Raw genomic sequence first — 56,292 nt, 5'->3', positions numbered from 1 at the left:
TGCTTCTGCTTTACCCAGCAAGTGCTGCAGCCCGGTCAGCGGATCGAGATGCCGGTGCGTTTTATCGTTGACCGTGACATGCCCAGGGATGTGAAGCACCTGACGCTGGCTTACACGCTGTTTGATATCACGGCTCGTCATCCGCCGGTGGCTACCAATACCGGCGGATAAGAATCAGGGCGTGTTGACGCTCACTAACGAACGCGCCCGATAAGGAGAACAATAAATGGCAAATCATGAGCATTATTACGTTCCCGCCCAGAGCAAATGGCCGATCATTGCCACGTTTGGCATGTTGATCACCATGTTCGGTCTGGGCACCTGGTTCAACGACCTCAAGGCCGCCCGCCCGGAATCCCACGGCCCGCTGATCTTCTTCGTCGGCGGTTTGCTGCTGGCCTACATGCTATTTGGCTGGTTCGGCACGGTGATCAAGGAAAGTCGCGCGGGGTTGTACAGCCCGCAGATGGATCGCACGTTTCGCTGGGGCATGAGCTGGTTCATCTTTTCTGAAGTGATGTTCTTCATTGCCTTCTTCGGCGCTCTTTTTTACGTGCGTAACCTGTCCGGCCCATGGCTGGGTGGTGAAGGCAGCAAAGGCGTGGCACACATGCTTTGGCCGAGCTTCCAGTTCAGCTGGCCATTACTGCATACCCCCGATCCGAAACTTTTCCCGCCACCCAAAGAGACTATCAGCCCTTGGGGCTTGCCGTTGCTCAACACCGTCTTGCTGGTCAGTTCCAGCGTCACCGTGACCATCGCCCACCATGCCTTGAGGAAAGGACATCGCGGCGCGTTGAAAATCTGGCTGGCGCTGACTTTGCTGCTGGGTTGGGCCTTCCTCAGTTTTCAAGCCAAGGAGTACATCCACGCCTACCACGAGCTGGGGCTGACGCTGGGATCGGGTGTCTACGGCGCGACCTTCTTCATGCTCACCGGTTTCCACGGCGCTCACGTGACCATCGGCACGATCATCCTGTTTGTGATGCTGATGCGGGTGATGCGCGGGCATTTCAATGCTGAACATCAATTCGGCTTTGAAGCCGCCTGCTGGTACTGGCACTTCGTCGATGTGGTGTGGATTGGTTTGTTTATCTTCGTGTACGTGCTCTGAGGGCCGTTAGGCAATAGCTACCAGGGAACCCTGGAGTCCAATTGGCCGCTGAAGAAACCCCAGGCAATCAAGCCGACGGTGATGGCGGCCAGGCTGACCCGAACAGTCAGGGCAATGACCAGCCGGTTCGAGCTGCTTTCGTCCTTGACCAGAAAGAACAGACCGCTGAACAGGCTGATTATTGTGGCTATCAGCATCAGGACGATTGCCGCTTTAAGCATGGTGGGACTCCGGGGGGAACGCGATGCGAATCAGTATAGCCAGTCGATCTCTTAACTTTGCGGCGATGCCATGAAGCGTTTTCACCCCGGCATTGCACCGACGTTGGTGGTGCTTGTGTTGCTGCCTGTGCTGGTCGCTCTCGGCTTCTGGCAACTGGGCCGCGGCGAGCAAAAGCGCGTATTGCTTGCCAACTACGCCGAGCGCCGGTTGGCGGAGCCAATGCTCTTCGATCAATTGCAACGCTACGAGGATCCGGCGTTCCGTCGGGTCCGTCTGCGCGGGCAGTTCGATGCCGGGCACAGCGTTTTGCTGGATAACCGCATGCGCAATGGCAAGGTCGGGGTCGAGTTGCTGCAGCCGTTTCTCGATCAGGCCAGCGGCCTCTGGGTGTTGCTCAATCGCGGCTGGCTGCCGTGGCCGGATCGGCGTACGCCGCCGGTGTTTACTACGCCTGCGCAACCGCTGAGCCTGGAAGCCTGGGTCTACGTGGCGCCCGGCGCGACCTTTCAGCTGCATGCCGACCCTGCGGGGGCGAACTGGCCACGGCTGGTCACCGCTGTCGACCCATCGAAGCTTTGGTCGGAGTTGGGGCGTAGTGGTTTTGCCGATGAGTTACGCGAAGAAGCGGGCCCGGCGTCCTACCAGACCGATTGGCCCGTAGTGGCCATGGGGCCGGAAAAACACCTTGGATATGCCGTGCAGTGGTTCGCCATGGCGGTGGCATTGTTCGGTCTTTATCTCTATCTCGGATGGCACAACGCAAGGGAGACGCACCATGGGAGCGGCCATGAATCCACCCAACATTTCTGAGAAGTCGACGTCACACAGTCGCCGACGCGGACGTTGGCAGCTGATCCTTATCCTTCTCGGGGTGATCGGTCCGATGATCCTCGCCACAGGGATGTACAAATTGCAGTTCTGGGTTCCGGAGAGTCGCAGTTATCACGGCGAATTAATCGGCAACGGGCAGAGCCGTGCCGACCTCGGCGTCGTCGCGGATGAATCCCGTTGGCAGATGTTGGTCACCGCACCGAAGGACTGTTCCGTGGACTGCCAGCAGCTTGTGTATCTGGCCCGGCAGATTCAGGTCGGCTTGGGTCGTGATGCCTCTCGCGCCAGTCATGCGCTGGCCACTGCCCAACCGCTGGACGCCGACTATGACGCCAGGCTGCAACGTGAATACCCGCAGTTGCAGCGCTACCTGCTGGACCTGTCTACATTTACTCGAGGGCCTGGGGAAAAAGCCGCACAAAGCATTGGCGCGGCGCAACTGTGGATCATTGATCCCCACGGCAACCTGGTGCTGCGTTACGACGCTCGGATAAAGGGTAAGGACCTGCTCAACGACCTGCGCCAACTGCTGAAACTGTCGAATATCGGATGAGGGCATCGTCATGGCCAAACCTGGATTTCGCCTCGCGCTGTTTGCCACCTTGCTGGCACTGATTGTGGTGTTGCTCGGCGCTTATACCCGGCTGACTCACGCAGGGCTTGGCTGCCCGGACTGGCCCGGCTGCTACGGCTTTATCAGCGTGCCGCAAAGCGAAGCCCAACTGGCCCATGCCGAACTGCATTTTCCCGAGGCGCCGGTTGTGGCCCATAAGGGCTGGAACGAGATGGTCCATCGGTACTTCGCCGGGACGCTGGGCTTGCTGATTGTATTGCTGGCCGCCCGTGCCTGGACCCATCGCCATCATCCCGGGCATCCGTTGAAGCTGCCGCTGTTCTTGCTGGCCGTGGTGTTTGCCCAAGCGGCGTTCGGCATGTGGACGGTCACCCTCAAGCTCTGGCCGCAAGTGGTCACGGTGCATTTGCTCGGCGGCCTCGCGACCTTGAGCCTGTTGTTTCTGCTGACGCTGCGCTTGTCTGGCGTGTTGCCAGCGCTGACGGTGCCGCGACGTTTGCAGTACTGGGCGACTGCCGGGTTATTACTGGTGATCGGGCAAATTGCCCTCGGTGGCTGGGTTAGTTCTAACTATGCAGCCGTGGCCTGTATCGACTTTCCCACCTGTCATGGGCAGTGGCTACCGGCCGCCGACTTCGCCAATGGTTTTCACCTGACGCAACACATAGGTCCGAATTATCTCGGTGGCCAGTTGGACAGTGATGCCCGCACCGCGATTCATCTCACACACCGCATCGGTGCGCTGCTGGTCACATTGGTGCTGCTGGGGCTTGCCTGGCAGCTGAGGTTGGTCGGCATGACCCGAATTGCCGGGCTGGTGCTGGTGGTGTTGGCCGCACAGATCACTCTGGGTGTAAGCAATGTGCTGTTTCATCTGCCGCTGCCGGTTGCCGTCGCCCATAACGCTGGCGCAGCGGTGCTGTTACTGACAATGGTACTGGTCAATTATCACGCGCGAACCAGCCTGGTTCGGGTCAAGCAGCATGTCCCTGTGCGTTGGCGGTTCAGCCCGCGTAAACACGCAGCCGGCCCCATAACAATAAAAGGAGAGCAGCCATGGCGATTTTGATTGGCGAGCGTCACAGTCAGGCGATCTGGCGTGACTATCTGGAGCTGACCAAACCCAAGGTGGTGGTGCTGATGCTCATCACCTCACTGGTCGGGATGTTCCTCGCCACGCGCGCCGGGGTGCCGTGGACGGTGTTGGTATTCGGCAACCTGGGGATCGCGATGTGCGCGGGGGGCGCGGCGGCGGTCAATCATGTGGTGGACCGGCGGATCGATGCGGTCATGGCCCGGACCCATAAAAGGCCCTTGGCCGAAGGACGGGTTTCACCGACCGCGGCGCTGACCTTCGCTTTTGCGTTGGCGCTGGCCGGCCAGGCGTTGCTGCTGACCTTCACCAACCCGTTGACCGCCTGGCTGACGCTGGCCTCGCTGCTGGGTTATGCGGTGATCTACACCGGTTTTCTCAAACGCGCGACACCGCAGAATATTGTCATCGGTGGGTTGGCTGGCGCGGCACCACCGTTGCTCGGCTGGGTCGCCACCACCGGGCATGTGAGCGCCGAACCGCTGTTGCTGGTGCTGATCATCTTCGCCTGGACGCCGCCACACTTCTGGGCACTGGCGATTCACCGCAAAGAGGAATACGCCAAGGCTGATATCCCGATGCTGCCGGTGACCCATGGCGAGCACTACACCAAAGTCCACATCGTGCTCTACACCTTCGTCCTGCTCGCGGTCAGCCTGCTGCCGTTTGTGATCCACATGAGCGGCATGCTCTACCTGATTTGTGCCCTGGGCCTCGGCGCGAGGTTTCTGCAATGGGCCTTCGTGCTGTACCGTGGCACTCGGCCGCACGCCGCGATCAACACCTTCAAGTACTCTATTTATTACTTGTTCCTGCTGTTTATCGCGCTGCTCGTAGACCACTACTTATTGTTGATCCTATGACTCGAACTCAGAAAACTGTCTTTATTCTCGTCGCCCTGGTGGCTTTGGTCCTTGGACTTACCATCAACAAAGTACTGACCGGCAAGGGCCAGGGTGACCCGACTGCACTGATCGATGCCGGGATCATTCTGCTGCCGCAAAGCCGTAATCTTCCAGAGGTGAAGATGATCGACCAGGACGGTCAGCCAGTGACGGTCAACGAGCTGAAAGACAAATGGAGCCTGCTGTTCTTCGGCTACACCTTCTGCCCGGACATCTGCCCGACCACCCTCGCCCAGTTGCGGCAGATCAAGAGTGAGTTGCCCAAGGAGGTGGTCGGCAAGCTGCAGATCATTCTGGTCAGCGTCGACCCGGCCCGTGACAACCCCAAGCAGCTCAAACAGTATCTGGGCTACTTCGACCCGGACTTCAAAGGCCTGACCGGCGCTTCGGTGGAAGACGTGCAGAAGCTCGCCAATGCGGTCAGCATCCCATTCATCCCGGCCGATATCAGCAAACCCAACTACACCGTCGACCACAGCGGCAACCTGGCCGTGATCGGGCCGGACGGTACGCAGCGTGGCTTCATTCGTGCACCGCTGAACAACACGAAACTGGTGGCTCAGTTACCGGTGATGCTCAAGCGTCAGTAATGACAGAAACCTGTAGGAGCACGGCTTGCCGGCGATGGCAATCTTGCGGACGCCATCGCCAGCAAGCTGTGCTCCTACAGTGGAAGGGATCATAGGGGCCCGACGGGCAGGCAAAAAAACGGGGGCGCAATCAATGCGCCCCCGTTTTTTTGATCGTTCCCACGCTCTGCGTGGGAATTCCTCATTGGACGCGCTGCGTCCGCTTTGTGACGCGCAGCGTCACGGGCTGCATTCCCAAGCGGGAGCGTGGGAACGATCTGCAGCCAATCAGAACGCTGGCAGTACGGCGCCTTTGTATTTTTCCAGAATGAATTGCTTCACTTCCGGGCTGTGCAGGGCAGCAACCAGTTTCTTCATCGCATCGCTGTCCTTGTCGTCCGGACGAGCAACCAGGATGTTCACGTAAGGCGAGTCTTTGCCTTCGATGATCAGCGCATCTTTGGACGGATCGAGCTTGGCTTCCAGAGCGTAGTTGGTGTTGATCAGGGCCAGGTCGACCTGGGTCAGCACGCGCGGGATGGTGGCGGCTTCCAGTTCACGGAACTTCAGGTCTTTGGTGTTCTCGGTGATGTCTTTGATCGTCGAAAGAATGTTGTTCGAATCTTTCAGCTTGATCAGCCCGGCCTTGTTCAGCAGCAGCAAGGCGCGACCGCCGTTGGTGGCGTCGTTAGGAATTACCACGTTGGCGCCGCCTGGCAGATCCGCCAGCGCTTTGTATTTGCTGGAGTAAGCACCCAGTGGCTCCAGGTGTACGCCGGCAACGCTCACCAAGTGAGTGCCCTTGGTCTTGTTGAACTCATCCAGGTACGGCTGGTGCTGGAAGAAGTTGGCGTCCAGACGCTTCTCTGCGACTTGTACGTTCGGCTGGATGTAGTCGGTGAAGACTTTGACCTTGAGGTCGACGCCTTCTTTGGCCAGTGCCGGCTTAACGAATTCGAGAATTTCCGCGTGGGGAACCGGGGTCGCGGCCACGGTCAGGGTTTGTGCGGCCTGAGCGGAAAACGCGGCAACGGCAGCGAAAGCGACGAGTAGTTTTTTCATCCAGCAAACTCCTTGTTAGGCGCCTGTTTCAGGCGCCTGCCAGCCGTGGCCGGCAGTTGCATTTATTTTCGGGAAAAGTGCACCACCAGCTTGTCGCCGACGGTTTGCAGAACTTGTACCAGCACCAGCAGCAAAATCACCGTGACCACCATGACGTCGGTCTGGAAACGCTGATAGCCGAAACGGATCGCCAAATCACCAAGACCGCCTGCGCCGACCACACCGGCCATTGCGGTGTAGGACACCAGCGTGATCGCCGTCACGGTGATTGCAGCGTAAATACCCGGCCGCGCTTCCGGCAGTAAGGCATTGGTGATGATCTGCCGCGTGGTGGCGCCCATGGCTTGGGTCGCCTCGATGATCCCGCGATCCACTTCACGCAGTGCAGTTTCCACCAATCGTGCAAAAAATGGCGTCGCACCTACTACCAGCGGCGGAATAGCACCGGCCACACCCAGCGAGGTGCCGGTGATCAGTACAGTGAACGGGATCATCACGATCAACAGGATGATGAACGGCAACGACCGCAGGATGTTCACCACCAGCGACAGCAGCGCGTAGATGCTCTTTTGCTCAAGCAATTGGCGCGGGCTGCAGAGAAACAGCAGCACACCCAGCGGCAGGCCGAGCAACACGGTGAACAGGAGCGAACCGCCGAGCATCATCAGGGTATCGCCGGTGGCCAGCCAGATCTCGAACCAGTCGATGTTGGCGAAGAAACTCATCAGGGCTTCCATTAGCGCAGCACCTCCATATGGACGTCTGCCGCGGTGAAGTGGGCAAAGGCCGCTTCCATGTCACCGCCAGTGACGGCCAGGGTCAGTTGCCCGTAAGGGACGTCTTTGATGCGGTCGATACGCCCGGCCAGAATGCTGTAGTCCACACCGGTCTCGCGGGCGACGGTGCCCAGCAGCGGCGCGTAGGTCGCTTCACCCTGAAAGGTCAGACGCACGATACGGCCCGGGACATGGGCGAAGTCGTCGCGCTGTTCGTTTTCGTCGATCTGCTCGTCTTCCTGCACAAAGCGCTTGGTGGTCGGGTGCTTGGGATGCAGGAACACCTCGGCCACCGGACCCTGCTCGACGATCACGCCGGCATCCATCACGGCCACCCGGTCGCAGACGCGACGAATCACGTCCATTTCATGGGTGATCAGCACGATGGTCAGGTTCAGCTCGCGGTTGATCTGCGCCAGTAATTGCAGGACCGATGCAGTGGTTTGCGGGTCAAGGGCGCTGGTGGCTTCGTCGCAGAGCAGGATTTTTGGCTTGGTTGCCAGCGCACGGGCGATGCCGACACGCTGTTTCTGGCCGCCGGACAGTTGCGCCGGGTACTTCCTGGCGTGGTCGGCCAAGCCAACCCGTGCCAGCAACTCGGCCACACGCAGGTCGATTTCGCTGCGCGACAATTCGCCGGCGAGGGTCAGTGGCAGCGCAACGTTGTCGGCAACGGTCTTGGATGCCAGCAGATTGAAGTGCTGGAAAATCATCCCGACCTGCTGACGAAAACGCCGCAGACCATTGGCATCGAGCGCGGTGACTTCCTCGTCATCGACGATTATCTTGCCGCCGCTTGGGGCTTCCAGGCGGTTGATCAGGCGCAGCAGGGTACTTTTACCCGCACCGGAATGGCCGATCAGGCCGAATACCTGACCATCCTCGACACGCAGACTGGTCGGATGCAGAGCGGGAATATCCTTACCGGCGACCCGGTAGGTTTTATGGACGTTTTGGAACTCGATCACGTAGCGAACCTTGTGGGGCGCGTTAGAAAAGGATCAGCGGTTAGCCGGGCGCGCATTTTAGCCTGTCTATATAGAGGTTCTTAGCATTTATTTCGCATTCAACCAGTCATTTGGCAATAACGCGATCAAAGGTCATAAAAAACCAACGGCTCAAATGCGCCGATAGCGCAGCTGCCTTCAGTAGCGTGCGAAGTGATATTTGAGTCGGGTGGTTAAAGGCGTTGAAGGCGTTTTTTGCGGAGATTGCTCAGCATCGCATGTGGGAGCCCGGGCCCAAGGCCAAGGCGATTCCGGTTTGAGGTTTTTTATTGATAGAGGGGATGCCATCGCGGGCAAGAACTGGGCGTCCCCCCTGCTCCATAGATCATAAAATTCCGTTGGAGCGAGGCTTGCCCGCGATGCTTTTAAGGCTTGCGCGGGCTCAGAACCATTTGCGCCGGGATGTTGCGAATGATCTGCCGTTCCAGCTTGAGATCGAACTCTGAATCGAGTTTCTTCACCCGTTTGGTCAACAGCGTGGCCAACCATGGATAGTCGTCGGTGCGCGGCGCTTGAATGCTCACATCACACTGAAAATTCACTACGTCTGTGGCGATCGCATCCAGTTGCTTGCGCAGTTGCTTGATGTTGGTGAGGTTCAAGGCGACGGTGGTGCTTGCGGCCGTAGGGTCGATCACCTTGGCGACAGGTTTGGCTTCGGCGGCTTTCAACGCAGCTTCGGCTTTATCAAGCTCGGCCTTGCGGGCGTGGGTGATAGCGCTGTTGACGCCACCCGTCAGTGCCGGCGCTTTAGGCATCAGTGCGCGGGCCCGACTCAGTGCGGTGGCGGCGGCGTTGACATCACCTTTTTGCAAGACGATCTGGCTGCGTTGCAAATAGGCTTCGGCCAACTGGCGTTGATACTGCTCAAGCTGAGGGTCGTTGGGCGACTCGGCCTGTAACGCGCTCAACTGATCCTCGGCGGTGGCCAACTCGCTGCTGGCGAGGTTTTGCTCCAGCTGCGCGATGGCCACGGCCCGGGCATCCGGGGTCGCTGTGGCCGCGGGCGGCGTGCTTTGGCAGGCACCCAGCAGCAGGGAAAATGCGACAACGAGCAGATAACGGGATGCGAACGGCTTCATTCCTGCGACTCTCTAAATGCGCAAAAAACGAGCAAGTCTACACCCCTCTGCGGGGCAGGACAAAACTCAGCAGAAACAGCGCTGCAGCTGTGACCACAATCGACGGGCCGGCCGGGGTATCCTTGAGCCAGGACAAGGCCAGGCCGCCACACACCGCAAGCATTCCCAGCAGGCTCGCGCCAAGGGCCATCTGCTCCGGTGATCGAGCATGACGTTGAGCCGCGGCAGCGGGAATGATCAGCAACGAAGTAATCAGCAATACACCGACGATTTTCATCGCGACCGCGATCACCACGGCAATCAACAGCATCAAGGTCAGACGCAACGCCGCCACCGGCAGGCCTTCGACCGTGGCCAGTTCTTCATGCACAGTGATCGCCAGCAGTGGTCGCCACAACGTCACCAGCAACACCAACACCGCCGCGCTGCCGCCGAGAATCCAGGCCAGGTCAGTCGGGCTGATCGCCAGCAGGTCGCCGAACAGATAGGCCATCAGGTCGATCCGCACTTCATGCATGAAGCTTAGTACCACCAGGCCCAGAGACAGGGTGCTCGGTGCGAGAATCCCTAACAATGTGTCGGAAGCCAGAGGCTGACGCTGCTGCAAGGTCACCAGCAACACCGCCAGCGACAGGCAGCCCACGGTGACTGCCACCGTCGGGCTGACATCCAGCAGAAAGCCGAGGGCAACGCCAAGCAAGGCCGCATGGGAAAGGGTATCGCCGAAATAGGCCATGCGCCGCCAGACCACGAACGAGCCCAGCGGACCCGCTACCAACGCCAGGGCCAAGCCTGCCAGCAGAGCGTAAAACAGAAAATCAGCCATGCTTGCAGCTATCTCCGTGAACATGGGCGTGGGCCGTGGGGGCCTCGCTGACCACAGCACCATGCAGGTCATGGGCGTGATCGTGATGGTGGTGATAGATCGCCAGGCTTTGCGCGTTCTTGCCAAATAGCTCGACGAACGCTGGATCGCCACTGACATGCTCGGGATGCCCGGAGCAGCAGACATGGCGATTCAGGCAGACCACCTGGTCGGTGGTGCTCATGACCAAATGCAAATCATGGGAAACCATCAGCACCCCGCAACCGTGGCGGTCGCGCAGGCGTGTGATCAGACTGTACAGCTCGGCCTGGCCGGCGACATCGACGCCTTGCACTGGCTCATCGAGCACCAGCAATTGCGGTTCGCGCAACAATGCACGGGCCAGCAGCACGCGCTGCATCTCTCCGCCGGAGACGCTCTGCACCGGGCTGTCGATTACTTGTTCGGCACCGACTTCTTTGAGCGCGGCCAAGGCTCGCGAGCGATCCACGCCTGGCACCAGACGCAAAAAGCGCAGCACGGACAGCGGTAAAGTTGGGTCGACGTGCAGCTTCTGCGGCATATAACCGATTCGCAGTTTCGGCTTGCGCCAGACACTGCCGCTGTCCGGCTTGAGCAGACCCAGTACGGCACGCACCAGAGTAGTCTTGCCGGCGCCGTTAGGGCCGATCAGGGTGACGATCTGCCCTGGCTCGACGCTGAGCTGGATGTTGTCCAGCACGGTTTGCCCGGCAAAAGTCACCGCTACCTGCTCGAGGCGGATCAATGCAGTGCTCATCAAGCCCCCTGGCAACCGGAGCAGAGGCCGACCACTTCAACGGTTTGCGCTTCGACCATAAAACCGACATCGCGAGCGCTGGTGATGATCGCGTCGCTGATGGTTTTTTGTTCGAGTTCGATGGCAGCGTGGCATTCACGGCAAATCAGGAACTGGCCCTGGTGAGCGTGTTCCGGGTGATTGCAGCCAACGAAGGCGTTGAGGGACGAAATGCGATGCACCAGACCGTTTTCCAGCAAGAAGTCCAGCGCCCGGTAAACGGTCGGCGGCGCGGCGCGGCGACCATCCTGTTCGCTGAGCACGGCGAGGATGTCGTAGGCGCCAAGGGGTTTGTGGCTCTGCCAGACCAGTTCCAGGACGCGCCGACGCAGTGCGGTCAGGCGCAAACCTTGACGGGCACACAGGGCATCGGCTTCCGACAGCGCGCTGTGCACGCAGTAAGAATGGTCATGGGGACGGCTGGCCAGCGGTGTTTTAGGCATGAGCGGCGACGATAATTGTGAGAGACGTTATTATGTTACCCGTTCTCGCCTCTCCGAGTGGTCATCGTGTCCCGACTTTTTGCCATTTATGTCGCTTTTGCTGCCAGTTTGTTCGTGATCAGCCCTGCTCACGCCGAAGTGAAAGTACTTACCAGTATCAAACCCTTGCAGCTGATCGCCGCGGCAGTGCAGGACGGCGTCGGTGTGCCCGAGGTATTGCTGCCGCCGGGCGCCTCCCCGCATAACTTTGCCCTGCGCCCTTCCGACGTACGGCGGGTACAGTCGGTGGATTTGCTCTACTGGATCGGCCCGGACATGGAAGGCTTCCTTCCGCGCGTACTCAAGGGCCGCAGCCTGCCGTCTATCGCCGTTCAGGACTTGCCGGGCCTGAAGTTGCGCCGCTTTGCCGAGGATAGCCACTCCCATGCGGAAGAGGCCAATGAGCATGATCACGATCATCGACCCGGTAGTCTTGACGCGCACCTCTGGCTGTCGCCGGTCAATGCCCGGGTGATTGCGGCGAAAATGGCTGCGGATCTGAGTGCGGCCGACCCGGACAATACCACTCGCTATCAGAGCAACCTCAAGGCTTTCAATGAGCGCCTCGATGCCTTGGACACACGTCTGAAAGCCCGATTGGCCGGCATTGAAGGCAAGCCTTACTTTGTCTTCCACGAAGCGTTCGATTACTTCGAAGATGCCTACGGTCTCAAGCATACCGGAGTGTTCAGCGTCGCGGCCGAAGTGCAACCGGGTGCACAGCACGTGGCAGCGATGCGCAAGCGCTTGCAGGAAGTTGGCAAGACCTGCGTATTCAGTGAGCCTCCGCTGCGTCCACGGCTGGCGGAAACCCTGGTAGCCGGTTTACCGGTGAAACTGGCGGAACTGGATGCATTGGGCGGTTATACACCGGCCACTGCCCAGGGTTATGAGCAGGTGCTGGAAAAGCTGGGGAATGACTTGGCAGGCTGTCTGGAGCAGTTGTAAGCAGGGATGTTGTGGTAACCCTTTTCGCAGGCAGGAGCCAGGTGCCTGGCTCTTGCCCGCGATGCGTTCAAATGGCGAACGGCAACGGCGTACTGACCTTCTGACGTTGCGCCAAGCGCTGCTGAAACTCCATCGGATCGTGAATCAACACGTCCTGTCCGGCAAACGACTCGGCGGCGATCAGTCGTGACAACCAGAAGCGCACGCAGGCCACCCGCAACATCGTTGGCCACAGCTCGGCTTCAGCCGCGGTGAACGGACGCAACGTCGCATAAGCACCCAGCAAGGCCCGCGCACGTGGTCCGTCGATCACCCCGGCTTTATCCGAACACCAGTCATTCAAGGCGATTGCCACGTCGTAGAGCATCGGTCCTGAACAGGCGTTGTAGAAGTCGATCAGCCCGGTCAGGTGCGTGCCTTCGAACATCGCGTTATCGCGGAACAAATCGGCGTGGATGTTGGCCCGTGGCAGCGCCAGGATTTTCGCCTTTTGCTGAGCGATCTCGTCCAGAGCACCTTGCAGCAGGCTGCTTTGCTCGGGGTTCAGGTTCGGCATCAACTGCGCACCTTCGGCCAGCATCCAGTCCAGGCCACGATCGGTCTTGCGCTCCAGTACTTTGCCTTGGGTGGCCAGGTGCAGATGAGCGAGCAGGTCTGCGACCTGCGCGCAGTGCTGCGCGTTGGCCTCTTTGATGTGTTTGCCAGCCAATCGCGGTTGCAGCAACGCCGGTTTACCGGCGAGTTCGCGCAATGCGATGCCGTCGGTAGTACGCAGGGCGTAAGGCACCGGCAGATCAGCGTCATGCAGCACGTCCAGCAGTTCGATGAAGAACGGCATTTCCTGGACCGGACCGCGCTCTACCAGGGTCAGGACAAACTCGCCCTGCTCCAGACTGATGAAGAAATTGGTGTTTTCGCTACCTGCGGCAATCCCCTGAAAATCAAGCAGGCGGCCGAGCCCATAAGGGGCGAGAAAGGTTTCCAGCTCGGGCCGAGCCAGGGGGGTAAACACAGACATGGTTAAAAACTGCTCAGTTCGGGCGCCGCGATTGAGCCAGCGCCGATTAAAGTTAAGAAACTACTTCCACGTAAAAATTTCCCACGACGGAATCAGCATATCCGGCTGATCCGATCGGATGAAGTTTGCTTCTGTTCCGTCCGCGCGCACCAGAAAGTACGGTTTGCCGCCCTTCGGTGTGACTTTGATCGCATACAGGAAGCCGTTCTGACGGTATTCCTGAATGGTTTTGTCACCTTCGGTGTGGATGGTGACTTGCGGTTCTGGAGTCGGTGCATCATCAGCTGCCATCACGGCCAGGGGAGTCATGGCAAAGAAGCCAGCCAGCAACAAGCGATTTAGTGTGCGCATGATAACCTTGTCCCTTTGTCGTCAACGGTCCCGCTATTCTAGCGCCGGACCCGCCGAAAAGGTTGATCCTGCTCATGAGCCAAGCCCCCCTCGTCCTGGTGGACGGTTCTTCTTACCTGTACCGCGCCTTTCATGCGCTGCCACCGCTGACCACATCCAAAGGCCTGCCGACCGGCGCGGTCAAGGGTGTACTGAACATGCTCAAGAGTCTGCGCAAGCAGTACCCTGACAGCCCGTTCGCGGTGGTTTTCGACGCCAAGGGCGGGACATTTCGCGATGACATGTACGCCGAGTACAAGGCCAACCGTCCGAGCATGCCCGATGACATGCGGGTACAGATCGAGCCGTTGCATGCGAGTGTGATCGCATTGGGCTTTCCGTTGCTGTGCGTAGAAGGCGTAGAGGCCGACGATGTGATCGGCACGCTGGCCCGTAGCAGCGCAGCAGCCGACCGCCCGGTGGTGATCTCCACGGGCGACAAGGACATGGCACAACTGGTCGACGGGCACATTACCTTGGTCAATACAATGACCGGTAGCGCGATGGATGTGGCTGGCGTGAAAGAGAAGTTTGGCGTCGCTCCCGAACAGATCATCGATTATCTGGCGCTGATGGGCGATTCGTCCGACAACATCCCCGGTGTTCCGGGCATTGGGCCAAAGACCGCTTCCGGTTTGTTGGTGGGCGTGAATGGCGGTCTGGTCGAGTTGTACGCGCAACTCGATATCGTGCCGACCCTGCCGATTCGCGGTGCCAAGACCCTGCCGGCCAAGCTTGAAGAGCACAAGGAGATGGCCTTCCTCTCCTATCAACTGGCGACCATCAAGGTCGACGTGCCGCTGGATATCGGGCTCGACGACCTGCATCTGGGTGAGCCTGATCGCGAAAAGCTCGCCGAGCTCTACACCTTGCTCGAATTCAAAAGCTGGTTCGAAGAATTGCAGCGCGAGGCCAAGCGCACGGAGCAGGAAATCGTCGAAGCTGTGGAGGAGGTCGCAGTCGACGCTGAGGTAAAGTACGAAACCATCCTCGACCAGGCGCGATTCGATGTCTGGCTGAAAAAGCTTAACAACGCCAGCTTGATTGCCTTTGATACCGAAACCACCGGCGTCGACGCGCAGCAAGCGCAACTGGTGGGCCTGTCTTTCGCCGTACAAGCCAATGAAGCGGCCTACATCCCGCTCACTCACTCTTATATGGGGGTGCCCGAGCAACTGGATCGCGACACCGTCCTGCGAGCCTTGAAACCGTTACTGGAAGACCCGAGCAAACTCAAGGTCGGCCAGCACGCCAAGTTCGACATGAACATTCTGGCCAACTGCGCCATCGGTGGTGATCAAGCCTGTGGCATTTCGGTGCAAGGCATTGCCTTCGATACCATGCTCGAATCCTATGTACTGGATTCGACGGCGACCCGCCACGACATGGACAGCCTGGCGCTCAAGTACCTGGACTACACCACCACCAGCTTCCAGGACATCGCTGGCAAAGGCGCAAAGCAACTGACCTTCGACCAGATTTCTCTGGAGCTGGCCGGACCCTATGCGGCCGAAGACGCGGACGTGACCTTGCGTTTGCATCAGGCCCTGCAGGAAAAACTCACGGCCATCCCGAGTCTTTGTAACGTGCTGAGGGAAATCGAGATGCCGCTGGTACCAGTCCTGGCGCGGATTGAACGTCAGGGGGCGTTGGTCGATGCCAATCTGCTAGGTATTCAGAGTGTCGAACTGGGCGACAAGCTGGTCGCTCTTGAACGCGAAGCCTTTGCCATTGCCGGTGAAGAATTCAACCTCGGTTCGCCCAAGCAATTGGGCGTGATTCTGTATGAGAAACTCGGCTTACCGATTCTCAGCAAAACTGCCAAAGGCCAGGCCTCGACGGCCGAAGCTGTGCTGGCGGAACTGGCCGAGCAGGACTTCCCGCTGCCCAAGGTGCTGATGCAGTACCGCTCCATGAGCAAGTTGAAAAGCACCTACACCGACCGCTTGCCTGAGCAGATCAACCCGCGTACCGGGCGGATTCACACCTCCTACCATCAAGCGGTGGCGGCGACCGGGCGTTTGTCTTCCAGCGATCCGAACCTGCAGAACATTCCGATCCGTACTGCTGAAGGTCGGCGGATTCGTCAGGCATTTGTCGCGCCTGAGGGCTACAAACTGCTAGCGGCCGACTATTCGCAAATCGAACTGCGGATCATGGCGCACCTGGCCAAGGATGAAGGTTTGTTGTACGCCTTCCGTCACAATCTGGACGTGCACAAGGCGACCGCTGCCGAGGTGTTCGGCGTTGAGCTGGCAGAGGTCACCACCGACCAGCGCCGCAGTGCCAAGGCCATCAACTTCGGTCTGATTTACGGCATGAGCGCGTTCGGCCTGGCCAAGCAGATCGGTGTCGACCGCAAGCAATCACAAGCCTATATCGACCGCTATTTTGCTCGTTACCCGGGCGTGCTTGAGTACATGGAGCGCACTCGCGCCCAGGCTGCAGAGCAAGGTTTCGTTGAAACCATCTTCGGTCGTCGCCTCTACCTGCCTGACATCAACGCAAAAAACCCGGCCTTGCGCAAAGGCGCCGAGCGTACGGCAATCAACGCGCCTATGCAGGGCACGGCGGCTGACATCATCAAGAAAGCCATGGTCGCGGTGGATAACTGGCTGACGTCTTCAGGTCTGGACGCCAAAGTCATCCTGCAGGTACACGACGAACTGGTGCTTGAAGTTCGCGAGGACCTGGTGGACCGGGTTCGCGATGAAATTCGCGTCCATATGAGTGGTGCTGCGTCGCTCGATGTGCCGCTTTTGGTCGAAGTAGGTGTCGGAAATAACTGGGACGAGGCTCATTAACCTGTCTTGAGGATGCCTTTTGCTGCGGCATCGTGCCGCGGCAAAGGCTGGCTAAGGGCTATTGGTTCGGAAAACCGGGCCGGTTATTACCAATAGTTTTTGAACCTGTCCGGAACTAAATCCGCGAACCGCCACTCAGATTTACTGAATGGCTGGTGAAGCCCTTCGATGCTCCTATGTTGTGTTAAGTGTTGGCAGATATCTGGACCCCGCCCTAGCGGTCCGGAATTTGAACCCCGAACTTCTCCTCCCCATACGAAGTCCGGGGTTTTTTTTGCCTGAAATTCCTTATTCCGTAGCCTCTGCGCCTTTATCGGCCAGTTCCATCCAGCCCGCCAGTACAGTGTAGGCATCTTCCAGACCAAGGCGTTTCGGTGCGGAGAACAGCTGGATGGTGATGGTATCGCCCCAGCCTTTGCGGATGTCCGCCTGCACTTTGAGCAAGGTGTTTTTCGCTGCCCCGTAGGTCAGTTTGTCGGCCTTGGTCAGCAGGATGTGCATCGGCATGCCGCTGGCTACAGCCCAATCGAGCATCAGCAGGTCGAAGTCAGTCATTGGATGACGGATGTCCATCATCAAAATCAAACCTTTCAAACTCTGGCGACCGCCCAGATACGCTTCCAGGTGGCGCTGCCAGTGAAGTTTCAGCGGGATTGGCACTTTGGCGTAGCCGTAACCTGGCAGGTCGACCAAACGGCGATCATCGTCTAGCTTGAAGAAGTTCAGCAGCTGTGTGCGACCCGGAGTCTTCGAGGTTCGGGCCAGGCTGGCGTGAGTCAGGGTGTTCAGAGCGCTGGACTTGCCGGCGTTGGAACGCCCCGCGAAGGCCACTTCAAAGCCTTCGTCGTCGGGACATTGGTCAACTTTGGCCGCGCTGAGCATGAAGGTGGACTGTTGGCACAGACCGAGAATGGGGTTCTTGAGTTGCATGGGATTTCCGATGTGGGCGGTGCCGAGAATGGACGCGGCGAGCAGTGTCGTTTCCGTTTCAGTAACGCCAGTATATAATGCCGCAGATTTTGTGTGCGCTTTGTCCCGGCGTAGGATGAAGTTCACGGGAGCGATTGACCGAAATTGCGCACTAGAACGCAGCTCGCTCTCAACCCTGAAAGGTCGTTTTATGACGAAATGGCTGCTAGCTGCCGGTGTCTTGATGCCGCTTTACAGTGCGCAGGCTACACAGGATCCGGAAGCTGTGTACAACCGTGTTTGTAGAGCCTGTCATTCCGGCCAACTGCCAACGGCGCCTGTAAAGGGTGATCTGGAAGCCTGGAAGCCAAGATTGGCGCAAGGTATGGAGACGCTGGTGCAACACGTGACCCAGGGTTTCAAGGCGATGCCGCCGCGTGGTTTGTGCATGGACTGCAGTGCCGAGGATTACCAGGCAATCATCCACTGGATGAGCGAGTGATCCCGGTCCATAACTCTTTAACCCTTAGCCGTAGTTGGATTAGCTGATGAACAAATTGATCGTGAGTCTGCTGTTGACCCTGGGGATCTCCGGCATTGCCCATGCTGCAGGCGATGCGACTGCTGGTCAGGCGAAAGCCGCAGTATGTGGCGCCTGTCATGGCTCGGATGGCAATAGCATGGCGCCCAACTTTCCAAAACTGGCGGGTCAGGGCGAACGCTACCTGAACAAGCAATTGCACGACATCAAGTCCGGCAAGCGCACCGTTCTGGAGATGACCGGCCTGCTGACCAACCTGAGCGATCAGGATCTGGCTGATCTCTCGGCCTACTTCGCCAGCCAGAAGGGCAGCGTCGGCGCAGCAGACCCGAAAGTCGTGGCTCGCGGTGAAGAGTTGTTCCGTGGCGGCAAGCTGGACCAGGGCATGCCTTCCTGCACCGGTTGCCACTCGCCTAACGGTGCAGGCAACGTCGCTGCTGCTTTCCCGCACCTGGGTGGCCAGCACGCTCAATACATCGCCAAGCAACTGACCGATTTCCGTGAAGGTAACCGTACCAACGACGGTGACACGAAGATCATGCAAAGCATCGCGTCCAAATTGAGCAACAAGGACATCGAAGCGGTGTCCAGCTATATTCAAGGCCTGCACTAAGGGTGGATCAATTGACGTTGTGCATGACTTACATCTTTTGCAACGTTAACGCTCTATTAATCCATTGATGCAAGCATAAAAAGGGTGGCTTTGGCCGCCCTTTTTTGTGGCTGCTGCCGTTACACTAGAAATCAAGCCCGACTGGGCCTGTCTGAGTGCAGGTCGCATGAGGCGACCTTATTTGTCCAGGAGTAAAGCATGCGTAATCTGATTCTCAGCGCCGCATTCGTCACAGCCAGTCTGTTTGGCATAACCGCCCAAGCTGCCGAGCCGCTTGAAGCTGGTAAACAATATGTCGAATTGAGCAGCGCCGTTCCGGTTGCCATACCTGGCAAGATCGAAGTAGTGGAGCTGTTCTGGTACGGCTGCCCGCATTGCTACGCGTTCGAGCCAACCATCAATCCCTGGGTTGAAAAGCTCCCTGCCGATGTGAACTTCGTACGTATTCCGGCCATGTTCGGCGGTATCTGGAACGTTCACGGCCAGTTGTTCATTACCCTGGAAGCCATGGGCGTGGAGCACAAGGTTCACAAAGCGGTCTTCGACGCGATCCACGGTGGCAAGAAACTCGCGACTCCAGAAGAAATGGCCGAGTTCCTGGCGACCGAAGGCGTCGACAAGGATAAATTCCTGAGCACCTACAATTCCTTCGCCGTTAAAGGCAAGGTTGAAGATGCCAAGAAGAAGGCTCAGGCCTATCAGATCTCCGGTGTACCGACCATGGTCGTCAACGGCAAGTACCGCTTCGACCTCGGCACTGCCGGTGGCCCTGAAGGCGCCTTGAGCGTGGCTGACCAGTTGATCTCCAAGGAGCGCGCCGCTAAGTAAGCGGCGCCCACCATGCGCCGCTGGGGTACTGAGCGTGTCGTTGGCCTGCATGACCCGCAGGTCAACGCGCATCATCTGGAGTCGACGGGCTTGCCCGCAGACAGTCGTCTGCGTTTGCTCAGTTTCAATATTCAGGTTGGTATCAGCACCGAGCGTTATCGGCATTATCTGACCCGTGGCTGGCAGCATCTGTTGCCGCACACCGGGCGAGCAGACAATCTGCAAAAGATCGGCAATCTGCTGGGCGATTTCGATCTGGTCGCCTTGCAGGAAGCCGATGGCGGCAGCCTACGGTCGGGCTACGTCAACCAGGTCGAGCACCTGGCCCAACTCGGCGCCTTTCCTTACTGGTATCAACAGCTCAATCGCAATCTCGGTCGCTTGGGGCAGCACAGCAATGGTGTGCTCAGCCGCTTGCGTCCGTGGGTTATCGAAGATCATCCATTGCCGGGTCCGAAGGGCCGTGGTGCGATTCTGGTGCGCTTCGGCGAGGGACCGGAAGCGTTGGTGGTGGTGATGATGCATCTGGCGCTGGGTGCCCGTACCCGAACCCGACAGCTGGCCTATATTCGCGAATTGATTGCTGGGTACAAACACCAGGTGCTGATGGGTGATATGAATACCCATGCCGGCGACTTGCTGCAAAGTTCCCCATTGCGCGATCTGGGTCTGCTCGCGCCACAGCTTGAGGCGACGTTTCCCAGTTGGCGCCCGCAACGATGCCTCGATCACATTCTGCTCAGCCCGAGCCTGACCCTTGAACGGGTCGAGGTGCTGGCTCAACCCATTTCCGATCACTTGCCGGTCGCGGTAGAGATTCGGCTGCCGGGTTCGCTTACGGCTGACGCATTGCCCGCATTGAGTCTTGTCCCTCGCGGATCCCTTGAATGAGCGACGAAGCGCAGCGCTGGAAAGAAAAGTACCTCAAGAGCATCGAGCAGCAAGAGAAGCTCGAGCGCCGATGGGATGCCCGCCTTGATTTGCTTCGCCGAGGGTTGGTTCGCAGCACGCTGGCGGCGGAGGGCACTGACCGGGCCGTTGACCAGTGTATGAAGGAAATGCGTGAGGCTATTCGCACGGACGATATGGACGCGGCTTTGGCAGCGTTGCTGCCACGCCTGGAAAAAGCCGTGCTCGATTCCGAGCAGCGCCGGGAAACGCGCGTTGATCAAATGGGAGCAGCGCTGACTGCTCTGGTCACACAATTACAAGCCTTGCCGCTGCCTCGAGAAGTGAGTCGGCCGCTCAAGAACTTTGCCCGGCAACTGGATGGGCGTGTCAGCCAGGCCCGTGAAATCCCCTTGCTGCTTGGTGAGCTGAGCGGCTTGCAAGGCCGGGCGCTGAGCTTGCTGGAGAACCCTGAAGAGCCGAATCGTCCCGGCTTGTTGCAACGTCTGTTCGGTGGGCGGGAAACCGCGGACGTTGTGCCGCAGGCTAATGCTTGCTTGGTGGCGTTACCAGGTTCGAATCCCGCTGAACAGATTCAGATGCAGGCCGTCGAGACGACGCTTGAGCCTGTTCGTGACTATTTCCAGCCTGTTCCTGTCGCTCCAAGCGTTGTGGCGATCACGCAGGAAGTGCCGTTGCCGGCCGTAGAAATGCCGGTATCCGTGGTTTCAGTGGTCGAGTCGGTTTCGAATCCAGAGCTGACTGATAAAAAACCACACATCGAAGTGCAGGCTTTTGTCCCTCCAGTGCTGGAGTCAGAAGGGCTGAGGGCTCCTCAACTGTCAGGAGTCGAAGAACTCGTCGCTGCACCGCAACCGACTCTGACTGCGAGCCCCGAAGACTCACTCGCTCAGGTTGATATCAATCCTGACGAACTGATATCCCCTGTGCCCTCGGAAACCAGACACGAAACACCTGACCTCCTCGACAGCCTGCCTTCGCCGTCAGCTACGGCGCAGGCGTCGGTGGCCTTTGATCCAGAGCAGCCTGAGCAGGATGTCCACTACGCCTTGCCTGATTCACCAGAGCCTTCTTACAGCTCGGTGGCCAGGCACATAGAAGACACGCTGCTGGGTCTGCTCGACGACTTGTCCCTGCCCGAGCGCCACCGACCGCAAGCCGAGGCCATGCGTGATCGACTGCAAAACGGTCTGAACTGGTACGAACTGCTACCAATCCTCGACGATTTGGCCGTCTTGATGCTGGCGATCACCAACAGTGGACAACATGAGTTTGAGGTTTACCTCAAGCAGCTCAACGAGCGGCTCGAGTCATTTCAAAGCAATCTGCAGGCGGCCAGCGACGGTCATGCGGACAGCCGTTCAGCTGCGCGAGAAATGGATACCCAGATCCGCGAACAGGTCGATGGCTTGCAGAGCAGCGTTCAAGATGCGGCAGACCTGGACAGCCTCAAGCATGTGTTGGAGAACCACCTTGAGGGTTTGCTCGGCACCATGGATCAGCACCGCAAGCAACGCGATCAGCGTGAGCAAGAGGTCGCCGGGCGTCTGCAAGGGCTGGCCGAACGCGTGGCAAGCATGGAGCAAGAGGCTCAGGGCTATCGCGAGCACCTTGAGGAGCAACGGCAGAAGGCGCTGATTGATCCGTTGACCGGCCTGCCCAACCGAGCTGCTTGGGGTGAGCGACTGGATCACGAAGTTGCTCAATGGCAGCAGAATGGCAGCACACTTCTGTTGGCAATGCTCGATCTGGACCACTTCAAGCGAATCAACGATAACTATGGCCATCTGGCTGGTGACAAGGTTCTGAAAATCATTGCCGGCGTCCTGCGCAAGCGTATGCGCGGCTCGGACTTCATCGCCCGATTTGGTGGTGAAGAATTTGTCCTGTTGGCTCCCAATACCTCATTGCCGGTGGGTTCAAAACTTGCCGAAACGCTGCGGGCAGCCATTGAGGCTTGCCCGTTTCACTTCAAAGGTGAGCGGGTAACGATAACCGTCTCCATGGGCATGACGGCATTCAAACCGGGTGAGCGCAGCGAAATGGTGCTTAAAAGAGCCGATCAGGCGCTTTACCGCGCCAAAGATGCCGGGCGTAACAGGGTGGAACTGGGCTGATCCCGATTGTTCCATTTTGTTTAATCTCGGGCTTTTGCCGGTCCATCCAGAGGGCAATACGTTACACTGTTGCATTACTGTCTTCAGCGTACTGCACACTGCCATGAAATTTTACTCTCTCGTCCTGTCGCTTCTTGTGTTGGCCGGCTGCGCCAGCGGGCCTCGACTCGACACCCGTCATCCTTCGGTCAATTACGATAACCGTGTTCAGTTCGTGGTGGTGCATTACACCAACGCTTCGCTGGAACGCTCGCTGGCACTGTTGACCCATGGCGACGTCAGCAGTCATTACCTGATTGGCGACAACAATCCGCCGACTATCTATAAGTTGGTTGATGAAAACCTGCGGGCCTGGCATGCAGGGGAAAGTGAATGGCAAGGCCGGACCTGGTTGAACTCCAGCTCCATCGGTATCGAAATCGTCAATCCGGGCTACCGCGAGACACCGACTGGCCGCGTCTGGTATCCGTATACCGAGGGTCAGGTCCAGGCGTTGATCGTTCTGCTCAAGGACATCAGCAAGCGCAACAACATCGACCCGCGCCATATCATCGGGCATAGCGATATCGCTCCATTGCGTAAACTCGACCCGGGCCCGTTGTTCCCCTGGAAGCGTCTGGCTGACGAGGGGCTGGTGATCTGGCCGAACGCTCAGGCCGTGGCACGCCAGCAAGCGTTGTTTGCGGCTGAACTACCGAGCATCACCTGGTTTCAGGAAGAGCTGGCTCGTCTGGGCTATACCACGCCGCAAACCGGCCAACTGGATGTCGCGACCCGTCATGTACTGGCGGCGTTCCAGATGCATTATCGACCGTCACGCTTCGACGGTATGCCAGACGCGGAAAGTGCAGCAATTCTGCAGGTCTTGAACCAGACAAAATAATGACGCCGCCCGACGGTCCGGGCGACTTCTCAATCAGTTGCTATAACTCATTGGTAATCCTTTGGATATTCAATGATGCCGGCCGCTGGCGAGACGCTACATAGTTGGTTTCATCGCCCGTGGTTTCTGGCGATGCTGGCGGCTGTGCTCAGCGCGGCGTTGTTACTGCTGGGCAGTCTGGGCGTGGCGCTGCATCAGGTGCAACAACGCGAAAGCGAGCAGATGAATGCTCAGGGCGAGCGTTTTCTTGAGCGTCTTGAGCAACTGTTCGGCCAATTGCGTGAAGGTCTCGATGAGCTGGAAGCCCAACCATTGCGTGGATGCAATGCTGAAATGGTCGCGACATTGCAAAAGGTCAGCTTCAGTTACCGCTTCGTTTATGAAGCGGCTTATATCGATGCCACTCAGTCCTGCTCAAACCGGCCGCGCCAGGACACCCTTTCTTCCCCAGGGCCTCCAGACATCAAGGGGCCGACCTACAGTTACTGGTTGAATACCTCGACAGAACCTAATGAAAACCGTGCAGCATTGATGCTCGGACGGGGCAACTTTCGTGTGGCGACCTCCCGAGGTCATTTGACCGATATGGTCGACCTGCACCCGGGCAGCAGCTTGCTGGTAGTGCTCGACCATGGCACCAGAGCGATCCCGGTACTGGGCGCGGCTCAACCCTGGCCACCGATCCAGCCGTGGCCTCCAGTGAGCCGTGACGCCCTTCAGGTCACGCAAGACCAACTGATTTACCGAATGCCGACCAACAACCCGGAGTACCAGCTTGTACTCATGACCCCGCGTACAAGTTTGCAAGTGGAAATGACTACGGCATGGCGCTGGTTGTTACCGATAAGTCTTCTATTAGCGATTTTTATCGGGTGGCTGGTCTTACAGTTGGCTCGCCAGCGTCAGTCATTGGGTGGCGAGTTACAGGGCGCTCTGCGTCGTAACGAGTTGCAGGTCTTGTACCAGCCGATTTTCGAGCTCAGCAGTCGTCAATGTGTCGGCGCCGAAGCACTGCTGCGTTGGCGTCGGCCAGACGGCACATTGACCAGCCCGGATCTGTTTATCCCTATGGCGGAAAATACCGGGCAAATCCGACAGATCACCGATTTCGTGCTGCAGCGTTTGCTTGAGCAGTTAGGCCAGCTGTTACGCGCCAATCCGCATCTCTACATCTCGGTCAATCTGGCGGCCTGCGATGTGATGGTTCCGCGCATCGGGCAGGTTATGGCCCGTTTATTGGCCATGCATCGGGTCGCAGCGCGACAGATTGCCTTTGAGGTTACCGAGCGTGGCCTGATCGACGTGGTCGTCGCGCGGGACAACCTGCAGGCCTTGCGCGATGCCGGGCATCAAGTGCTGATCGATGATTTCGGCACGGGCTATTGCAGCCTTGCGTATCTGCAAACCCTGCCTGTGGACTGTTTGAAAATCGATAAAGCTTTTATCGATGCCTTGGGGCACGATGCTGCCAGCAGCGGAGTGGCGCCGCATATCATTCGCATGGCGCATGCCTTGCAACTCAAGGTGATTGCCGAAGGGATCGAATATGAAGCACAGGCCTCGCTGTTGAGTAGTGAGGGTGTGAATTACGGGCAGGGTTGGCTGTTTGCCCATGCCCTGAGCGCTGTGCAGTTCATTGAGTTGATCACCCGCGGTCGCCGGATGGCTGCGCGGCGACTGGATGATGAAGCCTGATTGTGCGCCGCGCGCCTACAAAGGAAGCGCCATGTAGAACTGCGAGCCCTGCCCCGGCCGTGAGTAGACGCCCATCCTCCCGCCGTGCAATTGCACGATTTCCTTGCACAACGCCAGGCCCAGGCCTGCGCCACCCTTCTTGCGACCGACCTGAACGAAGGGTTCGAAAATCCGCCCCTGTTGGCCGTAAGCGATGCCTTCGCCGTTGTCCTCGACGCTGATAATCACTCGCTCACCATGTCGGCGTGCTTGTAAGCGGACCTGGCCGTGCCGCGCGGTATGGCGTAGCGCATTGGCAATCAGGTTATCCAGCACCCGTTCCAGCTGTGGGTGGTCGACTTGTAGCCTGGGTAGCTGTGTTTGAACCTCCACCAACAACTCGATGTCTTGCTCGTGGGCTTGCTCTGCGAAGCGAGCTTGAGCGTGTTCGAGCAGTTCATCGATGGCGCAGGGCACAAGGGTGAGCTTTTGCAGGCCGTTCTGATAACGTGAGAAGTTCAGCAGGTCGTTGATCAGCTGCATCAAACGCTGCATTTCTTCGTTGACGGTGTTTAGCAGGTCGGCTTCGCGAGAGTCATCAGCAAAATGCACGCGTTCCTGAAGTAAGCCAAAGGCCATGTGCATACCGGTGACCGGTGTGCGCAGCTCATGTGAGGCACGTAACACGAATTCACTTCGGACCCGTTCGAAGGCCCGCTGTTCGGTGACGTCATGCAGCACCATGACCGCGCCAAGAATGTGCCCTTGGGTGTTGTGGCTGACCGGTGTCAGGCTGTAGGTCAGCAGCCGCGATTCGCCATCAACCTCGATACTCAAGTCCTCAGGCGCCCGTTCCAGACTGCCGCCACGCAGGATCAGCTGTAGTTGCTCATCGAGCTCCGCGCGTTCAAGGGCGCTGCCCAATCCCTGACCCAGACGATCTTTGTCCCAGCCCAATTGCCGTTGCGCTACTGGGTTGAGATGTTCCAGACGGCCCTGGCGGTCGATCATCAGCAAGCCGTCATCGATGCTGTCGAGTACCGCTTGCAAGCGTTGCTGGCCGGCGAGTAACTCATCGACGTTGGTGGCCTGATGCTGACGCAGGGCTTCGGCCATGATCCCGAAACGGCGGGTCAACAGGTTCATTTCCGCAACCGCCGATATGGGCAGCGTCACGTCGAAATTCCCTTGACCGATATTGTCCGCAGCCTTGGCCAGCGCCTCGATAGGGGCACCGAAGCGTCGGGCAATGCCGTGGGCAGTAATGAAACCGATGATCAAGACCGCCAATCCCACCAGCCCGAGCAATCCTGAGATCAATAGTGCGCGCTCGCGAGTCTGGTACTGGGCTTCATTGATGCTATCCAGTGTCAGTTTGTGTTCGGTGATCAGGCCGTTGCGCAGCACATTGAATTTTTCGGTCAGGTTATGGTTGCCGGTCAGGCTGCCCGAGAGATCCCGAGAGTGGCCGAATGCTTCGAGAAATTTCAGGTAGTCAGCTCGGGCCTGGCTGAAGCCGGTGTGCTGGCCACCGGTGCTTTGCTCGTGCTGGATGCCTTGATCGAGCAGCTCGAAGTAATGTTGCCTGGATGCCTCCAACGCCGCCAGGTCAGGTTTTTCGTTGAGCATGATGATCAACTGGTCGTCCAGGGTCTGTCGCAGTTTGAGTCCCAGATCAAGGGTGATGAAGTCGTTGTGGATCAGCGAATCCTGGGTACTGGCCATCTGTATGATGCCCATGAGCCCGAGCAGAAGCCCAAGCAGGGCGACGGTGATCAGCGCCGAGATACTCAGAAACAGCCGAGTATGCAGTTTCATCGCGAGCTTCATGGGGCGCCGCTCATAGGTTGTACTGTTTGCGTTTTCGGTACAGCGTCGAAGCATCGATGCCGAGGGTTTTGGCGGCTTGATCAAGGGTGTCGCTAGTGGCCAGCACTGCGCCGATATGGGCTTTCTCCAACTCGTCCAGGCTTAACGCCGCACCAATCCGCGGAGCGTTGCTGGTCGCTTGTTCGGCCATGCCCAGATGGTTGATTTCTACCCGTTCCTGAGGGCAAATGATGCTCGCGCGCTCGACCACATTGCGTAATTCGCGGATGTTGCCCGGCCAGCGATAGTTGAGCAGTGCTTCGCGCGCTTCATCGCTGAAGCCGCGCGCCGGGCGCGCGTATTCCTTGACGAAGCGGGCCAGAAAGCGATCCGCCAGGGTCAGAATGTCTTCACTGCGCTCACGCAGCGGCGGCAGGTGCAAGGTGATGACATTGAGCCGGTACAGAAGGTCCTCACGAAAACGTCCGTCGCGGACCATGTCTTCGAGATTGAGGTTGGTCGCGGCGAGGATGCGCACGTCCGCGCGACGGGTCACCGGGTCGCCGACGCGTTCGTATTCCTTGTCCTGAATAAATCGCAACAGTTTGGGTTGCAAGGTCAGCGGGAAGTCGCCAATTTCGTCGAGGAACAGTGTCCCGCCATCGGCCTGGTTGACCCGTCCGAGGGTGCTTTCGCTGGCCCCGGTAAAAGCCCCGCGGCTGTGGCCGAACATCTCGCTTTCCATCAGCTCGGCGCTCAGCGACGGACAGTTGATGGTGACGCAGGATTTCTTCGCGCGTTTGCTCCAGCCATGAATGGCTTGGGACAGCTCGCCTTTACCGGTGCCGGATTCGCCAAGAATCAGAATGTTGGCATCGGTACCGGCGACCTGGCGTGCGGTTTCCAGTACCACTTTCATCGCCGGGCTGTGAGAGTCCAGGCCGTCCCTGGATTTGCGTATTTCCCCTTCGAGCGCTTCCAGGCGCGCCGAGAGCTGGCGCATTTCCAGTTGCTTGGCAGTGGCAAGGCGCAATTGGTCCGGGCTGCAGGGCTTGACCAGGTAATCCGCGGCACCGGCCTGGATCGCATCGACTGCGGTATCCACCGCCGAGTGGGCGGTGACGATCACCACACGCATCCACGGTGCTTGAATGCGCATCTGCGCGAGCACATCGAGGCCATTGTCTTCACCCAACCGCAGGTCGAGGAAACACAGGTCAAACACCTGACGTTGTAATAAGGCGTCGGCTTGGGCTGCGCTGTTGGCAGTGGCTACGGTATAGCCTTCGTCTTCCAGGCAGAAACGGAAGGTGCGCAGGATGGCGGACTCATCATCTACCAGAAGAATACGGCCTTGATGTTCCGTGGCTGATTCCATTTCCCACGCTCCATTAGTGAGTCATCTTATTTAGTCCCGGAAAAATCGGGCAAGTTGCATGGTCGATTCTGATTGATTCCACTAGATGCAGGTTAGCGACCTATTGATTTGTTTATAACATGCTGATTAATAAGGGTTTTATGTAGAAGCCTGATTGCTCCTTGACCCTCCCTTCTGACATCCACCGCTATCTTCCGGCTCCAGGGCTTTTCAATTCCCTCCCTATGGATCGTGCATTACGCACGACCCATAGGGAGTCATCGTGCAAGATGCGTTTGAAAGCACTTTTGTAACGTTTATAACCTACTGATTTGTTTAACTTATTGTGAAATGAAAGCTGGCATGCAGGCTGCAACAGTTTGAATAGCCAAAGGCGCTATTGAAGGGCGCCTTCTTCCGAATGACCACCCGTATGGGAGGAGCTTGAGGATGAATCGCCAACGTCTCGCCCAAATGCATATTTCACTACTGCATATACAGCAAGGACTGTTTGCAAGTTTGGCACTGCTTGTCATGCTCATTGGTGGTCAGCAGTTTCAGCGTTGGGGTCAGAGCCAGCAGGAAATGGCGCTGCGTTTGCCACCTCAATACACAAACCAAATGCATTTCAGCGCGCTCAGCAGCCAGTTTGCTGACTCTGCCCCAGTGCACCTGATGGGTGTTGACCAGGCACAGGCAGTAGTTGAATCCATTCCTCAGGAGCGTTGGGTGTTTTAGGCATAAGACCGGCGTGGGGGAAGCTGCACCAGGAATCGCGATACAAGCAACACTCCATTAGACGCGTAAGGAGAATTGTTATGTTGAGCTGGGCAATCACATTCTTGATCATTGCCATTGTGGCTGCGGTGTTGGGCTTCGGTGGAATCGCGGGCACCGCCACGGGTATCGCCAAAATTCTCTTTGTCGTGTTCCTGGTGATGTTTATTGCGTCTTTCTTCTTTGGCCGTCGCGACCGAGGTTGAATACGAGCGTTTTGTTAAAGACACCGAGTTCTGCTCTGGAAAGAGGCCCTGGCTTCTTTCTATTTGCGCCACCCGATGAAGGCAGGCGTATGACCAAGGGGTCGGGACGTTCTGATTGATGTGGAATCGGAGTGACCTAGGGGTACAAGGGGTGCCTCCGTAAGGGCCGGGTCAGGAAAAGCTGCGCCGCAAGTTCACGAGTCGTTGAGGATTTCGCGGACCTGCGGCGCGCTTGAACACGCAAAGGCTTGTTCTAGAGCGATCCGCTGGATCCTCATGCGCTTATCCCCTGAAATGTCCTTTCTGCGTTTTTCTCAACCGGTTTACGGTGCTTTATCGCGACCGTATATCGAGAAACTCGTCTTTTATTCGGGCTCTGTTTTCGCTCCTAGGCGTAGGAAATTTCCCGGATTTCGTCGTTATTCATGCCGCCAATAAATCCCGCATATCGCCTGTAATGGCCGTCTCATGGCGCTTATGACTTCTTTAGTGTCGTATTCGAACCGGTTGGGACGATGGGTTTGTTCAAAAAAGCTCATGCCGATTCGGCATAGGGTAGGCGTTTACAGCATTAGACGCGCCTCTCTTGCATCGGAATAGTTGCGCCTTTTTCCGCCAGCCAGAGAGCCGTAAATGCTCGCTCGCGGTGATTTTTTACGGGGGCAGATGCACAGACTTTTCCGCACTTGAGCGTTCCAGTTCGCGCATCTTCCCGAGTCCACTTATAAGAAAGGGTAATGATATGAAGAAGGCAAAGCTTAGCCTCGCCTGGCAGATCCTCATCGGTCTGGTTTTGGGGATTGCAATTGGGGCGCTGCTCAACCATTTCAGTGCCGAAAAAGCCTGGTGGATCAGCAACGTCCTGCAACCGGCGGGCGATATCTTTATCCGGCTGATCAAAATGATCGTGATTCCGATCGTGATCTCCTCGCTGGTCGTCGGTATTGCCGGCGTGGGTGATGCGAAGAAGCTCGGGCGCATCGGTCTCAAGACCATCCTTTACTTTGAAATTGTCACCACCATCGCCATTCTGGTGGGGTTGGTGCTGGCCAACCTGTTTCACCCAGGCTCGGGCATCGACATGAGCACCCTGGGTACTGTGGATATCTCCAAGTACCAGGCGACCGCAGCCGAGGTTCAGCATCAACACGCGTTCATCGAAACCATCCTCAACCTGATTCCATCGAACATTTTTGCCGCCATGGCGCGTGGCGAGATGCTGCCGATCATCTTCTTCTCCGTACTGTTCGGTCTCGGTCTGTCGAGCCTGCAATCGGATCTGCGCGAACCGCTGGTGAAGATGTTCCAGGGCGTGTCGGAAAGCATGTTCAAAGTCACCCACATGATCATGAGCTACGCCCCGATTGGCGTTTTCGCACTGATCGCGGTGACTGTTGCCAACTTCGGTTTCGCTTCCCTGCTGCCGCTGGCCAAGCTGGTGATCCTGGTCTACGTGGCAATCGCCTTTTTCGCCTTCGTGGTACTGGGCCTGGTTGCTCGTCTGTTCGGCTTCTCGGTGATCAAGCTGATGCGCATCTTCAAAGATGAGCTGGTACTCGCCTACTCCACTGCCAGCTCGGAAACCGTGCTGCCGCGAGTGATCGAGAAGATGGAAGCCTACGGCGCGCCGAAAGCCATTTGCAGCTTCGTAGTGCCGACCGGCTACTCCTTCAACCTTGACGGTTCGACCCTGTATCAAAGCATCGCGGCGATCTTCATCGCGCAGCTGTACGGCATCGATCTGTCCATCAGCCAGCAATTACTGCTGGTGCTGACCCTGATGGTTACCTCCAAAGGTATCGCCGGTGTGCCGGGTGTGTCCTTCGTGGTGCTGCTGGCGACTCTGGGCAGTGTCGGCATTCCATTGGAAGGTCTGGCGTTCATCGCGGGTGTCGACCGCATCATGGATATGGCCCGTACTGCGCTGAACGTGATCGGCAACGCCCTCGCTGTATTGGTCATCTCCCGTTGGGAAGGCATGTACGACGACGCCAAGGGCGAGCGCTACTGGAACTCCCTGCCGCACTGGCGCAGCAAAGAGCCGTTGCCCAAGGGTGAAGTCTCCAACAGCTAAGCTCCTTCGAGCCACGCACCTACAACAAACCCCGGGAAACCGGGGTTTGTTGTTTCTGGTATCTGACCGCTATTATTCGCCGCATCTTTTGGGGGATTTAACTGATGCTCAACGGCCTATGGCTTGGCTTCTTCATCGTGGCTGCCGTTTCGGCACTGGCGCAGTGGCTGATTGGCGGTAATGCCGGGATATTCGCGGCGATGGTGGAAAGTATCTTCGCCATGGCCAAGTTGTCGGTGGATGTAATGGTTCTGCTGTTTGGCACCCTGACCCTCTGGCTGGGCTTTCTGCGGATCGCCGAAAAGGCCGGGATCGTCGACTGGCTGGCCAAGGTGCTGGGTCCACTGTTTCTGCGCCTGATGCCGGAAGTACCCGCTGGCCACCCGGCCATTGGTTTGATCACCCTGAACTTCGCCGCCAATGGCCTGGGCCTGGACAATGCGGCCACGCCGATCGGCTTGAAGGCCATGCGCGCCTTGCAGGAGCTCAACCCCAGCACGACCACGGCGAGCAACGCACAGATTCTGTTTCTGGTGCTGAACGCTTCATCGCTGACCCTGCTGCCCGTAACGATCTTCATGTACCGCGCGCAGCAAGGCGCTGCCGATCCAACACTGGTATTCCTGCCGATCTTGCTGGCCACCAGCGCCTCGACCCTGACGGGTTTGCTGTCGGTGGCAATCGTGCAGCGCTTGCGGCTGTGGGACCCGGTGGTGCTGGCTTATCTGATTCCGGGTGCGCTGGTGTTGGGCAGCTTCATGGCGTTGCTGGCGACGCTTTCCTCCACAGCTCTGGCAAGCCTCTCGTCGATTCTCGGTAATCTGACGATGTTCGGGCTGATCATGCTGTTCCTGGTGATTGGCGCGCTGCGCAAGGTCAAGGTTTACGAAGCGTTCGTCGAAGGCGCCAAGGAAGGCTTTGATGTCGCCAAGAACCTGCTGCCATATCTGGTGGCGATGCTCTGTGCGGTAGGCGTATTGCGGGCGTCGGGGGCGCTGGACTTTGGTCTGGACGGGATTCGTCATCTGGTGGCATGGGCCGGCTGGGACACGCGATTCGTCGACGCGTTGCCGACGGCGATGGTCAAACCCTTCTCTGGCAGCGCCGCTCGGGCAATGCTGATCGAAACCATGAAAACTCAGGGTGTGGACAGCTTCCCGGCACGGGCGGCGGCCGTCATTCAGGGCAGCACGGAAACCACCTTCTATGTGCTGGCGGTGTACTTCGGTGCCGTCAACATTCAGCGGGCTCGCCACGCCGTGGGCTGCGCGCTGCTGGCTGAATTTGCCGGTGTAGTGGCGGCAATCGGGGTGTGTTACTGGTTCTTTGGCTGAGCCGGAAAGCGAAAGCACACATGCCCCCGCAGCAGCTGCCGAAGGCTGCTACAAGGGGCTTGTGCCGCTCTTGATAACCAGAGCATGTCTCTGCCCCTGCTCTACTGCCCAGCTAATTACCTGGCCAGTCAGCTTGTCGCTGGCCTGACCGAAACCTGCGACCACCGCCGGGACTTTCGGATCGCTCAGCGGTTGACGCACTTCAAAGCGGCGGCTGGCGATGATCCGTTGATCATTGCCGCGCACCAGTCGTGCATCCAGGCGAACCACCACTTCCACGGCGCCACCCTGATACTCGGTCTGAAACGCCTGCAATTCCCCGCCTAACTCGAAATCAGCCTGCAGATTACTGTCGTCGGTACTGAGCAACTGCACCCGTCCGTCATGTTGAAAGGCGTCGAGCAGGCGGTTGCGTAACAGGATTGGCGCCGGGTCGCTCCAGCGTGAAGCCTTGTAGCTGCTGATCAGATCGCCCTGTGGCACGACGGCAATTTTCGGACTGTTCAAGGTTTCGCTGGCTTGCGGTTTGGCCAGGCGCAATGACCATGGCAGCGCACTGCCGCGAGGCGTCGGTGTGCTGCTCTGCGCCGTGGGTAGCCGATAGACATCGGCCGGTTCCGACTTGGGCAGGATCGAGCAGGCGCCGGTCAGCGCGAAGCTGGTGATCAGTGTGAGGTGGCCGACTACACGGCAGGCGAGCTTCATGGCGTGAACTCCTTGTTCTTGTCGCTGCCCAGCAGGTAACCACTGGGGTTGGCTTCCAGACGGTTGGAGATAGCTCGTAGCGAATTCAGGGTCTCGCGCAGTTCACGCACGGCCGGGGCCAACCCGTTCAATCCCTGCATACCGTTGTTGAGCGAGTCCTGATTGTCTGTCAGCAGTTTGTTGATGGTCGCGCTGCTCTGCTCCAGAGACTGCATGGCCTGTTTGGCACTGCCGAACATCTGCTTGCCCTGATCGTTGAGCAAACCGTTGGCATTGCGCATCAGTGTGGTGGTTTGTTCCAGGGTGGCACTGGCCTGTTTTCCTACAGAAACAAGCTGCTGCATGGTCTGGCGAATGTCTCCACGCTGATCGGCGATGGCTCCGGTAGTTTGCTCCAGATGCTCGAGAGTGCTGCTGATGCGCTCAACGTTATCTGGCGACATCATTTGGTTGGCGTTGTTAAGTAGCAAGTTGACGCTGCTAATCAGGTCATCGCTATTGGTCAGCAGCCGGGCAATCGGCGACGGCGAGGCGACGATCTCCGGCAGATTACCGTCGTGCCCTCTGAGTTCGGGGCTTTGCGGCGTACCACCGCTGAGCTGGATGATTGAGGTGCCGGTGATCCCGGTCAGGGCCAGTTTGGCCTGAGTGTCTTCCTTGATCGGGGTTTCGCCGCTCAGACGGATTCGCGCCAGCACCCGGCGCGGGTCTTTCGGGTCCAGTCGCAGCGAGATCACGTCACCAACCTTGATTCCGCTGTACTGCACCGGGCTGCCCTTGGACAAGCCGCTGACCGCCTCATTGAAGACGATCTCGTAATCCTTGAATTCGGTGTCGACACTGGATTTGGCCAGCCACAGACCGAACAGCAAGGCGCCTACCACCACAATCACGGTGAACAGGCCGATTAATACATGATGGGCTCGGGTTTCCATGTCATACCTCGTTGAGCTGTGAAGCTGCTTGGAATGCCGCGCGGCCGCGAGGGCCATGGAAGTATTCGTGAATCCAGGCGTCGTCGGTCTCGGCGACTTTGTCGATGGCGTCCGCCACCAGCACTTTTTTTTGCGCCAGCACCGCGACCCGGTCGGTGATGGTGTACAGCGTGTCGAGGTCGTGGGTGACCAGAAACACGCTCAGGCCCAACGCATCGCGCAGGGTCAGGATCAACTGATCGAAGGCGGCGGCGCCAATCGGGTCGAGACCGGCAGTCGGCTCATCGAGAAACAGGATGTCCGGGTCCAGCGCCAAGGCCCGGGCCAGCGCCGCGCGCTTGATCATGCCGCCGGACAGCGAGGACGGGTATTTTTCCGCGGCCGACAGCGGCAGACCGGCCAGCGCGAGTTTCACCGCTGCCAGGTGTTCGGCGTCGGGACGGCTCAAACCCGCGTGCTCGATCAGCGGCAGCGCAACGTTTTCGGTGACCGTCAGCGAGGAAAATAACGCGCCCTTCTGAAACAGTACACCCAAGCGCCGTTCCACCCGCGAACGCTCGTGTTCTGGGAGGTTCGGCAAATCCTGGCCAAACACCCGCACCGATCCTTCGCTGGGCCGACGTAGACCAATGATGCTGCGCAACAGCACGGACTTGCCACTGCCGGAGCCGCCGACCACGGCGAGAATCTCGCCCTTGTACAAATCCAGGTCGAGATTTTCATGCACGCTCTGGCTGCCGAAGCGATTGCACAGCCCACGGACCTCGATCACCGCCTCGGCGGGCGTACGGGGTAAACGACTCACCAGCCCATCTCCATAAAGAACAACGCGGCCACGGCGTCGAGAACAATCACCACAAAGATCGACTGCACCACACTGGAGGTGGTGTGAGCGCCTACTGATTCGGCACTGCCACTGACCTTGAAACCTTCCAGACAGCCGATCGCTGCGATCAGGAAAGCGAAGATCGGTGCTTTCACCATCCCGACCAGAAAGTGCTGAATCCCGATATCAGATTGCAGCAGTGAGAGAAACATCGCCGGCGAAATACCCAGCGAGAGCGCACAGACCACTCCGCCGCCGACAATGCCCGAGAGCATCGCCAGAAAGGTCAGCATCGGCAGCGCCACGAGCAGCGCCAGAACGCGGGGCAGTACCAGCAGCTCGACGGGATCGAGGCCGAGTGTACGAATCGCGTCGATCTCTTCGTTGGCCTTCATTGAGCCGATTTGCGCGGTGAACGCACTGGCTGTTCGCCCGGCCATCAATATCGCGGTGAGCAACACGCCGAACTCCCGCAGGAAGGAGAACGCGACCAGGTCCACGGTAAAGACGCTTGCACCAAAACTGGCCAGCACTGTGGCACCGAGAAAGGCCACTACCGCACCCACCAGAAAGGTCAGCAAGGCAACGATAGGCGCCGCGTCGAGGCCGGTCTGCTCGATGTGCGCGACCGTCGGAGTGATGCGCCAGTGCTTGGGCCGCAACAGGTTGCGCACCAGCGTTTGGAGGATCAGACCAATAAAGCCCAGCAGTTGCAAGGTGTCCTGCCAGACCGCGTCGACGGCGCGGCCGATTCGGGTCAGCAGTTGGATGCCGACGCTCACCTCAGGTTCTTTGACCGGTACACAGAAGTCGGTCAGCGAGCAGTAGACGGTTTGCAGCAGCGCGCGGTCGGCGGAGGACAGGCTGCAATCGGGATGTTCGGTGGATTTGCCAAGCCGCTCGGCGCCCAGCAGTTCTACCAGTAGTGACGCTCCGGCGGTGTCGAGCGCGCCGAGGTTATTAAGGTCGATGTGGGTAGTGTCGTCGTACTGGCCGTGAAGATCATCGGTCAGCCGCTTGAGATCGGTGTAATGGGCAAGCGTCCAGTCGCCCGTGACCCGCAGCCGCACAGGGGTGTTCGACGTATCCAGTTGGGCGTTGCCGGCCATCGTGCTACTGCTCATAAGCTCTGTGCTTGTTCGGCTATTACACAGTGCTACGTAATAGCACGATCACGGTTACTTTGCCTCGCCAGGCGTCTCGACGCCTTGGCCTTTGTCGGTCACGTCAAAGCGCAATACGCCGATCATCTGACCGTCTTCGGTCAGCACGCGAACCTGCCAGCGGCCAACCGGATTGTCCGGAAAGTTCTGTTTGTGGGTCCAGGCCCGGTAGCCTTCCTTTCGCCCACCGTGAATATCCAGGGCGATGCGGTCGACCTCTTTACCCTCAAACTGCCAGACGTGGTAAATCCGCTCGTCCAGCCCCCGTGGCGCGTTGATCGCCGTGTAGGCATACAGACCGCTGCTGCGCACCTGGCTGGCGCTGACTTCGTCCAGGTCGTCGCCTGGGGTTCTGCCCTGGAGTTCAGTGCTGATCGCCACCTCGGTCATCCACAGGGTCGCCGGTGGCACCCAGGAGCGCAGCAGCCAACCGGCGCCGCCGATAGCCAATGTTATCCCCAGTAACATCAGCCCTCCGCGCCAGTTGCGGATTGGAAAACTCGACGCCAGGCTCGGGAAAGACAACAGCATGGCGATGCCCAGCGCCAGCATGAAGCTTTGAGTGGTGGTCAGGTGCACAATAATCGGCAACGCCGTCAGCAACGCGGCAAACAACGTCAGGGTGTGCAGTGCCAGAAACAGCCAGCGGCGTGGTGCCAGCCATTTGTAATACAGCGGATCGGTAATCGAAATCAGTGCCGCCGCGCCGAGCAGACTGGTGAATACCAGTTGCCCGCTGTTCCAGGTGGTGGTGATAAAGAAGAACGGCAGGACGAAGAACAGACTTTCCTGATGGATCATCTGCGTCGCATAACGCAGCAAGGGCTGCGGGATCTCGCGCTTGAAGACCTTGGTGAACAGCTGGGTGAGACTGTTTTCCAGCATCAGCCAGACCCAGCTCACCAGCATGATGGTTGTGATCCAGGTCGCCAGGCTTTGCTGGCGATCCACCAGAATGAAGCTGCCGATCCCAGAGATAAAACCGCCGAGTGCTATCACTCCTGGATAGCGTTTCATCAGCTCCAGCATGCGCTGTATGTAAAGAGTCCAGTCAGGCATTCGGCGGTTCGCAGTCTCAAGGGAAAAATCCCCGACAGAATAACGTCTTAGCTGCGTCTAGAGCGGATCTGTTTACGATAAAACCGCCCGCCGAGCAGTAACGTCATCAACAGAGCGAATATGCCTGCAACCAGCCCGCTCAACGCGTCATAACTGAGCAAGGGCTTCTCGATGCGCAAGTAGCCGGGCTGGTTGAGCAACTGGCGCATGGCCTGGTTGGCTTGCTCCAGGCTGACTGCTTGCAGGCGTCTGGCCGGGTCGGCAAAACGCCCATCCTCGTAATCGCCCAGCGCGCTCCAGTAGTAATCGGCCAGAGCGCTATTGCCTTGCACTGCCCACGCCTGACGGGCAACGGCGGCCTGCTGCAGGCGAGCGAAGGTGGTGGGGTCGAGTCCGTCCTTGAGCAGGCGGGCCTTCATGTCATTGAGCACTTGCTCAGCCTGCGGCAGATCATCGCGCTCCAGGTCGGCGTTCAGGCTGAAAAAACCGACGCCACCGAACACTTCGCGTTCGCTCCAGGGGCCGTAGGACAGCCCATGGTCCAGGCGCAGTTGGCGATACAGCTCCCAATCCAGGTAGTCCTTGAGCAGGTCGAAGGTTTCGTCGGGTTGGTTGTCCAGTACTGGCTCGGGGAATAGCCAGTGCAGTTTGGCGCCACCACCGGCCCAGCCCTGGATCAAGCTGCGCTGCGGGGCAGCTTTGGTCTGGATTTCGGGCAGTGGCAAGTGCTCGCTGGGGTCGACCGGATCCAGTTGCCCATAGGTGCGTTCCAGATACGCCGGCAGCAGGCGGTCAAGTTCGCCGACGACGATCAGGGTCATGTTGTTGGGGGCGTACCAGGCTTTGCGCAGTTGCTCCAGTTGTTCGCGGGTCAGGTGGTCGACCTCGGCCCGCTCGGTGCATTTGAGACCGAGTTCCACCGCCAACTGATTGCTGGCCTTATGACCCAGGTCCTGGCGGTCCAGCCAGCGCTGCAGGTGCGAATAATGACCGCCATCTTCACGTTCGACGACTTGTTTGGCGGCAGCGATGGCAGTGTCGTCAATCTCGGTGCGGGTCAGCAGTGCCAGTAACAGATCGAGGACTTTGCGTTGGTTCTTCGCTGGGGCTTCGATGACGAAAGTGGTGTCGGCGTTGCTGGTGTAGGCGTTCCATTCGCCGCCCAGTGCCTGCATGCGTTCTTCCAGCCCGCCCTCACCGCTGGCATCGATGCCGCTGAACAGCAAGTGTTCGAACAGGTGCGGGAGCTCCTTGTTGGCACAGCTGAAATCATCCAGGCCAACGCCGACTACCAGACGAATCGCCACATGGCCGCGTTCGCTGCCGGGTTTGAGCAGCAGTTGCAGGCCGTTGGGCAGCATATAGCCCTCGACCTGGAAACGATCCAGGGCAATAGAATGGGTTGAGCCGAGCAACAGAAAAACGAACAACAGGCAACGCATGACGGGCTTCCTGGCGGGGTAGGAGCTGCCGAAGGCTGCGAACGATCCGCGAAACGGTCGCGCTTTCAGTTTTAACTGACTTCTACCAAAGCCAGACGTTCAAGGCGAATGTGTGATGTCAGCAACATCGTCCACCGCCAGCGCTCCGGTGTCGGTGGTCTCCAGCACCGCATAGGCGCTGCTGCAGAACAGCGAATTCAGACGCTTCATGTCTGCAATCAACTCCAGATGCAGCGAACTGGTCTCGATGCTTTGCACGATCTTGCGTTGCAGACGGCTGACGTGAGCATGGGCCAGACGCCGTTCCAGCGCGCGGAAGCGGCGTTTTTCACGCAGCAGTTGCCGTGCGCTTTCCTTGTCGGCGCTGAGGAATACCGACAGGCCCAGGCGCAAGTTGGCGATCAGTTGGCTGTGCAAGTCCACCAGTTCTTCCAGGCCCACATCGGAGAAGGAGCGGCGTTGCGAGGTCTTCTGCTGTTGAACCTTGCGCAGCATGCGCTCGATCAAATCCCCTGCGAGCTTCAGGTTGATCGCCAGCTCGATGATTTCGGCCCAGCGGCGGCTGTCCTGCTCGCCGAGGTCCTCGCGGGGCATCTGCGCCAGATACAGCTTGATCGCGCTGTAAAGCACCTCAACGTCGTCGCTCAAACGGCGTACTTCCAGGGTGACAGCGGTTTGTTTACCGCGCAGCACATCGAGCATCGCTTCAAGCATGTTGTCGATCAGGTCGCCGATACGCAGGGTTTCCCGCGCCGCGTTGGCCAGCGCCAGGCTCGGTGTGACCAGGGCAGTCGAGTCCAGGTGGCGGGGTCGAGCCAGCCCGTTTGCTTCCGAGCGCTGGGGTAGTAGCCAGCTACAGATCCGTGCCATCGGCCCGACGCTGGGCAACAACAGCAGGCAGCGCACGGAGTTGTAGAGCAGATGAAAACCGATCACCAGCCCTTGAGGTCGGAAGTGCAGAGCGTCCATCCACTTCACTAGCGGAGTGAGTACAGGGATGATCAACAGCAGGCCGATCAGCTTGTACAGCAGGCTACCCAGTGCCACTTGCCGGCCAGCGGCGTTCTGCATGCTGGTACTGAGGAAGGCCAGCACACCACTGCCAATGTTCGCTCCGATCACCAGGCCGATGGCCACTGGCAGGCTGATCACGCCCGCGCTGGCCAAGGTCGCCGTCAGCAGGACCGCCGCAAGGCTGGAGTAGGAGATCATCGCAAATAGCGCGCCGACCAAGGCGTCGAGCAGGATATCGCCGGTCAGGGAGGCAAATACTACCTTCACGCCTTGCGCATGGGTGATGGGCACAGCGGCTTCGACGATCAGTTGCAGGGCGAGAATGATCAACCCCAGACCGATGCCAACCCGCCCCAATTGTCCGACGCGGGTCTGTTTACGCGACAGAAAGAAAATCACCCCAAGAAAAATCAACAGCGGCGACAGCCAGGACAGGTCGAGGGTCAGTACCCGCGCCATTAACGCTGTACCAACGTCGGCGCCCAGCATGGTCGCCAGCGCAGGTGTCAGCGCCATCAAGCCCTGGCTAACGAACGAGGTGACCAGCATGGCCGTGGCGTTGCTGCTCTGGACCATGGCGGTTACCAGAATTCCGGCGACAAAGGCCAGCGGGCGCCTGGACATATTCTGGCTGATCACGTGGCGCAGATTCGAGCCGTAGACCCGCAGGATGCCGGTTCGGACGATGTGCGTGCCCCAAATCAATAAGGTCACGGCGGATAGTAAATTGAGCAGGGTCAGCATGCTGGGGCCCCTGTGGTGAATAGCGCCCCAAAGGGGCAAGTCGACGGTGCCGCGCGACGTCTTACGTTCTGTACTTAAGCTGTAGCTGGCTAAGGTGTTGGGCGCCAGCATCGCATAGCTAAAGAGTCGATTGAAACAAAACTGTCATTAATTCAGCTTCTTTTGTGACAGCGTGCAGGCGCAAAAAAGGGGCTCGAAAGCCCCTTCCTTAACTGCGCGCTCTCAGGTTATTGACCCGGAATGTCCTTGCGTAGTTTCACGGGATCTTGTTGTTTGCGCTTTTTCGCGATGGCAGTACGCATCTTGATGTTGATCGCTTCCACCGCCAGCGAGAACGCCATGGAGAAGTAGACGTAGCCTTTTGGTACATGCACATCGAAGGCCTCGGCAATCAGGACCGTGCCGACCACCAGAAGGAACGACAGCGCGAGCATTTTCAGCGACGGGTGCTTGTCGATGAATTCGCTGATGGTGCCGGAAGCCATCATCATCACCAGTACCGCGACGATAATTGCAGCGATCATGACCGGCACATGGGAAACCATGCCGACTGCGGTGATCACTGAGTCCAGGGAGAAGACGATGTCGATGATCGCGATCTGGATGATGGTGTAAAAGAAATTACCGCCCTTGCCTGTCGGCTCGCCGTCGGTTTCATCTTCGCCCTCCAGCGCGTGGTACATCTCCTGGGAGCTTTTCCAGAGCAGGAACAGGCCACCGAAGAACAGGATCAGGTCGCGACCGGAAATACCCTGGCCGAATACCACGAACAGATCAGCCGTGAGACGCATAACCCAAGTGATCGACAGTAACAACAGAATCCGCGTGACCATGGCCAGCGCCAATCCGAAAATCCGCGTGCGCGCCTGCATGTGCTTGGGCATGCGGCTGACCAGGATCGAGATCATGATGATGTTGTCGATGCCCAGGACGATTTCCAGGGCGGTCAGCGTAAAGAAGGCAACCCAGATTTCCGGGTTGGTCAGCCATTCCATGTGTATTCCTTTGAGCGAGTGTTAAACCGCGCCGGGCCATGCTTCGAGAATCGAAGTTCAGGCCCGGCGCGGTGAGTCTTGGGCCTATAGAGTGCTGAACAGCGGAAAAATCCCCATCAGCAAAGCAGCGAACATTATGCATAGGCATACCAGCACTGCCCACTTGAGGGTGAAGCGCTGGTGATCACCGAATTCGATTCCGGCCAGCGCCACCAGCAGATAGGTCGACGGCACCAGCGGGCTCAGCAAGTGGACGGGTTGACCGACGATCGAAGCACGAGCCATCTCCACAGCCGTGATGCCGTAGTGGCTGGCGGCTTCGGCGAGAACCGGTAATACGCCGTAATAAAAAGCATCGTTGGACATGAAGAAGGTGAACGGCATGCTCACCAGCGCAGTGATCATGGCGAGGTACGGGCCGAGTGCGTCCGGGATCACCGACAGCAAGCTTTTCGACATCGCGTCGACCATGCCGGTGCCGGACAGTATGCCCGTGAAGATACCCGCGGCAAAAATCAGCCCGACCACTGCCAGTACGCTACCGGCGTGGGCCGCGACGCGGTCCTTCTGTTGCTGCAGGCATGGGTAGTTGACGATCATGGCGATACTGAAGGCGACCATGAACAACACCGGCAATGGCAGCAGACCGGCGACCAGTGTGCACATCAGCGCCAGAGTCAGTGCGCCGTTGAACCAGATCAGTTTCGGACGACGGGCATCCGGGAACTGCGAAACGCTGATTTCGCTGTGGTCGATTTCGTCACCATGCAGGTGCAACTCACCCAGACGCGCACGTTCGCGTTTGCCGTACATGTAGGCAATGACCAGGATCGCCACGACACCGGCGAGCATCGCCGGGATCATTGGAACGAAGATGTCCGACGGGTCGACATGCAGGGCGCTGGCTGCGCGAGCAGTCGGGCCGCCCCACGGCGTCATATTCATCACGCCGCCGGCGAGGATGATCAAACCGGCCATGATCCGCGGGCTCATGCCGATGCGGCTGTAGAGCGGCAGCATGGCGGCCACGCAAATCATATAGGTTGTGGCGCCATCACCGTCCATGGACACGATCAGTGCCAGTACCGCGGTACCGACCGAGACTTTCAGCGGATCGCCCTTGACCAGTTTGAGGATCTTGCGCACCGCCGGGTCGAACAGTCCGGAGTCGATCATCAAGGCAAAATAGAGAATGGCGAACATCAGCATCACCCCGGTCGGGGCTAGTTTGGTGATGCCTTCGAGCATCATCGGGCCGATTTTCGGTGCAAAACCACCGAATAAGGCGAACAGGATCGGAACGATGATCAACGCGATCAGCGCCGACAGGCGCTTGGTCATGATCAGGAACATGAACGTGATGACCATGGCAAAGCCAAGGAAAGTCAGCATAGGAATACTCCAGGCGTAGCGCGGCTAGGGAATGGCGAACCGATTGGGGTCAGCGCAGAACGGAAAGCACGAGGCGTACGGGGGGAGTTGGGGCAAGCAGGCGGGTCGCAGCAAACATCAGAATCACCATTGTTGTTGTTAATTGGGCCGCATGAGGTCGAAACGCTCGCTTTGGCCAACCGGTCTGGTGCCGGCAGTGAGGGCGATCCTAATCGTGGAAGCTTTCAGCCAGCTTTCGCTGATGAAATGACTGACGAGTTGTATGTCGGACGTATCCAGGACTTGTAGCAGCTGCCGCCAGGCTGCGTTCGGCCGCGAAGCGGTCGTAAAATCAGGCACCGCGGTTTTTCAGGTTAACCGTGGAGGCAGGATTTACGACCGCTTCGCGGCCGAACGCAGGCTTCGCCAGTTGTTACAGGGTTAAGGCAGCTCCAGCCCGCCAGCTGCCTTGTGCAACGCCCGCAAATGCTCGCCTACCTGCTTGAGATTGGCCTCATTCGCCGCAATCTCCGCCGCGCGGCCTGGCTCGAGCAAGGCTCGGACTTCTTTATCAAGATCGCCGGTCAAGGCTTGCAGCTGCTTCTGACGCAGGCTGCTCTCCGATTCCAGCCGCTTCCACTCACTGGCCTGAGGCAAGCCATAACCGCTACTGCCTAGCAGTTCGGCCGGTCGGCTGAGGAAGCCGCTGTTAGCCAGGATCTGCTGCAAAGTGCCGCTGGCTTTATCCATGCCGCCATTTTTCAGCTCGCGCGCACCGAGGTAACGCTGTTTGACTTCATTCTGAGCCAGCAGTAATTGCTGACGGAAACTCGCCTGCTCCAGCAGCAGCAAGGCAGCACTGGTGCGCAGGTCGGCCTGATCGAACCATTGGCGACGTTCTGTTGCGCTCAGCGATAACCAGTCTTCGACGCTGTTCTGCTTGATCGGCAGATGCTTCTTCAACACCTCGAACATTGTCTGATAGCGGTCACGGAACGAGTCGAAGCGATAGCCCAGACGCAAGGCCTCGCGCGGGTTGTCCAGCACACTGGTGTCCGCCAGACCACGGCCCTTGAGCACTTCCAGCAAACCGTTGGGCATGATGCTGTCCAGGCCGGTCAGCTGTGGGTTGTTGCTGCCGCTGCGTAGCAACTTGAGGCTTTCGACCGCGCAGTTGTTGGACAGGAAGAAATAGTTACCGTCGTAGCTCCAGTGCATCTCGGCCGCATGCTCGACCACGTCTTCGATCTCGCTACGCGACAGGTTGAGAGGCACCGAGGCCAGGCTACGCAGTTCCGTCTTGGTGTATTCGTCGATGACTTGCGCCAGCGGCAACACGAATAGTCGAGACGGATACTTTCCGACCAGACCATCCCAACTCGACAATTGTACGTCGCCAACAAAGGCGCGATAGGACAGCACCAGATGCTGGTCCAGATCCAGTCGGCAGTCTGGCCCACGAGGACGGCCAGGCGCGCAGATCACCAGCCGCAACATGCTATGACCCCAGCGGCTGACCCAGTTCTGGTTGGCTTCGGCCAGTAGATAGTCGACGGCATACACCCGCTCCGGATCGACCTGCCCTAGCGGTTGTTTGGCGAAGTCATTGCCGGCGTTGAGGAACGCGAAAGACTTGGCGCAGGTGTCCCTGGCGGCGGGCGCCCAGCCGAAATGTTCTTTGTAGTAGCGATACAGCGCGGGACGACGACAGGCGTAGCTCGGGTCAAGGAGGAAGTACTCCATGTTGACCGCAACGAACTCTTTCGGATTGCTTGTCTCGTAGATATCCGGGCTGCGGGCGATCTGTCGGTTGTGCTGCTCGCGTTCGCCACGGCGCCCGACGTATTGTGGCCAGCCGGCCAGATCCAGCAGGCGCGGGTCATCACTGAGGGTAAAGCGCCGCGCCGTCTGGCCACGGCATTGGTCCGGGATGCCAATCAGTCCTGAGCTGTTGTTCTGCCGTGTGCAACGCTGGATCAGCGTGCGTTCGGCGTCCGGCCATAAACGCGCGCGATCGTAGATGTGGGTCAGTTCGTGCAACACCGTGGCGAGCATTTCCTGGCGCACGGTGCCGTGGGGGCGATTGGTTTTTTTCGTCGCGGCGGAGCCGTCGGTGAGACCGGCCAGCAGGTTGCGATTGAGCTCAAGTTCGGCCACCAGCGACGCCTCGCCGTAGGCGTTGCCTGGCATGTCGTTGGTCCAGTCAACATCGATGCGGCGGTCCAGTTGTTCGGTAAAACGCGGTGGCAGAGCCTGTACGGCTTCATCGAGCAGTGCCTGGCTGGCGTGTTGCTCAGCAGGGCTCAGACCATCGGTCTTGAGCCGTAATTGCAGGTCGGCCTGGGCCGTGTTGGCCAGCAGCGAAACAACCCCGGCCAGTATCCAGGCGGCGAGCGGCTTCACAGTGCGAGGATGGCTTCGGCGAGTACCTGATCGCTGGCATCGCGGGCTTCAGGTACGCGGGTGCGTAAGGTGTTGAAAGCGGCTTCCAGATGCGCGCCACGGATATCACCATTGCTGGCGACGAAACTGGCCGCATCGTCGTGGGCTTCACGCACGATTTTTGAGTCACGGATGGACGTGGTGGTATCGGAAGTGAAATCGATTGTGCGCCGGGAGGCGCGAACAATCATGTTACTGGTGGCTACCAGGGTGTGCGCCTGGACCGCGTCGGCCAACAGCAGCAGGCCAAGGGTGGCAGCAATCAGCGGGTTGCGCATGGAACGACTCCGAAAAGCATGGGTAATTATTGGACGAGAATTGCCTGTGCCAGTTCAAGGTCACTGGCACGAAGTTTTGGTTGGGTCTGATGGAGGTAAACCAGGGCGGATTCCAGTTGCGCGCCTCGCAGTTGGCCATCACTGGCAATGAAGGCTGCGGCGTCATCCTGTGCGGCGAGTATCAGTTTATTGTCGAAGGGCGCGGACGTCACTTTGCTTGTGGCGTAGCCGCTGACTACAAGGCCTTGCGTGCTGAGGTCGAAGGCATGGACCGAACCTGTCCAGCAGACAGCGATAAATGCCAGGGCGATGAGCAGATCTGAGAGAAAGCGCATGAGGCTCGATAGCTGAAAACGAGCGCCAAGGCTAGCGTAATGCCTGGGCCAGAGCCAGCGCCGAAGGATTGGGACGCAGCGTTTGCGCCCCGCTTCCCGACCTGCGGTCAGATCGCCAGGATGGCCTGGGCCAGCTGTGCGTCGGTCGCATTCAACTGCGGCGCCTGATGGCGAATGTAATCAAAAGCGCTTTCCAGTTTCACACCGCGAATGGCGCCTTCGCTGGCGACGAAGCTGGCAGCGTCGTCACGGGCCGCGAGGACGATCTTGTGGTCACGCAATGACGAAGTGGCATCGGACGAGGCGTCGGATGTGCCCTTGAGCGCGCCGACAATGGCATCAGTGGTGACGATCAGGCTGGAGGCATGCGCATTGGCGGCTACGGCCAGCAGGGCTGCAGCGCTGAGCAGGCGAAAACGGGACATTGGGGGGGTAACTCCTGTGAATAAACAGATAAAAGTGGAGCGGGTCAAAACACCGGGCAGCCACTGCGAGTTGCGTAGTGCCTTGGGCATCAGACGCACGCTCTGCAGTGTTCGCCACGTTCTTGCCGGATATTAGGCCGCACCGTGTCTGTTCGAATAGTCCCGTTTCGTCTGCTGTGTACGGCTAGCGCCAGAATGGTTTATCCAGTTCAGCCAGCCGATCGGAGTGACTGATGCCCAGGTCGGACAGTTGCTGAGCATTAAGCTGGGCCAGCAAGTGTCGGGTGCGGGTTCTTTCCATGCTCCGAGCCAGTGCTGTAAACAGCCGACCCAGGCCACTGGCGAACGAACGCTGTTGAGAGTTGGGTGTCGATGTATCCAGTAGGCGATTCATGGTGCAATCCTTGCGAGCAGGCCGAGGTACCGGCCCTGGGGCACCATCTTGTTCTCTGGGCGTTGGTGGATACAGATACACCAACGTTAAATTGTACTGGTTCAATTTAACTTATTTATTAACTGTATCTGTCAGGAAACAGATCTTCTGTACAGGCTCGATTACAGGTTCTGAAACGACAAAACCCGTCGCAGTTGCCTGCGACGGGTTTTGTTTGTGCAATTCGGGTTGCTGGCGGTGGGCCCGGAGGGCCAGAGCCAGCGACGCTAACTTAGCGCCAGAACGGCTTGCTCAGCTCTTCGTAGCGTTGAGCTTCGCTAATCCCTGCGTCAGCCAGCAGACGCGAATCCAGGCGAGCCAGTTGATGGCGGCTGGAGATGCGGCGCTGCCACAGCATCAGGTTGGCGATAACGCGAAAAGGCATGGAAGCCTGGGTGTTTACAGCATTGTCTTCGAAGAACAGGTCGGAACTGAGTGTACGTTCCATGGTTGACATCCTTCCGCTTATGGCGGGATTAGGTAGTGGTTTAACTGATGCCAATGATCCTCCTCTTGCGCAAGTCTCTCTAGATACAGTTCACCTGTATTGTGATGGGCCAGTTAACTGTTTATAGGTGCTGTACTGCTCATAATTGAGGCAACTGTACCTGTCGGCACTATTATGGTGCGTTTTAGAGTGTTGAGCTCTGAAAGGTAGGAGATTTCGGTAGGAAAAGACCGGTACAGCAGTACAGTTTTAGGCGGGTGTTCCTGCGGCTATGAGCAGCTGACGAAATTTCATTTGCGTCAGCTGCCAACTGTATCAATTACACCGCGAGCATTTTCCCGGTTTCCTCCAGGTTGATGTGCCAGCTCAGTGCATCACGCAGGATGTGCGGAGTGTGCCCGCCCACTGCGCAGGCCGCATTGAAGTAGTCGTTCAATGCTTCGCGATAAGCCGGATGCACGCAGTTGTCGATGACCGCCCTCGCCCGCTCCCGCGGCGCCAGGCCCCGCAGGTCGGCCAGGCCTTGCTCTGTAACGAGGATGTCGACGTCATGCTCGGTATGGTCCACGTGGCTGACCATTGGCACCACGCTGGAAATCGCGCCGCCTTTGGCAATCGACTTGGTGACGAAGATCGCCAGGTGCGCATTGCGCGCGAAGTCGCCCGAGCCGCCGATGCCATTCATCATCCGTGTACCACAGACGTGCGTGGAGTTGACGTTGCCGTACAGGTCGAACTCCAGCGCGGTGTTGATGCCGATGATGCCCAGGCGACGAACTACTTCGGGGTGGTTGGAGATTTCCTGTGGACGCAGTACCAGTTTGTCCTTGTAGCGCTCAAGGTTGCCGAACACATCAGTATTGCGACGGCTCGACAGGGTGATCGAGCTGCCCGAGGCGAAGCTCAGTTTTCCGGCATCGATCAGGTCGAAGGTCGAGTCCTGCAGGACTTCGGAGTACATGGTCAGGTCTTCGAATGGCGAGTCGATCAGCCCGCACATCACTGCGTTGGCGATGCTGCCGATACCGGCTTGCAGAGGTCCGAGCTTGTTAGTCATGCGCCCGGCGTCGACCTCCTGTTTGAAGAAGTCGATCAGGTGGTCGGCAATGGCCTGGGTTTCGCTATCCGGCGGCAGTACAGTGGAGGGCGAGTCGGACTGATTGGTAATCACCACGGCGACAATCTTGGCCGGGTCGATCGGGATGGCGGTGCTGCCGATGCGGTCATCAACCTTGACCAGCGGAATCGGTGTGCGGGTCGGACGGTAGGTCGGGATATAGATGTCGTGCAGACCTTCCAGATTGGGATTGTGTGCCAGGTTGATCTCGACGATCACGTGTTTGGCGAAGATCGCGAAGCTGGCCGAGTTGCCTACCGAGGTGGTCGGCACGATGTGGCCTTGCTCAGTGATCGCCACGGCTTCAATCACTGCGATGTCCGGCAGCTTGAGTTGCTGGTTGCGCAGTTGCTCCACGGTTTCCGACAGGTGCTGGTCGATGAACATCACCTCGCCTGCGTTGATGGCCTTGCGCAGTGTGCTGTCGACTTGGAACGGCATACGGCGGGCCAGAACACCGGCTTCAGTGAGCTGCTTGTCGAGGTCGTTGCCCAGGCTGGCGCCGGTCATCAGGCTGATTTTCAGTGGCATGAACCTGGCGCGTTCGGCCAGTGCGTGGGGTACGGCCTTGGCTTCGCCGGCGCGGGTGAAGCCGCTCATGCCGACGGTCATGCCGTCCTGAATCAGAGCGGCAGCGTCAGCAGCGCTCATTACCTTATCCAACAACGAAGGCAAGCGGATACGATCACGGTACATGGATTGTTATCTCGGGCAACGGAAGCAAGATGCGCAGTCTAGTGATTTCAAAAAAAATCGTCCCGCGACCATGGTCGAATGCAGGGCCTTGATTTAGAGCCTTTGGTCGGTTTTTAGCAGGCAATAAAAAACCCCAGCCTGCTTCAGGCCGGGGTTTTCGGTATTGCGCGAAAGCAGGGTTTAATCGACAGCCTTGACCATATCTTCGATGACCTTCTTGGCGTCGCCAAAAACCATCATGGTCTTGTCCAGATAGAACAGTTCGTTGTCCAGACCGGCATAACCGCTGGCCATCGAGCGCTTGTTAACGATGATCGTCTTGGCCTTGAACGCTTCGAGAATCGGCATGCCGGCAATCGGCGATTTTGGATCGTTCTTCGCTGCCGGGTTGACCACATCGTTGGCGCCGAGTACCAGCACCACATCGGCCTGGCCAAACTCGGAGTTGATGTCTTCCATCTCGAACACCTGGTCGTAAGGCACTTCGGCCTCAGCCAACAGGACGTTCATGTGACCTGGCATACGACCCGCTACCGGGTGAATCGCATACTTCACAGTTACGCCATTATTGGTCAGTTTCTCGGTCAGCTCTTTAAGCGCGTGTTGCGCCCGGGCGACCGCCAGGCCATAACCCGGAACGATGATCACGGTGTCGGCGTTGGTCAGCAGGAAGGTCGCGTCGTCAGCCGAGCCGGATTTCACCGGACGAACTTCTTTCGCGCCGGCCGGGCCAGCGGCATCTGCATTGTTACCGAAGCCGCCAAGCAGTACGTTGAAGAACGAACGGTTCATCGCCTTGCACATGATGTACGAGAGGATCGCACCGGACGAGCCCACCAGGGAACCTGCGATGATCAGCATCGAGTTGTTCAGCGAGAAGCCGATCCCGGCCGCGGCCCAGCCGGAGTAGCTGTTGAGCATCGACACCACGACCGGCATGTCGGCACCGCCGATCGGGATGATGATCAGCACGCCGAGCACGAAGGCCAGAGCCAGCATCAGCGCGAAGGCACCGAAGTTACCGGTCAGCATAAAGGTGATGCCCAGGCCCAAGGTTGCCAGGCCCAAGATCAGGTTCAACTTATGCTGACCGCCGAACTGTACCGGTGCGCCCTGGAATAGACGAAACTTGTACTTGCCCGACAGCTTGCCGAAGGCGATCACCGAACCCGAGAAGGTAATGGCACCAATTGCCGCGCCAAGGAACAGCTCCAGGCGGTTACCGGCCGGAATCGAATCACCCAGTTGCTTGACGATACCCAGAGACTGCGGTTCGACGACGGCAGCGATGGCGATGAACACCGCCGCCATGCCGATCATGCTGTGCATGAAAGCGACCAGTTCCGGCATCTTGGTCATCTCGACGCGCTTGGCCATGATCGAACCGGCCGTGCCGCCGACCAACAGACCGACGATCACGTAACCGATTCCGGCCGTGGCCAGCTCGGCCCCAAGCTTATAGAAGAGGCCGATGGTGGTGACAATCGCCAAGGCCATTCCGAGCATTCCGTACACATTGCCGCGTCGGGAAGTGGTCGGATGTGACAGGCCTTTCAGGGCCTGGATGAAGCAGATCGACGCGATCAAATAGAGCGTCGTTACAAGATTCATGCTCATTACTTCTGCACCTCTTCTTTCACAGCTTTGGGCGCTTTCTTCTTGAACATCTCAAGCATCCTGCGGGTCACCAGGAAGCCACCGAACACATTCACCGCGGCCAAAGCCACAGCCAGGGTGCCCATGGTTTTACCCAGCGGAGTCACGGTCAAAGCAGCAGCGAGCATGGCGCCGACGATGACAATTGCCGAAATGGCGTTGGTCACCGCCATCAATGGCGTGTGCAGTGCAGGTGTAACGTTCCAGACCACGTGATAACCGACATAAATCGCCAGCACGAAGATGATCAGGTTGTAGATACCGGGGGAGATAAGCTCTTCCATCGTCTGAATCCCTGCTTAGGCGTTTTTGCGGATGACTTGGCCGTCGCGGCACATCAGGCACGCGGCGACGATGTCGTCTTCGAGGTTGAGCTGGAATTGGCCTTCTGGAGTGAAGACCAGCTTCAGGAAGTCCAGCAGATTGCGGGCATACAGCGCCGAGGCATCTGCAGCGACCTGCGCCGCCAGGTTGGTATGGCCGACGATGGTCACGCCGTGAGCGACGATCACCTGATCGGCTACCGTCAGCGGGCAGTTGCCGCCTTGAGCTGCCGCGAGGTCGATGACCACCGAGCCGGGCTTCATTTGCGCGACGGTTTCCGCGCTCAACAATACCGGTGCCTTGCGACCCGGGATCAGCGCGGTGGTAATGACAATGTCGGCCTGCTTGGCGCGCTCGTGTACCGCCAGCGCTTGACGCTGCATCCAGCTGGCCGGCATTGGCCGCGCATAACCGCCGACACCCACGGCGCATTCGCGTTCCTCATCGGTCTCGTAAGGCACGTCGACGAACTTGGCACCCAGGGACTCGATCTGTTCCTTCACCGCCGGACGCACGTCCGAGGCTTCGATCACTGCACCCAGACGCTTGGCGGTAGCAATCGCCTGCAAACCGGCAACGCCTGCGCCGAGGATCAGCACCCGCGCGGCTTTCACCGTGCCTGCGGCGGTCATCAGCATCGGCATGAAGCGTGGATAGTGATAAGCGGCCACCAACACGGCTTTATAGCCGGCAATGTTGGCCTGGGAGGACAGTACATCAAGGCTTTGTGCGCGGGAGGTGCGCGGAGCGGCTTCCAGCGCGAAGGCCGTGATACCGCACTCAGCCAGCTTGGCAATGGTTTCATTGCTGAACGGATTGAGCATACCCACCAGCACGGTGCCGCGTTTGATCAGGGCCAGTTCGCTGTCGCTGGGCGCGACCACTTTAAGAATCAGCTCCGCACCGAACGCCTCGTTGGCGCTGCCAATGCTTGCGCCTACTGCTTCATAGGCACTGTCGACAACGCTGGCGTTAATGCCGGCGCCGCTTTGCACAGTGACTTTATGACCCTGGCCGATCAGCTTCTTGATGGTTTCAGGGGTTGCAGCAACCCGCGTTTCACCCGTCTGGGTTTCGAGAGGAACACCAATGTGCACGTCAAATCTCCTGCATGATCTTATTGCATTTGATCTTTATAAGAAGGCCAGCGCACTCCGGATGGTGCTGCTGGGGCGGCCGATCAGCACGACCCCGTGTAATCAAGGCGGGGCGCGGCATTTTGCAGGCGAACTTTGTGCCCTTCAAGGGATTATGACGGGTGACGGAAAATTAACTACAAGTCACCCTGTGACCGAATGTCGCAACAGTAGCGCTTGATCCCTTGTAAGCCGTGCCTTGTATAGGTTTTTGCTGGATTTCAAGAATTTATACATCGACGCTGTGAATGAAGCCGCATTGCTTCAAAATAGATGCCGCAAGCCACGTCTTTAGGCGCTTATGGGACGATTGTCCCTCCTTCCGGTACAGTTTTCTAAAATGCGACATATAGTTATATCTGTAGTAATTTACATTTACTGACTACCGAGTCAATTAAAGCCTTGAAGCCCCTATTCTTCTAAGCTGTAGCTCTGCGCCTGCCTTACCAGCCAATCCCTGAATGCCCGTAAGGATGCCGATTCGACCTTTCGGTCAGGAATCATCAGGTAATACGCCTTGATGCTGGACAGCGCCTGGGGATTGGCGATCACCAGCCGCTTCTCTGTTAACTCCCGCTGAATAAGGAATGGTGGAATCAATGCGATGCCCATGTCATGCATGGCGGCCTGGGCAAGCATGGAGAATAGCTCGTAACGCGGTCCTGTCATGTCTCGAGGGACATTCAGGTTCTGTGAGCTGAACCACTGACGCCAGGCATAAGGCCGGGTGGTTTGTTGCAGCAGAGGCAGTTCGGCGATCTCTTCAGCGCTCAATTGGCTTCGAATGCCCAGAAGTCGCGGGCTGCAAACCGGCATGGGGGTTTCGCCCATCAGTCGATGGGACTCGGTGCCTGACCAATCGGCATCGCCAAAATAAATCGCCGCATCAAAGTCAGTGTCGGCGAACAGGAAAGGCCGGGTACGGTTGGTAAGGTTGACCGTAACTTCGGGGTGTTGCTGCTGGAAGTCCTTGAGCCGCGGTAGCAGCCATTGAGTGCCAAAGGTGGGGACTACGGCCAGCTCGATGACGTTGGCGCCCTGCTGTCCCATCACCGAGAGCGTATCGCGCTCGACGGCATCCAGCTGTGTCGCGACCCGGCGACTATAAGACAGCCCTGCTTCGGTCAGCTTCACTCCCCGGCGTGAGCGTCGAAACAATTCGACGCTCAAAAATTCCTCCAGGCTGGCGATCTGCCGACAAATGGCTCCCTGTGTAAGGGAGAGCTCTTGCGCAGCCTTGGTAAAGCTTTCGTGCCGAGCTGCTGCTTCAAAGCTGATCAGTGCAGCTGTACTGGGGATTTTTCTGCGCATGTACGGCAATCTCACTAATAAAGCGCCAGTAAGTAGTTTAGCGCTATCACGGAGTGAGAAATTAGCACAACAGTATGCAAAATCCTCGTTTGCTGTATCCGCGAGCCAGGCCTAGGATCAGTCCACGATATTTGACCTACTTCGCGAGGACTCACTCATGGGCGGTAAAGCTAGCTTTAACTGGATCGATCCCCTGCTGCTGGATCAACAGCTCACTGAAGAAGAGCGCATGGTGCGCGACAGCGCTGAGCAATTTGCTCGCGACAAGCTGGCTCCGCGGGTTCTCGAAGCTTTCCGCCATGAAAAGACCGACCCGGCGATTTTCCGCGAGATGGGTGAAATCGGCCTGCTGGGTGCCACCATTCCAGAGCAATACGGTGGCAGCGGCCTGAACTATGTCAGCTACGGACTTATTGCCCGTGAAGTCGAGCGAGTCGACTCCGGATATCGTTCGATGATGAGCGTGCAGTCTTCTCTGGTAATGGTGCCAATCAATGAGTTCGGCACTGAAGCACAGAAGCAGAAATACCTGCCCAAGCTTGCCTCTGGTGAATGGATCGGTTGTTTCGGTCTGACTGAACCTGACCATGGTTCCGATCCTGGCGCGATGATCACTCGTGCGCGCAAAGTGGAAGGCGGCTACAGCCTGACTGGCAGCAAGATGTGGATCACCAACAGCCCGATCGCTGATGTTTTCGTGGTCTGGGGTAAGGACGATGCGGGAGACATCCGCGGCTTCGTACTGGAAAAAGGCTGGAAGGGCCTGAGTGCTCCAGCGATTCACGGCAAGGTAGGTCTGCGCGCCTCCATTACCGGCGAAATCGTCATGGACAACGTGTTTGTGCCAGAAGAGAACATTTTCCCTGACGTTCGTGGTTTGAAGGGTCCTTTTACCTGTCTTAACTCGGCCCGTTATGGCATTTCCTGGGGGGCGCTGGGCGCTGCTGAGTTCTGCTGGCACACCGCTCGCCAGTACACACTGGATCGTCAACAGTTTGGCCGGCCGCTGGCGGCTACTCAGTTGATCCAGAAGAAACTGGCCGACATGCAGACTGAGATCACCCTCGCCTTGCAAGGTTGCTTGCGCCTGGGCCGTATGAAGGACGAAGGCACTGCAGCTGTCGAGATCACGTCCATGATGAAGCGCAATTCTTGCGGCAAGTCCCTGGATATTGCTCGTATGGCTCGTGACATGTTGGGCGGCAACGGTATCTCCGATGAATTCGGTGTTGCCCGTCACCTGGTCAATCTGGAAGTGGTGAATACCTATGAGGGTACTCATGACGTACATGCGCTGATCCTTGGTCGTGCGCAGACCGGTATCCAGGCGTTCTATTAATAGGAGAACGACCATGGGCGCGCTTTCGCATCTGCGGGTATTGGACTTGTCGCGAGTGCTGGCCGGTCCTTGGGCCGGGCAGATCCTTGCGGATCTCGGGGCTGAGGTGATCAAGGTCGAGCGCCCGGGTAATGGCGACGACACGCGCGCCTGGGGGCCGCCCTTCCTGAAAGACGCCTATGGCGAGAACACCAGCGAAGCGGCCTATTACTTATCGGCCAATCGCAACAAGCAATCGGTCACCATCGACTTCACGCGTCCGGAAGGCCAGCAGCTGGTGCGTGAGCTGGCGGCCAAGTCCGACATTTTGATCGAAAACTTCAAGGTCGGTGGTCTGGCGGCTTATGGTCTGGACTATGAGTCGCTCAAGGCGCTTAACCCTGATCTGATCTATTGCTCGATCACAGGCTTTGGTCAAACGGGGCCTTATGCCAAGCGTGCCGGTTATGACTTCATGATTCAGGGCTTGGGCGGCTTGATGAGTCTGACTGGCCGACCTGAAGGAAGTGAAGGTGCCGGGCCGGTGAAAGTCGGAGTAGCACTGACGGATATTCTGACCGGGCTCTACTCGACGGTCGCAATTCTGGCAGCGCTGGCTCATCGGGATCATGAAGGTGGCGGCCAGCATATCGACATGGCGCTGCTGGATGTTCAGGTGGCCTGTCTGGCCAACCAGGCGATGAACTACCTGACCACAGGGGTTGCGCCCAAGCGGTTAGGGAACGCTCATCCGAACATCGTGCCATACCAGGACTTCCCGACCGCAGATGGTGACTTCATTCTTACCGTTGGGAATGACGGGCAGTTTCGCAAGTTTGCTGAAGTGGCCGGACAGCCACAATGGGCGGACGATCCGCGGTTTGCCACGAACAAGCTGCGGGTGGCTAATCGGGCGGTCTTGATTCCGCTGATCCGTCAAGCAACGGTGTTCAAGACTACGGCTCAATGGGTGGCGCAACTGGAGCAAGCCGGTGTGCCTTGTGGGCCGATCAACGATCTGGCTCAGGTGTTCGCCGATCCTCAGGTTAAGGCTCGTGGGCTGGCAATTGAACTACCCCATGCCTTGGCTGGACTGGTTCCACAGGTGGCTAGCCCAATCCGTCTTTCTGAGACGCCGGTTGAATACCGCCATGCCCCGCCTCTATTAGGTGAGCACACCTTACAGGTGTTGCAACGGGTGCTGGGTCTGGAGGTATCAGCCGTTGCTGTGTTGAAAGAGGCTGGAGTGCTGTGAATGTCCCCTTCTATATATAGGTGCTGACGGCTCTACTATATAGAAGGGTTAAAAACGGGCTCTTTTGGTCCTTTTCAGCTTTGTTGATAGATAATTTGAATTAACCCTTGACGGCAGAATCTGGAAGCCTATAATTCGCCCCACTTCCGGCGCAGTCGAAACGGAAAACTCTTTGGTAAACAAAGAGTTACGCGGTTTTCGACAGCGCTTGAGCTTCAGTTCAGCGAAGCCGGAAAGAGTTACTGGGGCAGTGAGGTTTTGCTCTAATAACGGTTCGATCCACTCGGTCGAAAGCGGTGTAAAAGAGGTGTTG

General features: G+C 58.3%; 56 protein-coding genes (1 of these 56 only partly in view). 22 read left to right on the top strand and 34 right to left on the bottom strand.

Translation table 11 applies throughout. The features are described 5' to 3' along the window. On the top strand, positions 1-171 hold the 3' end of the coding sequence (locus AC07W5_RS00280) for a cytochrome c oxidase assembly protein (RefSeq protein WP_494991118.1). Its footprint begins 381 nt before the window's first position; 171 of the gene's 552 nt are visible here — the last part of the coding sequence; the start codon falls outside the window, past its left edge; the stop codon is at positions 169-171. A 55-nt stretch (positions 172-226) separates the two neighbouring features. Next, entirely contained in the window at positions 227-1,114 is an 888-nt protein-coding gene (locus tag AC07W5_RS00275; protein WP_494991119.1) for a cytochrome c oxidase subunit 3, read from the top strand. A gap of 17 nt (positions 1,115-1,131) precedes the next feature. Here the strand turns inward: AC07W5_RS00275 and AC07W5_RS00270 are convergent, their stop codons facing one another. Further along, entirely contained in the window at positions 1,132-1,335 is a 204-nt protein-coding gene (locus AC07W5_RS00270) for a twin transmembrane helix small protein (RefSeq protein WP_494991120.1), read from the bottom strand. Positions 1,336-1,405: 70 nt separating this feature from the next. Here AC07W5_RS00270 and AC07W5_RS00265 point away from each other — a divergent pair, with 70 nt between their 5' ends. The 5 genes from AC07W5_RS00265 to AC07W5_RS00245 are packed head-to-tail and all read left to right on the top strand — an operon-like array spanning position 1,406 to position 5,329. After that, positions 1,406-2,146: an SURF1 family protein gene (locus AC07W5_RS00265; RefSeq protein WP_495022593.1), complete on the top strand. Its 741-nt coding sequence runs from the start codon at positions 1,406-1,408 to the stop codon at positions 2,144-2,146. Next, positions 2,112-2,720 (top strand): PA_0111/PP_0108 family redox-active disulfide protein, encoded by a 609-nt coding sequence (locus AC07W5_RS00260; RefSeq protein WP_495022592.1) that lies wholly within the window; start codon positions 2,112-2,114, stop codon positions 2,718-2,720. Before AC07W5_RS00265 ends, AC07W5_RS00260 begins: the two co-directional genes overlap by 35 nt. 10 nt (positions 2,721-2,730) lie before the next feature. Continuing rightward, positions 2,731-3,810 (top strand): COX15/CtaA family protein, encoded by a 1,080-nt coding sequence (locus AC07W5_RS00255; RefSeq protein ID WP_494991123.1) that lies wholly within the window; start codon positions 2,731-2,733, stop codon positions 3,808-3,810. Next, on the top strand, positions 3,798-4,697 hold the full coding sequence (gene cyoE / locus AC07W5_RS00250; protein ID WP_494991124.1) for a heme o synthase: 900 nt from the start codon (positions 3,798-3,800) through the stop codon (positions 4,695-4,697). The genes AC07W5_RS00255 and cyoE overlap by 13 nt, the downstream gene beginning before the upstream one ends. After that, the gene (locus AC07W5_RS00245) at positions 4,694-5,329 is read left to right on the top strand and encodes an SCO family protein (protein WP_494991125.1); all 636 of its coding nucleotides are present in this window, start codon (positions 4,694-4,696) and stop codon (positions 5,327-5,329) included. Before cyoE ends, AC07W5_RS00245 begins: the two co-directional genes overlap by 4 nt. A gap of 267 nt (positions 5,330-5,596) precedes the next feature. Here AC07W5_RS00245 and AC07W5_RS00240 read toward each other — a convergent pair whose 3' ends face one another. The 7 genes from AC07W5_RS00240 to zur all read right to left on the bottom strand — a co-directional run bounded on the left by AC07W5_RS00240 (position 5,597) and on the right by zur (position 11,321). Next, on the bottom strand, positions 5,597-6,370 hold the full coding sequence (locus tag AC07W5_RS00240; protein WP_495022591.1) for a MetQ/NlpA family ABC transporter substrate-binding protein: 774 nt from the start codon (positions 6,368-6,370) through the stop codon (positions 5,597-5,599). Between the two features lie 62 nt (positions 6,371-6,432). Continuing rightward, positions 6,433-7,107: a methionine ABC transporter permease gene (locus AC07W5_RS00235; protein ID WP_494991127.1), complete on the bottom strand. Its 675-nt coding sequence runs from the start codon at positions 7,105-7,107 to the stop codon at positions 6,433-6,435. Continuing rightward, complete coding sequence (locus tag AC07W5_RS00230; protein WP_494991128.1) at positions 7,107-8,114, bottom strand: methionine ABC transporter ATP-binding protein; 1,008 nt, start codon at positions 8,112-8,114, stop codon at positions 7,107-7,109. Before AC07W5_RS00230 ends, AC07W5_RS00235 begins: the two co-directional genes overlap by 1 nt. 404 nt (positions 8,115-8,518) lie before the next feature. Beyond that, positions 8,519-9,235, bottom strand: a complete 717-nt coding sequence (locus AC07W5_RS00225; RefSeq protein WP_495022590.1) for a PA5502 family lipoprotein — start codon at positions 9,233-9,235, stop codon at positions 8,519-8,521. Positions 9,236-9,272: 37 nt separating this feature from the next. Continuing rightward, positions 9,273-10,061, bottom strand: coding sequence for a zinc ABC transporter permease subunit ZnuB (znuB, locus tag AC07W5_RS00220; RefSeq protein ID WP_494991130.1), 789 nt, complete (start codon positions 10,059-10,061; stop codon positions 9,273-9,275). Beyond that, the gene (gene znuC, locus AC07W5_RS00215; RefSeq protein WP_494991131.1) at positions 10,054-10,839 is read right to left on the bottom strand and encodes a zinc ABC transporter ATP-binding protein ZnuC; all 786 of its coding nucleotides are present in this window, start codon (positions 10,837-10,839) and stop codon (positions 10,054-10,056) included. The genes znuB and znuC overlap by 8 nt, the downstream gene beginning before the upstream one ends. Beyond that, the gene (gene zur / locus AC07W5_RS00210) at positions 10,839-11,321 is read right to left on the bottom strand and encodes a zinc uptake transcriptional repressor Zur (protein ID WP_495022589.1); all 483 of its coding nucleotides are present in this window, start codon (positions 11,319-11,321) and stop codon (positions 10,839-10,841) included. Before zur ends, znuC begins: the two co-directional genes overlap by 1 nt. Positions 11,322-11,378: 57 nt before the next feature. Here zur and AC07W5_RS00205 point away from each other — a divergent pair, with 57 nt between their 5' ends. Then, the gene (locus tag AC07W5_RS00205; protein WP_495022588.1) at positions 11,379-12,308 is read left to right on the top strand and encodes a zinc ABC transporter substrate-binding protein; all 930 of its coding nucleotides are present in this window, start codon (positions 11,379-11,381) and stop codon (positions 12,306-12,308) included. 67 nt (positions 12,309-12,375) lie between these two features. Here the strand turns inward: AC07W5_RS00205 and AC07W5_RS00200 are convergent, their stop codons facing one another. Beyond that, complete coding sequence (locus AC07W5_RS00200) at positions 12,376-13,326, bottom strand: homoserine kinase (RefSeq protein WP_494991134.1); 951 nt, start codon at positions 13,324-13,326, stop codon at positions 12,376-12,378. Positions 13,327-13,386: 60 nt separating this feature from the next. Further along, the gene (locus tag AC07W5_RS00195) at positions 13,387-13,677 is read right to left on the bottom strand and encodes a DUF2782 domain-containing protein (protein WP_489073875.1); all 291 of its coding nucleotides are present in this window, start codon (positions 13,675-13,677) and stop codon (positions 13,387-13,389) included. A 74-nt stretch (positions 13,678-13,751) separates the two neighbouring features. Between AC07W5_RS00195 and polA the strand changes: the two genes are divergently transcribed. Next, positions 13,752-16,520, top strand: coding sequence for a DNA polymerase I (polA, locus tag AC07W5_RS00190; protein WP_495022587.1), 2,769 nt, complete (start codon positions 13,752-13,754; stop codon positions 16,518-16,520). A 288-nt stretch (positions 16,521-16,808) separates the two neighbouring features. Here polA and yihA read toward each other — a convergent pair whose 3' ends face one another. Next, the gene (gene yihA, locus AC07W5_RS00185; RefSeq protein WP_495022586.1) at positions 16,809-17,450 is read right to left on the bottom strand and encodes a ribosome biogenesis GTP-binding protein YihA/YsxC; all 642 of its coding nucleotides are present in this window, start codon (positions 17,448-17,450) and stop codon (positions 16,809-16,811) included. Between the two features lie 190 nt (positions 17,451-17,640). On the opposite strand from yihA, the gene AC07W5_RS00180 reads away from it, so the two are divergent. From AC07W5_RS00180 to AC07W5_RS00150, 7 genes are all read left to right on the top strand, one after another. Continuing rightward, the gene (locus tag AC07W5_RS00180; RefSeq protein WP_495022585.1) at positions 17,641-17,931 is read left to right on the top strand and encodes a c-type cytochrome; all 291 of its coding nucleotides are present in this window, start codon (positions 17,641-17,643) and stop codon (positions 17,929-17,931) included. Positions 17,932-17,977: 46 nt separating this feature from the next. Continuing rightward, positions 17,978-18,583 carry a c-type cytochrome gene (locus AC07W5_RS00175; RefSeq protein ID WP_495022584.1) on the top strand — a complete coding sequence of 202 codons (606 nt, stop codon included), beginning with the start codon at positions 17,978-17,980 and terminating at the stop codon, positions 18,581-18,583. Between the two features lie 198 nt (positions 18,584-18,781). Continuing rightward, the gene (locus AC07W5_RS00170; protein ID WP_494991139.1) at positions 18,782-19,411 is read left to right on the top strand and encodes a thiol:disulfide interchange protein DsbA/DsbL; all 630 of its coding nucleotides are present in this window, start codon (positions 18,782-18,784) and stop codon (positions 19,409-19,411) included. Positions 19,412-19,423: 12 nt separating this feature from the next. After that, a complete protein-coding gene (locus AC07W5_RS00165; protein WP_494991140.1) occupies positions 19,424-20,302 on the top strand; it encodes an endonuclease/exonuclease/phosphatase family protein in 879 nt (292 codons plus the stop codon). Further along, positions 20,299-22,437 carry a GGDEF domain-containing protein gene (locus AC07W5_RS00160; protein WP_495022583.1) on the top strand — a complete coding sequence of 713 codons (2,139 nt, stop codon included), beginning with the start codon at positions 20,299-20,301 and terminating at the stop codon, positions 22,435-22,437. Before AC07W5_RS00165 ends, AC07W5_RS00160 begins: the two co-directional genes overlap by 4 nt. Before the next feature lie 103 nt (positions 22,438-22,540). Next, positions 22,541-23,320 (top strand): N-acetylmuramoyl-L-alanine amidase, encoded by a 780-nt coding sequence (locus AC07W5_RS00155; protein ID WP_494991142.1) that lies wholly within the window; start codon positions 22,541-22,543, stop codon positions 23,318-23,320. A gap of 75 nt (positions 23,321-23,395) precedes the next feature. Then, a complete protein-coding gene (locus tag AC07W5_RS00150; protein ID WP_495010570.1) occupies positions 23,396-25,015 on the top strand; it encodes an EAL domain-containing protein in 1,620 nt (539 codons plus the stop codon). 15 nt (positions 25,016-25,030) lie between these two features. Here the strand turns inward: AC07W5_RS00150 and AC07W5_RS00145 are convergent, their stop codons facing one another. Both AC07W5_RS00145 and algB read right to left on the bottom strand, forming a co-directional pair. Then, positions 25,031-26,824, bottom strand: a complete 1,794-nt coding sequence (locus AC07W5_RS00145) for an ATP-binding protein (RefSeq protein WP_495022582.1) — start codon at positions 26,822-26,824, stop codon at positions 25,031-25,033. 10 nt (positions 26,825-26,834) lie between these two features. After that, positions 26,835-28,181, bottom strand: coding sequence for a sigma-54-dependent response regulator transcription factor AlgB (algB, locus tag AC07W5_RS00140; protein ID WP_494991144.1), 1,347 nt, complete (start codon positions 28,179-28,181; stop codon positions 26,835-26,837). Positions 28,182-28,610: 429 nt separating this feature from the next. On the opposite strand from algB, the gene AC07W5_RS00135 reads away from it, so the two are divergent. The 4 genes from AC07W5_RS00135 to AC07W5_RS00120 all read left to right on the top strand — a co-directional run bounded on the left by AC07W5_RS00135 (position 28,611) and on the right by AC07W5_RS00120 (position 32,551). Then, positions 28,611-28,898 (top strand): hypothetical protein, encoded by a 288-nt coding sequence (locus AC07W5_RS00135; RefSeq protein ID WP_495022581.1) that lies wholly within the window; start codon positions 28,611-28,613, stop codon positions 28,896-28,898. Between the two features lie 80 nt (positions 28,899-28,978). After that, positions 28,979-29,143 carry a DUF1328 domain-containing protein gene (locus tag AC07W5_RS00130; RefSeq protein WP_494991146.1) on the top strand — a complete coding sequence of 55 codons (165 nt, stop codon included), beginning with the start codon at positions 28,979-28,981 and terminating at the stop codon, positions 29,141-29,143. Between the two features lie 742 nt (positions 29,144-29,885). Beyond that, a complete protein-coding gene (gltP, locus tag AC07W5_RS00125; RefSeq protein WP_494991147.1) occupies positions 29,886-31,217 on the top strand; it encodes a glutamate/aspartate:proton symporter GltP in 1,332 nt (443 codons plus the stop codon). A gap of 104 nt (positions 31,218-31,321) precedes the next feature. Continuing rightward, positions 31,322-32,551 (top strand): nucleoside recognition domain-containing protein, encoded by a 1,230-nt coding sequence (locus tag AC07W5_RS00120; RefSeq protein ID WP_494991148.1) that lies wholly within the window; start codon positions 31,322-31,324, stop codon positions 32,549-32,551. Between the two features lie 48 nt (positions 32,552-32,599). On the opposite strand, the gene AC07W5_RS00115 is transcribed toward AC07W5_RS00120, so the two are convergent. The 20 genes from AC07W5_RS00115 to AC07W5_RS00020 all read right to left on the bottom strand — a co-directional run bounded on the left by AC07W5_RS00115 (position 32,600) and on the right by AC07W5_RS00020 (position 53,406). Further along, positions 32,600-33,256 (bottom strand): ABC-type transport auxiliary lipoprotein family protein, encoded by a 657-nt coding sequence (locus tag AC07W5_RS00115; RefSeq protein ID WP_495010556.1) that lies wholly within the window; start codon positions 33,254-33,256, stop codon positions 32,600-32,602. Next, complete coding sequence (locus AC07W5_RS00110) at positions 33,253-34,191, bottom strand: MlaD family protein (protein WP_494991150.1); 939 nt, start codon at positions 34,189-34,191, stop codon at positions 33,253-33,255. Before AC07W5_RS00110 ends, AC07W5_RS00115 begins: the two co-directional genes overlap by 4 nt. 1 nt (position 34,192) lies before the next feature. Continuing rightward, positions 34,193-34,996 carry an ABC transporter ATP-binding protein gene (locus AC07W5_RS00105; protein WP_495010557.1) on the bottom strand — a complete coding sequence of 268 codons (804 nt, stop codon included), beginning with the start codon at positions 34,994-34,996 and terminating at the stop codon, positions 34,193-34,195. Further along, positions 34,993-36,141 (bottom strand): ABC transporter permease, encoded by a 1,149-nt coding sequence (locus tag AC07W5_RS00100; protein WP_494991152.1) that lies wholly within the window; start codon positions 36,139-36,141, stop codon positions 34,993-34,995. Before AC07W5_RS00100 ends, AC07W5_RS00105 begins: the two co-directional genes overlap by 4 nt. 54 nt (positions 36,142-36,195) lie before the next feature. After that, the gene (locus tag AC07W5_RS00095) at positions 36,196-37,239 is read right to left on the bottom strand and encodes a DUF5924 family protein (protein WP_495022580.1); all 1,044 of its coding nucleotides are present in this window, start codon (positions 37,237-37,239) and stop codon (positions 36,196-36,198) included. 47 nt (positions 37,240-37,286) lie between these two features. After that, positions 37,287-38,681, bottom strand: a complete 1,395-nt coding sequence (locus AC07W5_RS00090; RefSeq protein WP_495022579.1) for a M16 family metallopeptidase — start codon at positions 38,679-38,681, stop codon at positions 37,287-37,289. A gap of 99 nt (positions 38,682-38,780) precedes the next feature. After that, positions 38,781-40,439 carry a Na/Pi cotransporter family protein gene (locus tag AC07W5_RS00085; protein WP_494991155.1) on the bottom strand — a complete coding sequence of 553 codons (1,659 nt, stop codon included), beginning with the start codon at positions 40,437-40,439 and terminating at the stop codon, positions 38,781-38,783. A 227-nt stretch (positions 40,440-40,666) separates the two neighbouring features. After that, positions 40,667-41,434, bottom strand: coding sequence for a TerC family protein (locus AC07W5_RS00080; protein WP_494991156.1), 768 nt, complete (start codon positions 41,432-41,434; stop codon positions 40,667-40,669). Between the two features lie 84 nt (positions 41,435-41,518). Continuing rightward, entirely contained in the window at positions 41,519-42,826 is a 1,308-nt protein-coding gene (locus tag AC07W5_RS00075; protein WP_494991157.1) for a CitMHS family transporter, read from the bottom strand. Between the two features lie 420 nt (positions 42,827-43,246). Then, positions 43,247-45,208, bottom strand: coding sequence for a DUF7844 domain-containing protein (locus tag AC07W5_RS00070; RefSeq protein ID WP_494991158.1), 1,962 nt, complete (start codon positions 45,206-45,208; stop codon positions 43,247-43,249). Next, positions 45,205-45,525, bottom strand: a complete 321-nt coding sequence (locus tag AC07W5_RS00065) for a DUF2388 domain-containing protein (RefSeq protein WP_494991159.1) — start codon at positions 45,523-45,525, stop codon at positions 45,205-45,207. Before AC07W5_RS00065 ends, AC07W5_RS00070 begins: the two co-directional genes overlap by 4 nt. A 26-nt stretch (positions 45,526-45,551) precedes the next feature. Next, positions 45,552-45,860: a DUF2388 domain-containing protein gene (locus tag AC07W5_RS00060; protein WP_494991160.1), complete on the bottom strand. Its 309-nt coding sequence runs from the start codon at positions 45,858-45,860 to the stop codon at positions 45,552-45,554. A 107-nt stretch (positions 45,861-45,967) separates the two neighbouring features. Beyond that, positions 45,968-46,285 (bottom strand): DUF2388 domain-containing protein, encoded by a 318-nt coding sequence (locus tag AC07W5_RS00055; protein ID WP_494991161.1) that lies wholly within the window; start codon positions 46,283-46,285, stop codon positions 45,968-45,970. Between the two features lie 184 nt (positions 46,286-46,469). Beyond that, entirely contained in the window at positions 46,470-46,679 is a 210-nt protein-coding gene (locus AC07W5_RS00050) for a DUF1127 domain-containing protein (RefSeq protein WP_495022578.1), read from the bottom strand. 271 nt (positions 46,680-46,950) lie between these two features. Further along, entirely contained in the window at positions 46,951-47,166 is a 216-nt protein-coding gene (locus AC07W5_RS00045; RefSeq protein WP_494991163.1) for a DUF1127 domain-containing protein, read from the bottom strand. 319 nt (positions 47,167-47,485) lie between these two features. Then, complete coding sequence (scpC, locus tag AC07W5_RS00040; protein WP_494991164.1) at positions 47,486-48,979, bottom strand: succinyl-CoA:acetate CoA-transferase ScpC; 1,494 nt, start codon at positions 48,977-48,979, stop codon at positions 47,486-47,488. Between the two features lie 180 nt (positions 48,980-49,159). Continuing rightward, positions 49,160-50,596 (bottom strand): NAD(P)(+) transhydrogenase (Re/Si-specific) subunit beta, encoded by a 1,437-nt coding sequence (locus AC07W5_RS00035; RefSeq protein ID WP_495022577.1) that lies wholly within the window; start codon positions 50,594-50,596, stop codon positions 49,160-49,162. Continuing rightward, entirely contained in the window at positions 50,596-50,919 is a 324-nt protein-coding gene (locus AC07W5_RS00030; protein ID WP_005783507.1) for an NAD(P) transhydrogenase subunit alpha part 2, read from the bottom strand. Before AC07W5_RS00030 ends, AC07W5_RS00035 begins: the two co-directional genes overlap by 1 nt. Positions 50,920-50,934: 15 nt before the next feature. Further along, positions 50,935-52,056, bottom strand: coding sequence for a Re/Si-specific NAD(P)(+) transhydrogenase subunit alpha (locus AC07W5_RS00025; RefSeq protein WP_495010563.1), 1,122 nt, complete (start codon positions 52,054-52,056; stop codon positions 50,935-50,937). A 450-nt stretch (positions 52,057-52,506) separates the two neighbouring features. Then, the gene (locus tag AC07W5_RS00020) at positions 52,507-53,406 is read right to left on the bottom strand and encodes a LysR family transcriptional regulator (RefSeq protein ID WP_494991167.1); all 900 of its coding nucleotides are present in this window, start codon (positions 53,404-53,406) and stop codon (positions 52,507-52,509) included. A 157-nt stretch (positions 53,407-53,563) separates the two neighbouring features. On the opposite strand from AC07W5_RS00020, the gene AC07W5_RS00015 reads away from it, so the two are divergent. Both AC07W5_RS00015 and AC07W5_RS00010 read left to right on the top strand, forming a co-directional pair. Then, positions 53,564-54,745, top strand: coding sequence for an acyl-CoA dehydrogenase (locus AC07W5_RS00015; protein ID WP_494991168.1), 1,182 nt, complete (start codon positions 53,564-53,566; stop codon positions 54,743-54,745). Positions 54,746-54,758: 13 nt separating this feature from the next. Next, complete coding sequence (locus AC07W5_RS00010) at positions 54,759-55,979, top strand: CaiB/BaiF CoA transferase family protein (RefSeq protein WP_495022576.1); 1,221 nt, start codon at positions 54,759-54,761, stop codon at positions 55,977-55,979. A gap of 48 nt (positions 55,980-56,027) precedes the next feature. Here the strand turns inward: AC07W5_RS00010 and AC07W5_RS00005 are convergent. Then, positions 56,028-56,292 (bottom strand): hypothetical protein (locus AC07W5_RS00005; protein ID WP_495022575.1); only part of this gene is annotated, 265 nt, incomplete at its 5' end.

Source organism: Pseudomonas sp. GW821-FHT01E05, from assembly GCF_059422425.1.
The sequence above is the reverse complement of the archived record's forward strand: the minus strand, read 5'-3'. Positions and strand labels throughout refer to the sequence as shown.

Coding starts and splice junctions, on each gene's coding strand:
- AC07W5_RS00275 (WP_494991119.1), top strand. CDS start 227: ATGGCAAATCATGAGCATTATTACGTTCCCGCCCAGAGCAAATGGCCG.
- AC07W5_RS00270 (WP_494991120.1), bottom strand. CDS start 1,335: ATGCTTAAAGCGGCAATCGTCCTGATGCTGATAGCCACAATAATCAGC.
- AC07W5_RS00265 (WP_495022593.1), top strand. CDS start 1,406: ATGAAGCGTTTTCACCCCGGCATTGCACCGACGTTGGTGGTGCTTGTG.
- AC07W5_RS00260 (WP_495022592.1), top strand. CDS start 2,112: ATGGGAGCGGCCATGAATCCACCCAACATTTCTGAGAAGTCGACGTCA.
- AC07W5_RS00255 (WP_494991123.1), top strand. CDS start 2,731: ATGGCCAAACCTGGATTTCGCCTCGCGCTGTTTGCCACCTTGCTGGCA.
- cyoE (WP_494991124.1), top strand. CDS start 3,798: ATGGCGATTTTGATTGGCGAGCGTCACAGTCAGGCGATCTGGCGTGAC.
- AC07W5_RS00245 (WP_494991125.1), top strand. CDS start 4,694: ATGACTCGAACTCAGAAAACTGTCTTTATTCTCGTCGCCCTGGTGGCT.
- AC07W5_RS00240 (WP_495022591.1), bottom strand. CDS start 6,370: ATGAAAAAACTACTCGTCGCTTTCGCTGCCGTTGCCGCGTTTTCCGCT.
- AC07W5_RS00235 (WP_494991127.1), bottom strand. CDS start 7,107: ATGGAAGCCCTGATGAGTTTCTTCGCCAACATCGACTGGTTCGAGATC.
- AC07W5_RS00225 (WP_495022590.1), bottom strand. CDS start 9,235: ATGAAGCCGTTCGCATCCCGTTATCTGCTCGTTGTCGCATTTTCCCTG.
- znuB (WP_494991130.1), bottom strand. CDS start 10,061: ATGGCTGATTTTCTGTTTTACGCTCTGCTGGCAGGCTTGGCCCTGGCG.
- znuC (WP_494991131.1), bottom strand. CDS start 10,839: ATGAGCACTGCATTGATCCGCCTCGAGCAGGTAGCGGTGACTTTTGCC.
- zur (WP_495022589.1), bottom strand. CDS start 11,321: ATGCCTAAAACACCGCTGGCCAGCCGTCCCCATGACCATTCTTACTGC.
- AC07W5_RS00200 (WP_494991134.1), bottom strand. CDS start 13,326: ATGTCTGTGTTTACCCCCCTGGCTCGGCCCGAGCTGGAAACCTTTCTC.
- AC07W5_RS00195 (WP_489073875.1), bottom strand. CDS start 13,677: ATGCGCACACTAAATCGCTTGTTGCTGGCTGGCTTCTTTGCCATGACT.
- polA (WP_495022587.1), top strand. CDS start 13,752: ATGAGCCAAGCCCCCCTCGTCCTGGTGGACGGTTCTTCTTACCTGTAC.
- yihA (WP_495022586.1), bottom strand. CDS start 17,450: ATGCAACTCAAGAACCCCATTCTCGGTCTGTGCCAACAGTCCACCTTC.
- AC07W5_RS00180 (WP_495022585.1), top strand. CDS start 17,641: ATGACGAAATGGCTGCTAGCTGCCGGTGTCTTGATGCCGCTTTACAGT.
- AC07W5_RS00175 (WP_495022584.1), top strand. CDS start 17,978: ATGAACAAATTGATCGTGAGTCTGCTGTTGACCCTGGGGATCTCCGGC.
- AC07W5_RS00170 (WP_494991139.1), top strand. CDS start 18,782: ATGCGTAATCTGATTCTCAGCGCCGCATTCGTCACAGCCAGTCTGTTT.
- AC07W5_RS00165 (WP_494991140.1), top strand. CDS start 19,424: ATGCGCCGCTGGGGTACTGAGCGTGTCGTTGGCCTGCATGACCCGCAG.
- AC07W5_RS00160 (WP_495022583.1), top strand. CDS start 20,299: ATGAGCGACGAAGCGCAGCGCTGGAAAGAAAAGTACCTCAAGAGCATC.
- AC07W5_RS00155 (WP_494991142.1), top strand. CDS start 22,541: ATGAAATTTTACTCTCTCGTCCTGTCGCTTCTTGTGTTGGCCGGCTGC.
- AC07W5_RS00150 (WP_495010570.1), top strand. CDS start 23,396: ATGCCGGCCGCTGGCGAGACGCTACATAGTTGGTTTCATCGCCCGTGG.
- AC07W5_RS00145 (WP_495022582.1), bottom strand. CDS start 26,824: ATGAAGCTCGCGATGAAACTGCATACTCGGCTGTTTCTGAGTATCTCG.
- algB (WP_494991144.1), bottom strand. CDS start 28,181: ATGGAATCAGCCACGGAACATCAAGGCCGTATTCTTCTGGTAGATGAT.
- AC07W5_RS00135 (WP_495022581.1), top strand. CDS start 28,611: ATGAATCGCCAACGTCTCGCCCAAATGCATATTTCACTACTGCATATA.
- AC07W5_RS00130 (WP_494991146.1), top strand. CDS start 28,979: ATGTTGAGCTGGGCAATCACATTCTTGATCATTGCCATTGTGGCTGCG.
- gltP (WP_494991147.1), top strand. CDS start 29,886: ATGAAGAAGGCAAAGCTTAGCCTCGCCTGGCAGATCCTCATCGGTCTG.
- AC07W5_RS00120 (WP_494991148.1), top strand. CDS start 31,322: ATGCTCAACGGCCTATGGCTTGGCTTCTTCATCGTGGCTGCCGTTTCG.
- AC07W5_RS00115 (WP_495010556.1), bottom strand. CDS start 33,256: ATGAAGCTCGCCTGCCGTGTAGTCGGCCACCTCACACTGATCACCAGC.
- AC07W5_RS00110 (WP_494991150.1), bottom strand. CDS start 34,191: ATGGAAACCCGAGCCCATCATGTATTAATCGGCCTGTTCACCGTGATT.
- AC07W5_RS00100 (WP_494991152.1), bottom strand. CDS start 36,141: ATGAGCAGTAGCACGATGGCCGGCAACGCCCAACTGGATACGTCGAAC.
- AC07W5_RS00095 (WP_495022580.1), bottom strand. CDS start 37,239: ATGCCTGACTGGACTCTTTACATACAGCGCATGCTGGAGCTGATGAAA.
- AC07W5_RS00090 (WP_495022579.1), bottom strand. CDS start 38,681: ATGCGTTGCCTGTTGTTCGTTTTTCTGTTGCTCGGCTCAACCCATTCT.
- AC07W5_RS00085 (WP_494991155.1), bottom strand. CDS start 40,439: ATGCTGACCCTGCTCAATTTACTATCCGCCGTGACCTTATTGATTTGG.
- AC07W5_RS00080 (WP_494991156.1), bottom strand. CDS start 41,434: ATGGAATGGCTGACCAACCCGGAAATCTGGGTTGCCTTCTTTACGCTG.
- AC07W5_RS00075 (WP_494991157.1), bottom strand. CDS start 42,826: ATGCTGACTTTCCTTGGCTTTGCCATGGTCATCACGTTCATGTTCCTG.
- AC07W5_RS00065 (WP_494991159.1), bottom strand. CDS start 45,525: ATGCGCAACCCGCTGATTGCTGCCACCCTTGGCCTGCTGCTGTTGGCC.
- AC07W5_RS00060 (WP_494991160.1), bottom strand. CDS start 45,860: ATGCGCTTTCTCTCAGATCTGCTCATCGCCCTGGCATTTATCGCTGTC.
- AC07W5_RS00055 (WP_494991161.1), bottom strand. CDS start 46,285: ATGTCCCGTTTTCGCCTGCTCAGCGCTGCAGCCCTGCTGGCCGTAGCC.
- AC07W5_RS00050 (WP_495022578.1), bottom strand. CDS start 46,679: ATGAATCGCCTACTGGATACATCGACACCCAACTCTCAACAGCGTTCG.
- AC07W5_RS00045 (WP_494991163.1), bottom strand. CDS start 47,166: ATGGAACGTACACTCAGTTCCGACCTGTTCTTCGAAGACAATGCTGTA.
- scpC (WP_494991164.1), bottom strand. CDS start 48,979: ATGTACCGTGATCGTATCCGCTTGCCTTCGTTGTTGGATAAGGTAATG.
- AC07W5_RS00035 (WP_495022577.1), bottom strand. CDS start 50,596: ATGAGCATGAATCTTGTAACGACGCTCTATTTGATCGCGTCGATCTGC.
- AC07W5_RS00030 (WP_005783507.1), bottom strand. CDS start 50,919: ATGGAAGAGCTTATCTCCCCCGGTATCTACAACCTGATCATCTTCGTG.
- AC07W5_RS00020 (WP_494991167.1), bottom strand. CDS start 53,406: ATGCGCAGAAAAATCCCCAGTACAGCTGCACTGATCAGCTTTGAAGCA.
- AC07W5_RS00015 (WP_494991168.1), top strand. CDS start 53,564: ATGGGCGGTAAAGCTAGCTTTAACTGGATCGATCCCCTGCTGCTGGAT.
- AC07W5_RS00010 (WP_495022576.1), top strand. CDS start 54,759: ATGGGCGCGCTTTCGCATCTGCGGGTATTGGACTTGTCGCGAGTGCTG.